This window comes from Paenibacillus sp. USHLN196 (assembly GCF_037144955.1).
Lineage (GTDB): Bacteria > Bacillota > Bacilli > Paenibacillales > Paenibacillaceae > Paenibacillus > Paenibacillus xylanexedens_C.
This window is the reverse complement of record NZ_JBBCYH010000022.1, coordinates 1-57,671: the sequence shown is the minus strand read 5'-3', so window position 1 is coordinate 57,671 and position 57,671 is coordinate 1. Positions and strand designations below refer to the sequence as shown.

Below are 57,671 nucleotides of genomic sequence, written 5' to 3'. Positions count from 1 at the left end.
AGAATGGACTGCCAAGTAAAGATGAGATTGCAAACTATCTTGACTCATATGCAAAGAAAATGGATCTACCCGTAAAACTGGAATGTCTTATTAAACGGCTTTGGAAGGATGGTAACTTTAAAGCAGAGACAACTGAAGGTATATTTGAGGCTTGAACATCATCGTTGCAACAGGCCCTTACCATGTGAAAATACTCTGTCCTTTTCCAATTCATTGTCAGAGAATGTTACCCAGTACTCTTCAGAGTACTTAAACCCAGATCAATTGAGCCCAGGAAATACAGTAGTGGTTGGTGGCGGAAATTCGGGTGCTCAAACACAGGTAGCAAACTCTAAAATTGTAACTACGTTTATCTCAAACTGCGGTCGATAATTTTATTGCACCTGCCAGTATATTACCGAAGGAATCTTCTAGTACAGCTATTCCTAATTAAGGATGGTTAGCTGACGGACTTCTGATACCGTTATTAGGTGATGATATTGATACGGCTTTCTTTTTCCTAACTGAGGAGTATCGGATTCATTCTCAAAATATGGATTCTGATGTAAGTGTTGCGAGCAAAGTGTTACATTAGTCTTGAGAAAGGATTCTCCCACTTTTTCCATCAAGGGGAACGTTATCCAAGCGCAAATATTTATAAGTCATACACCAAGAGAGTTAATGAGCAGGAACGACAAGAGATCCACCGAGTAGGTCGCATTATTCTTCGAACTTATTTAGAAGGGCAGTAAAAATTAAGATAGGTATATGTATTGAGCTGCATTAAAGATAGTCCCAGATTTCATACTTACGTATTTAGAAGCAGGATTTAAGCCAGTATAATTTATTGACTCTTCATGGATTGCCGAAGTTCCAGATTAATCATTGATCACACTTTACCTAGCTGAATTCCAGATGAAGGACCAAAGCTCTAAGGATCAACAATGGGAAGAGTTTATAAACGAGTATTACGAAGCATTTGACAAAGAGATTGTTAATAGATGTTAATCAATGTACCGTTCCTAAAGAAAAGGAATGTCCTCCTAAATAAATAAAATGGATCAATAAGTGGATCTTCACAATATCTTCAATGTTTTTGGGTAAAATGTTAAAGTGACTCGATTTACACCCACGCATAAGTACAAAAATAAAAGTAAAGGTGTGTGATAACAGTGAAGAAAATACTGATTTTACTTAGCTTGGCAGTTTTATTGGTGTTGAGTGCATGTGGGAACAAGGAGAACAACAACAACAATTCCAATACGACTACAGAAAGCGAGCACTCGAATATGGGTGAGATGGATCATTCAGGATCGGGAGAGGTTCCTGAGGGCATAAAAGAAGCCGAGAATCCGACTTATAAAGTTGGAGACGAAGTCGTCATCCATGCTGATCACATGGAAGGCATGAACGGAGCAAAGGCAAAAGTAGTAGGCGCATATGATACTGTAGCGTACGCAGTAACTTTTACTCCAACCACTGGAGGTGATCCAATACCTAATCATAAGTGGGTTATTCAAGAAGAAATCAAAGATGCAGGTAGCGAGCCCTTAAAACCAGGGACCAAAGTTACCCTTGAAGCTGACCATATGGAAGGCATGATGGGTGCTGAGGCAACTATTGACTCAGCTGAGAAAACAACGGTTTATATGGTCGATTATACACCAGCAACCGGTGGAAACCCGGTTAAAAATCACCAATGGTTAGTTGAAAGTGAGCTTTCAACAAAATAGATCCCTTATGGAATGACGTCAGAAATGACGTCATTCTTTTCTTTTTCTACGCAACATCAAGGTTTATGATATTGGGTTGAAGTTAATTTACATACTTTAATTGTCTCTAGTGTTCAAAATTAATATGTATAGGGAAGATTGATGTTTACCTTAATAGATATCGTACCGGGTAGCTTTTCTATTCGTTACAAACTCTAGTCCTTAAGTCGATAACTCTCCCCATGAAGACAAGCAAAAACTGTGTAAACATGAGGGAATCTATAAACTATGGAGAATATATGAAAAAAAGAACAGACTTTGTTATATAAATCCTAAGAAAAGCTATGAGGGTCTTTCTATTTTTATTGTGGGTCTGGGATACGGAATGTTGTTCTATTCTATGAAAAAGCGAATAGAAATGGTAGAGACAAAATGAAAAAGGAAGTGAAAATGAAATGGCACGAAGAAGAAGAAGGAGTAAGTTAGTCGTTTTTACATTTCTATCATCTTTCATTATCTCCTTGAAAGTTATCCCTATGTACATTGACTTCATTCCTGTAGAGGAAAGCGTACCTCCACGCAGCCAGGTAGTGGTGAACAACATTACTTCAGATCAAACAGGTGGCATAGAATCTAAAGAAATAACCAAACTGAGTAAGGGTACTCAGACTTCTAAAGATAAGATAACCAACCAATCGACTAAAACAGAAAATACAAACCATGAGCATGTGACTAAGAAGCCAAACAACATAACCGCGACGAAAAACACAAACCAGCAAAAAAGTGCTTCACGATCTACTCAACCGCAAATTCTTATTTATCATACTCATAACCGTGAATCTTGGTTACCGGAGCTGCAAGGTAAAACCTCCGCAGATGAAGCATTTGATTCTAATATTAATGTCACCTTATTGGGAGAGGACCTCACTAAAAAACTAACAGCGAAAGGGATGAATGTGATTCAATCTACTGCGGACTATCCAAGTATAGTTAAGAACTTCGACTACGCTAAATCTTATAGTTATTCAAAGGATACATTGAGCCAGGAATTGTCTAATCATAAATCCATTGACTACGTCTTTGATATCCATCGTGATTCACAACCCAAAGATCAGACGACCATTGTGTTTGATAAACTTAACTATGCACAATTATATTTTGTGGTAGGAAAAGAAAATCCCAATTGGAAGGAAACTATGGAGTTTGCCACCAAATTACAGAATAAATTAAACAAGAAAATACCTGGAATATCGAAGGGAATATACTCAAAAGATCATTCTAGTGGTAACGGGAAATACAACCAATCGCTTGCCGAATCTAGTGCCTTAATCGAAATCGGCGGCGTAGAAAATGTACTTGAAGAAAATTATAGAACGATTTCGATCTTGGCCGATGTGATCCACCAAATCTGGCATGAAGACCATGGATCAACACTTTCATAATAGTAAGATATACACTCCCCCTAATTAGCTCTTGCTGATTGGGTTTTTTATTGATTTTCCCCCTACTAAAAGCTGATCATAGGCTGACTCATGAGGAATCCTGTGACCATATGGCTCCAGATGGTTGAAATATATATATATTTTTAGGTTATTACATCATGTGATTATAGAGTATCCTCCTGCATATTTCCGTCAATACACTCAGAATCTTCACAATTTTTCACTATACTGACATAACATTATTAAAGGCAAGGAGAATGATCAATGCAAAAAAAGAAAAAAGGGTTTTCCCTGGGTATGGGCTTTTATCTCGCATTATCATTAGTGGTGTTTTTCGGTTTTATTATTTGGGGAGAGGGCAGAGAAGACAGGAAAGTAAATTTGGATCTATTAACACCCCAGACCACCACCCATCCTCATATCTTTAGTTTTGTAGAAGATGATACAACCATATGGATGGGGACTCATAACGGAGTATATGAATTTGTAGATCAAAAATGGAAGCGAGCTAGTAAAGAACTTATGACAAGTGATGTCATGGCAATTGAAACGAATCCCAATAATCCCATGAACATCTTTGTCGCAGGCCATGGTTTTGTGAAACGTTCTAATGATGGAGGGGAGACCTGGGAAACTACAGAGAATGGACTTCCCAATCAAGCAAAACCCAATGAGCCGGATGTTCACTACTTAGCGATGGATCTGAGGAATTCAAGTCACTTAATTGCGTTGTTGGCTAGTGCTGACAACAATTTGTACGAAACGAAAGATGGTGGGGAACAGTGGCAAAAAGTCGGAAGCATACCTCAAGGGGCTTATTCGATTTCTATATTTCCTTCGGCTACAGAAACCATTTTGGCTGCAACGGAAACAGGGCTGGTTAGCTATACTGACAAGGGCAGAGATATGGAACAAATTCAGATTACAAATGAGCCGGCATACGGAGTACTGTCTTTGTCCGATGGAAGGACGATTATCATGTCAGAAAGTGGATTTTTAAAATCTACTGATTTGAAAATATGGTCTAACCTCGACGTAGACTTAGATGGTGAGATGCCTTTGGGGATCAAAAGTTCAAAACAAGATCCGAATAAGCTCATCATTGTAACAGATCAGTATTCGGTCTATGAAAGCAATGATGGTGGAGAGAAATGGTCTTTAAGGGAATCATGAAAGAATAAACCTTAGAGGTATACTCTTATCCTTATTATGAAAGGCCCAAGAGGTACGGTTAAGCAGCATGAGCTAATTTAATTTAATCTTATTTAATGTGTAAAGAAAAGCTTGAAAATTATACTATAGGGGGGTATTCTAAAGATAACTCAGTGCACTCATGTACCCTAAACGGTGGAACCTGGTAAGAATTGCTTTGATACAGTCATATAAATGAGTACTTTATACATGAAGAAGGCTTTAACATTAATCGATTAAAGGAGAGTAAGAAGTGAATAATGAAAGGTTGATGATTGCAGTTTCCCCACCAGTTCAAGTAGGAGGTAGCTTGTTTACTGCAGTGCAACTTTCAGCTATCAGTAAACTTGTTGGGCCAGAGCAAAAGACCGAGATGACTCCGTTTAAACAATTTTATATTGAAATATCGGCTGAATCAGAAGGAGTCGTAACTGACAATCTTCGAAGCATTGGACTTGAGGTAAACCCTGCAGGTTATGCAACTAAGGCCCTGATCGCTTGCAATTTTTGCAGAGGAGCTGAGGAGTCTGGAATAGACATTGCTCTAAAATTAAATCAAGCTATAGCGGGGATATTGACACCGACACCTCTTAAGGTCGGATATGCTGGGTGTGCACTTGGGACTAGTGAACCCCTCTTGAGAGATATCGGAATCGTTAAAATGAAAGATAAATTCGATATGTATATAGGTGGAGATCCAAAAGGGATCAAAGCTTCTTTGGCAGAACTTTTTCTAGCTGGTTTAACGGAAGCGGAAGTGACACAAACTGTAATGAAAATAATTGATTATTATAAAATTCATGCAAAAGGTAAGGAAAAATTCAGTAAGTTTTTGAAGAGAATCACTGCTGAAGAATTAAAGAGAGTGCTTTAATCTATAGTAAATGGCAAAAATAAATTAAACAGGGAAATATTTATGAGTCGCCATAATGGCGACTGTTTTATTTTCCTAATAATGATATCAAAAGGTGATATATTCGGTGTGGAATAAAATTCATTTAAAACTCAGTTTTACCATTTTCAGCTTGTTTATTGGGATTTTAATATTGCTAAGCATTGTACTTAACCTCATATTCACGAATTTTTTGTCATCTAAAGTACACGATGAAGCCAACGAGTTAGCAGCACATTTGTCTACTATGCTTGAGGAGCAAGGTAACAGTGCAGAACAAATGGCCGATTTTACGGGGGTCCAGATGTATATCTTGAGCGCACAAGGAACATTCATTGAATCAAAGACTTCAGACGCCTCAACTCTCCCTGACTATATCTGGGACAATGATAAATTGTTTGAAGGGAAGAAGGTGGAAAGAGAATTCACATTAAATAACGAACTTTACCTGCTTCATGGTATCCCCGTGACCACTAATCCAACGGTCAAAGGGATTTATGTGATTAGTTCTCTAGAAAAGATGAAAGAATCGATCCAAACGATCAGAAATTTACTATTTATAACTGGATTTGGATCACTGTTATTGGCGTTGGGTTGCATCTTTTTTCTATCCAAAAAATTATCGAATCCATTACTGAAAATTGAAAGTGCAACTCGCCAAATTGCCAAAGGAGAACTGAATCTTGAAATTCCGGTGGAAACTAAAGATGAGATTGGTTCATTGTCACAAGCCATAAACGACCTCGCTAGAGAATTAAAACAATATCGAGATAATCGTTCGGAGTTCTTTGCCAACGTCTCTCATGAATTGAAAACACCCATTACCTATATGGAAGGGTATGCAGACATATTGGCTAAAAATCTGGTGGAAAATGAAGAAGAAAAGAAAAAATATTTACAAATCATTTCTGAGGAAGCACAACGTTTAAATGTAATCATAAATGATCTCTTTGAACTGTCTAAGATGGAGGAAGGTAAAATTGACTTAAAACTAATGTCTGTCGCACCCACTTCGATTATCCAAAGGTCTATAGATAAGGTTCAATTAAAAGCCCAAGAGAAAGATCTTACGATTCAAAGTAACCTGAGTTCCGTACCTCATATTTTTGTAGACCCTAACCGACTGGAACAGATCATTCTTAATCTGTTGGATAATGCCATTCGTTACACAGCTGAGGGGTATATTCAAGTTTCTTTAAGTTCTGAAACAGGTGGGGTGGCGATAAGTATTTGCGATACGGGACCCGGAATTTCAGCAGAAGAACTTCCGAATATATTTGAGCGCTTTTACCGAGTTGAGAAATCCAGATCTCGGGCATATGGAGGAACTGGACTTGGGCTGTCTATTGTTCAAAGTCTTGTAGTACAACAAGGAGGAACAATACAGGTAGAAAGTAAAATTGGAGAGGGCACGCGATTTAAAATAATTTTTCCGACCATCACGTCTTCTTCATTGAAATCACATAGTTCCAAAATATAATATGTAAAACAATTGAGCTAATGATATTTGAAAATTAAAGTAAGAAGAACGGCTATGTTGTAATATATCTATAGATTTTTGTATTGGATGGTGATGACCATATGAACAAGTTGAAAGCATTAGTTATTGATGACGAATGGAATATGAGAAATCTATTGCGTATTTATTTAACTAAAGAAGGTTTTGATATTACGGAAGCTCATAATGGAACCGAAGGACTGTCCTATCTTCAGAAAAATTCGTATCATGTCATTTTATTAGACGTTATGATGCCGGATATGGATGGTTGGCATCTTTGTAAAAAAATCAGAGCATTTAGTGAAACTCCTATATTAATGCTTACTGCTCGAGGGGATGTGAAGGATAAGGTGCATGGCTTAGGAGTGGGTGCTGATGATTATATGGTGAAACCTGTAAATTCAGATGAACTCATCGCTCGCCTGTTTGCACTTATTCGACGATCTTCACAGTCTTCGAGCCTAAAAGAAGTCGGTAGAAAAATCGTGTATTCAGACATGATTATTTATCCAGATCGAAGACAAGTTTTGGTATTAGACACAAATCTGGATTTAACCCAAAAGGAACTTGATATCTTGCTTATGTTGGCTGAGCACCCACAAAGAGTTTTCTCTAGAGATGAAATCATTGAACGTCTGTGGGGAAGTGACTTTTTTGGGGATAACCGAGTCGTGGACACCCACGTCAAAAATATCCGCGAGAAGTTACAGTTGGCTGGATTAGAACAGAATCCCATTCAAACAGTTTGGGGCATAGGATATAAGTGGTTGTATAGTGTAGAAGAGCCTTGAGCTTATAAGTAGAAGCTGGTAAAAAAAAGAATTTGTCCTAAGAAGCGATCGTTCCCTGAATTTAACAGGGGACGGTCTTTTCATTTTTTGTAGAGTAAGATATATGAGAATTCTACATAAAATCCACACATTATAACAATATAATACTCTATAGGTTACAAACATTTAACTATTTTTGCCGAATTTCGTATTGAAAACGGGGGAACCATTTGTTGGGTGAATTATTCTTGCAAGATAAGAATATAGGGAGCCTTTAACCGAATCCTTAAGCTAACTCCGTAGGCATCTAAGGGAGGAACAAAAGTTTGAAAAAGGTCATTTTGTCGGTGCTTGGAGCAGCAGTTTTATTTACCTCCACAGCAACGGGAGCATTTGCTAGTCAGGCAAAACTAACTGAAGAAATAAAAGAAGTGGTTGGAACGCCCTACCTTTATGGTGGGACCACAACATCAGGTTTTGATTGTTCCGGTTTTATCCTTTATGTTTTTAATGCATTTAAACTAGATTTGCCGCGCACCTCTAGTATGCAAGCAACAAAGGGATCGTTTGTAGAAAAAGAAGAACTACGCCCAGGAGATCTCGTTTTCTTCAATACAAATGGTCGCAGCATTTCCCATGCGGGCATTTATGTAGGTAACAATCAATTTGCACATTCATCAAGCAGTAAAGGTGTTCGAATTAGTAGCTTATCTGAAAGTTATTATAAATCCAGATATGTTACAGCTCGCCGAGTGGTTAGCGAGCAGAACTATCTTAAAATGATTGACGACAGTCATTAAAAATATGGACAAGCCCGTGAGGAGACGGGTTTGTCCATTTTGTTTACAACTTGCCTCGAACATATAGAATCACTCCAATGAACTAATCCAGTAAATATATAGATAACTTAAAAGAACGTGATTTATGATATAGACAGTATTCTTACACAGATTCCACATACATGAAGGCTAAACTAATCTTATATCGATTAGAGGAGATTAGCCCAATGTGTGGATTTGTAAGTTTATATAACAAATATCATGTGCCAGTAGATGCAAACATTCTGCAACAGATGACGGACTCCATAGCTCATCGTGGCCCAGATGATGAAGGGATATATATCCATGATCATATCGGTCTGGGTTTTAGGAGACTAAGTATACTGGATATTGAGCACGGGGCACAGCCCATGACCAATGAGAACAAAGATATTTGGTTGGTATTCAATGGAGAGATTTATAATTATAAAGAGTTGAGGGATTGGTTGAGTCAGAAGGGGTATACATTTTATACAGATTCCGATACCGAAGTATTACTGAGGCTTTATGAGGACGTTGGAATTAAATGTGTCAACTATTTACGAGGCATGTTTGGGTTCACCATATGGGATCAAAGGAGTGATCTTTTATTTGCGGCACGGGATCATTTCGGAATCAAGCCTGTTTATTACAGTGAGACCGCCTCCGGATACATGATTGGCTCTGAAATTAAAACGTTGCTGGCTTCAGGTAGGATTGATAGGGAAGTGGATGAAAATGCTCTTTATCAGTATCTCACATTTCAATATGTACCTGAACCTCTAACGATGTTCAAAGAGATCCATAAACTGAAAGCAGGCCATTATTTGATTGTACAGAATAATGGAATGACCATCAGACCGTATTACGAAGTGAAGTTTGAGCCCCATGAAAGTAGGTCGTATTCCGATTTAGTAGAGGAAACACGATCAGTAATAACGGAATCTGTTCGTATTCATAAGAACTCAGATGTCCCTAGGGGAGCATTCTTATCGGGTGGTATTGATTCAAGCAGTTTAGTTGGTTTACTTCATCGCTTGGAGCCAACCCAAACATTCAGCGTTGGATTTGATATGCCGGGCTATAGTGAATTGGATGATGCTAGGAAGACAGCAGCCTATTTAGGGACTGAGCATCATGAAATTCGGATTAATGCCCGCGACTATATAGATATACTACCTTCTCTAATATGGCATATGGATGAGCCAGTAGCAGACCCATCAGCCGTGGGTCTCTACTTTGTATCGAAGTTGGCTAGTCAGCATGTTAAGATGGCATTTTCAGGTGAAGGTGCAGATGAATTTTTTGGTGGCTACAACATTTATCGGGAACCCTATGCTCTCCGCATGTTTCAGGGTCTTCCAGGTCCATGGAGAAGTCTTGCAGGACATCTTGGACGATTACTGCCTACCGGCATGAAAGGCAAAGGATTCTTGGAAAGAGGGAGTCTTATTCTGCAAGAACGTTACTTTGGAAATGCGAAGATTTTTATGGATCATGAAAAAAGTAAGGTATTAGCACCATGGTTATCGGAGCAGGGAGTATGTAAACCAACCCAGCAGGTGACTAAGCCACTTTATGAACAAGCGAAGTTATATGATGAAGTCACACAGATGCAGTATATTGATATTCATACGTGGCTACGTGGGAATATCCTAATGAAAGCAGACAAAATGTCGATGGCAAATTCCTTGGAACTTCGCGTTCCCTTTGTAGATACCAAAGTATTTGAATTAGCTGCTACCATCCCTACTAAGTATAAAGTTACACCCACAGCAACTAAATTATTACTCCGTGATGCTATGAAAGATGTGGTTCCACCTGATGTACAGCAACGAAAAAAATTAGGTTTTCCTGTCCCAACGAGAGTATGGTTAAAAAGTGAATGGTATTCATGGGCTAGGAATCTGATTATGACAGCAGACGTAGATCAATGGATCAATAAAACGTATGTATTGCAGCTACTTGAGATCCATAAGGAAGGGAAATTGGATGCAAGCCGTAAATTGTGGACCATTCTTGTATTTATCTTATGGCATCAAATATATATTGAAGATCGTGCGTATTCCTTTTCAGGTCCATCTTCCAATAGAATGATATTGTAATAAAAAAGTCAGTAACGTCGCCAATATAGTTCTGAAATATCGTCCCCTCGGATTAGAGTTCATTTTAATGAGTTCTCTATACCTGGGGGATTTTGGTATGCTAGCTAATAGAAGAGAATGATATGCATTTAAGCGCAACAGTATCGCTTTTTTACAATTAAGGTGTTTCTAAAAAAATGCGGCAACCAATCCTCGGTTACATTCCGGGAAAGATCGCCGCATTATAATTTCTTCTGTTTATCTTTTAACGTATTATTAGCAGATCTTAATAAAGAGTAAATCAATGCTACTTATTTATTCCGCTACGTTCTCCACACTCGGATCAGGTGTATAGTTACTTTCATAATCTGTATACATGACTTCCGTTACCATTCCCGCGGAAGCATGATGCAAGTCATGGCAATGGAACATCCAATTTCCAGGGTTATCGGCTTCAAAAGCAACAACATAAGTTTCCCCTGGTTTAACATTTAGTGTATCTTTTATGATCGTTGACCCCTGATAGGATTGACCATTTTTACTTAGCACTTGGAAAAACTGTCCATGGAGATGCATAGGATGGTCATCCGTTTTGGACTGATTCACAAAAGTAACTTTGACCTTGTCACCTTTCTGGACTTTTATGACATCTGTATCCGGAAATACCTTTCCGTTAATGGTGTACACCATTTCTCCATCTTTCATTTCCGTATTTAAATTCATTGTCACGTTTTGATCAAATATCTCATTCAACGAAAATAATGGATCTGACATGTTACCATACTTTTCGAAGTCAAACACAGGAAGCGTAGCTGAAGTATTGGAATTGTCATTTTGAACTTTTGAACCTTCGTATTGGATAACGGCTTTCATATTTTGTTTCGGCGATTCAATTCCATGTTCTTCAAGTAGCCAGGAGCCTGGATTATCAGCTGTAAATTCAATATCATAACGTTCTCCAGGAGCTATAGAAAGTAATTGATCTTTTATCATCTCGGGTTCATTTAGGGGCTGTCCATCCGACGCTATTACTTTAAAATTGTGGCCATGTAAGTGCATTTGATGACTGATGTATCCTGCATTAATTAAGCGAATTCTAACTTTATCGCCCTCTTTAACCATGAGTTTATCAATGGCAGTACCTGATTTCCCGTTTATCGTGTATAGGTCATACATGCTCATATCATGTCCGCCCATACCCGTAGTGTTCTCGTCCATGTTCATATCCGATCCGGACATATTCATTTCATTATGATTCATCTCTTTCATACCCATATTGTCGGAATCACTCGTATTCATGTCGCTGGAACTCATCCATTCATCTAACATGAGAGTATAGTCCCGGTCATAGTCATTTTTCAGTTCCTCAACAACAAGGGAACCGTACAAGCCTTTATCCACTTGGTTTACACTGTCTTGATGAGAATGATACCAATAGGTACCTGGTACATTAGCTTTGAACGTATACGTAAATGTTTTACCTGGTTCAACGGCATCTTGTGTAACGCCAGGAATGCCATCCATGTTATTCGGAACGGGGTAGCCGTGCCAATGAATGGAGACAGGCTGATTCAACTCATTTTTTAGATTGATTTTTACGTTGTCTCCAACCTTTACACGGATTTGAGGTCCGGGGACAGAATTGTTGAAAGTCCAAACAGGTAATATCTTACCTTTGGAAACTTCAAGATTGCTCTCTTGTGCGGTGATCGTAAATTCTTTGCCATTTACCACTGGAGTACTAGATGTGAATTTCACAGGACTGGAACCAGCCGAAGTAGGATTATTCGTGTTTGAATGATCCATTCCTTCCATTGCATTATTTTTAATCGCATTAGTACATCCCGTAGCGAGAATAGCTAAAGAACCAATTACGATAAACCTCTTTAAAAGCATCAATTTCATATTCTTTCCTCCACCGTTTTGTATTTGATTGGTAATAACGATAATAGTATAGAAAATATATGTAGAAATAATGTAGATGAATTTCATTTTGTATAGTATAGGGGGGCTATAGTATAATATAAGATAAAATAATGAGGAGTGATCGGAAAATGGGAGACCTAATTCAAGAGCATGAGTCATGCAACACGGAAGAACGCAGGAGCCATCATTCTGAGAAAACAAAGAATAATTTAATTAACCGACTTAACAGAATTGAAGGACAAGTTAGAGGGCTAAAAGGATTAATCGAAAAAGATACCTATTGTGATAATGTGCTGAATCAGATCTCTTCAGTCCAATCGGCTTTGAACGGTGTTGGAAAACTTTTGTTAGAGCATCACATGAAAAGCTGTGTAATTGAACGAATTCAGGAAGGTGAAAACGAAGTTATAGATGAATTGTTAGTGACCATAAATAAATTAATCAAATAGTGCTGTAAACAAAAGAGGGTTTGCAAAAACTCTTTTTTTGTTTACAGCTAAATACTTTGACAAATATAGTGAGGGGGGGTATGGTATTAATGAAGGAGGTGATGTACATTAAAAGTCATTCATTTGGACAATATAGGATGAAGTTAATGGTCCAATGACAAACAATCATTGAGGCCTAATGCTCCTATCCGCTGCAGGTGCACTTAATGGAGTCAACAAAGCATATTGAAGTAGTGAATGAATTAATCAAAAGAGTTCATGCCTCAATGAAATAACATATATTTAAACTCAATTAAAGGGGAGTATGAAAAATGGAAAATGTTACACTAAAAGTAAAAGGTATGTCATGTGGGCATTGTGTAAATTCAATTGAAGGTGCCTTAAATCAAATAGGCGTAGAAGGAAAAGTAATTCTCGCGGAAGGTAAGGTTGAAGTTAAATTTGACGAAACCAAACTAGAGTTTTCGGATATTAAAGAAGCAATTGAAAATCAAGGCTACGACATAGTCGAATAACATGATCTTCTTGAATCATTACTTCAAGTTAGAAGAAGGTGAAGCGTATGCATGTCGAGGTATTTACAACGCCAACTTGTGAAGATTGCAAAAATTTCAAAAAATTCTTAAATGATCATCAAATACCGTATACAGAGTTTAGTATAGCTGATCATCCAGAAAATGCTGTCCTTCTGCGCGAACGAACAGGTAAAAATTTGGTCCCTACAATTTTCATTGAAGGTAAAGTTTATTTCGGATTTGTCTTCAATCGTCAAGAAATTGAAAAAACACTTCTTGGATAAGAACCCTAAATGATATTTCGGTTCACTCCATCGATTGTGAAATGTGCACAGAATTATCCTCTTTCACACTCTAGAGTAGTAGATTATCTTCTGAAATGCCGCCATGAATAGAAATTTCTATATGGGGTAAATATAGAATAAGGGACTACCCTACTACTTTAGATACGAGAGGAGAATTATAATGTCACATCAAAAGTACAAAGAGTGTATTGAAGAGTGTTTAAAATGTATGGTTGCATGTAATCATTGTTATGTTTCTTGTTTAGATGAGGAGCATATTGGAATGATGAAAGAATGTATTCGCTTGGATCGTGAATGTGCGGATATCTGTGAATTTGCCGCTCATGCCATGTCGATCAATAGCAAATATGTTAAAGAGATATGTCTTGCTTGCGCAGACGCTTGTGAAGCTTGTGGGAACGAATGTAAAAAACATGATCATGAGCATTGTCAACAATGTGCAGAAGCGTGTTTTGCTTGTGCAAAAATGTGTCGTGAAATGGCCGCTTAATAAAAGAAATGTAGCACAGAAGGAGTTTTCTCAGAATCAGTTCATAAATTCTGAGAGAACTCCTTTTATTAAATTCCTAAGAAATAATTCGAATTTTGAAAAGGAAGAATAACATAATTACATATCAACAATAAAATGGGCTTAAAATTTTCGGGTATTGCGCTTGACAAAATATAGGGTAGGGGGGTATGCTTTATACATGAAGTGAAGTTAATATTACTGAAATAAAAATCTCATATATAAGGAGAAGTGAATTATGAAAAATGAAGTGTTAAATGTGAATGGCATGTCTTGTGTACATTGTGTCAACTCAATCGAAGGTGCTTTGAAATCGCTCGGTGTTCAAGGGAATGTTAATCTTGAAAATGGCACTGTTACCGTAGTATATGATGAAAATAAGGTGACTCTAGAGACCATTAAAGTGGCTATTGAAGAGCAAGGATATGAAGTCTAAAAGGTGAGGTGTATATATAGTGTCAACAATTGAAGAGAAAAAATCACAAACATCAATTCAACTCTCAGGTATGACTTGTGCTGCTTGTGCTTTAAAAATTGAGAAGGTTTTGAACAAGCTGGAAGGTGTATCAGAAGCTAACGTAAACTTTGCGATGGAAAAAGCGACAGTAACATATGACCCAAGTAAAGTCGACATCGGTAAGATGGAAGCAAGCATTGAGAAGCTTGGCTACAGTACAGTTAAGGAAGCCGTTGATTTGGAACTTTTCGGTATGACTTGTGCGGCTTGTGCCTTAAAAATCGAGAAGACTCTGAATAAGTTACCTGGCGTAAGCACGGCCACCGTAAATTTCGCCATGGAAGTTGCTCATGTCGAATATAATCCGGCAGATGTTTCTGTGACTGATATGCAAAAGAGAGTAGAGAAACTCGGCTATCAAGCTGTACCGAAACAGGAACAAAGCGACCCAGCTGAACGTCGACAAAAAGAATTATCAAAACAAAAAAGAAAACTTCTTATTTCTGCGATTTTATCGTTTCCCTTACTCTGGGCAATGGTAAGTCACTTTTCATTTACTTCGTGGGTATGGTTACCAGATCTCTTTATGAATCCATGGTTCCAATTGGCATTAGCAACGCCAGTTCAATTTTATATCGGAAGACCCTTCTATATTGGTGCATATAAAGCTTTACGCAATGGCAGTGCAAACATGGACGTTCTTGTTTCATTAGGGACCTCAGCTGCTTATTTTTACAGTCTGTATTTAACCATCGTTTGGGCAATTGAAGGCGGTAGCGTACATCATGGACCTGCGATGTACTATGAGACAAGTGCCGTGTTGATTACCTTAGTGGTTATGGGGAAACTGTTCGAATCCCTGGCAAAAGGACGTACGTCAGAAGCTATTAAATCCCTAATGGGACTTCAAGCCAAGACGGCGATAGTTGTCCGAGAAGATCAAGAATTGACCATTCCCGTGGAAGAAGTGATTGTAGGTGATGTTGTAATTGTTCGACCAGGGAGTAAAGTGCCTGTGGATGGGGAAGTTCTGGAAGGACTCTCGTCTGTGGATGAATCGATGCTTACTGGTGAAAGTCTCCCTGTAGAAAAAAAAGTGGGGGATGCTGTTATCGGAGCAACCATAAACAAAAACGGTGTGCTTCGAATGAAAGCAACAAAAATAGGTAAAGAAACAGCTCTTGCACAAATTATTAAAGTTGTCGAGGAAGCGCAAGGATCAAAAGCTCCTATTCAACGGGTAGCAGACGTCATCTCAGGGATTTTTGTGCCGATTGTTGTAGGAGTCGCTGTAGTGGCATTCTTGGTATGGTACTTCGGAGTAACACCGGGTGATTTTGCTGGTTCTTTAGAAAAAGCAATTGCCATTCTGGTTATTGCTTGTCCTTGTGCACTTGGGCTTGCTACACCAACCTCCATTATGGCTGGTTCTGGACGTGCAGCTGAACTTGGAATCTTGTTTAAAGGTGGAGAACATCTGGAACAGACCCATAAAATTGATGCAATTATTCTCGATAAAACAGGTACAGTAACAAAAGGTAAACCTGAACTTACCGATGTTTTGGTCGAGGGCGATGAAACAGAATTCCTTAAACTTGTGGGGGCAGCTGAGAAAAATTCAGAACATCCATTAGCTGAGGCTATAGTTGCGGGCATTATGGAAAGAAATATTGAACTGCTCAGAACAGAATCCTTTGAGGCCATTCCAGGCTTTGGAATCAAGGCTGTTGTGAGTGGTAAAGAGTTATTAATTGGTACACGTCGTCTAATGGATAAATTCGATGTAGAAGCAAAACAAGCTTACAACATGATGTCTACTTTAGAGGAATCCGGGAAAACAGCTATGCTTGTCGCTATTGATAAAGAGTATGCGGGGATGGTTGCTGTGGCAGATACCATTAAAGAAACCTCTCAGGCTGCTGTCAGCCGTTTGAAGGAGATGGGTATCCAGGTCATTATGATTACCGGGGACAACGAACGGACGGCAAAAGCGATTGCGGCTCAAGTTGGCATTGACCACGTCCTGGCTGAAGTTCTCCCTGAAGGTAAAGCGGAAGAAGTTAAAAAACTGCAAGCACAAGGTAAAAAGGTAGCGATGGTAGGAGATGGTATAAACGATGCTCCGGCCCTTGCTATGGCAGACATCGGAATGGCTATTGGTACAGGAACAGACGTTGCTATGGAAGCTGCTGATGTAACATTGATGCGTGGCGATCTTTCAAGTATCCCTGACGCTATTTATATGAGCCGTAAAACTATGGCTAACATTAAACAAAATTTATTTTGGGCACTCGGTTACAATACGCTGGGTATTCCAATAGCTGCGATCGGCCTTTTGGCTCCATGGGTAGCTGGTGCTGCAATGGCATTAAGTTCAGTATCTGTTGTTCTTAATGCACTTCGGCTACAACGTGTGAAAATTCGTAATTCTTAAAAACTGACGTGATAAAATCATTGTATAATATAACGATAGGGGTACGTTTGTGTTACATTATATAAAGTATCAGTAACAGGGGTACCCCTATGTGTACGTTAGAAAAAGATTGCCAAAACTCACTTGTAAACTAGAAATTCGTTCAGGAGAATGTTAGGTTGAAAAAATGGATTATATTCTGTATTAACCTGGTTGTATTTATGCTTGTTTTCATGAAGCGGGATTTATTGTATGCATGGATAGCTGGGGATAATACGGCTAGCTTACCTCTGATGTTTCTTGTAATTACTATTCTTGCTATGTTTCCTGTGATCCCGTTTGGCATTGTAGGTGGAGTGATCGGCGCTAAATATGGTGTAGTATTGGGCAGTACTATGAACGTGGCCATATCCACTTTAGCTGCGATTATTGTCTATCTATTGGCAAAATACTTACTTTATTCTTGGGGAAGAAGGATTACCCAGAGATTTACATCTCTAGATCAACTACATGCGATGAGTAGCCAGCGCCTGTTTTGGATGATTCTATCAGCTCGCATCATACCCATTTTACCAGCTGCGGCAATCAATATTTACGCAGGAGTATTCCATTTAAATTTTAAGATTTTCATACTCGCAACCTTATTAGGTAAAATCCCCGCAATGATGACCTTTGCCTATATAGGGCATGAAATATGGAATGAAGGAACACGACTAGTACAAGTCAGTTTGATGTATGCTTCATTTTTATTACTGGTTTTTATCGGCTATAGAATATATCTTCGATATAAAGAATAAATACAATTCAATAAGGTGACTAAAAAGGCTCTACGTCCTCGTAGAGCTTTTTTGGTTTGCCTTCAGCTATTTGAAATTTGGTTGTATTGATATAACAAAAAAACACACTTCCTTCAAATTTAAAATTTACACTGTTACTTAAGAACGACCAAGAGGAGTATTATCAGATGAACAATCATTACGATGCAGAAGAACCAAAACCAATCAGTTCTAAGTTTCGCATTAACTTTTTCTTTTTTGTATCCTTTGTCATTTTTTCAGTTATCATCATTCGTCTCGCTTATATGCAATTCGTAGAAGGCCCCGAGCTTAGCCGTTTACAAAGTGAAAGTGTCACCAGAACAAGTCCTTTGTTGCCCGTTCGTGGTTCCATTTATGATTCATCAGGTAAAATAAAATTGGCATATTCCGAGCCCATTCAGTCGTTATACATCACATTGTATAAAAATTATAGTCAACAGGAGGGGGGGCCTAAAAATCCCAATCGTGAGGAAGCTGGTCAATTTGCAGAAAAATTGTATGAAGTATTTCAGGAATTTAAAGATCCAGGGAGTAAAGAGTTCTCGGTAGATGATATTTTGAATGCGATGGATCTGGAATATCGACAGACCCAAGGTTATTCTCCGAGATTGATCAAGAGTGACCTATCTGATAGAGAAGTCGCTTACTTTCTTCAGAATAGAAATATCATTCCTGGATTGAGTGTAGTGGAAGAAAGCAAACGCAAATATGATAAGGATGGCGTGGCTGTTCAAGCTATTGGTTACATGAAAACATTCAAAACATCAAAGACACTAGCAAAATACAAAGAAATTGATCGTTTAAATCCAACTCAAACCAATCCTGGGCTTGTATACTCTGAGCTAGAAAATGTTGGTGTTGATGGTCTTGAACTTCAATATCAGGACGTGTTACGAGGACAAAGTGGTTTTAAAGAGATCCCCATTAATGCGTTAAATTTGCCTGAAGAGGGAGGAAACATGCTCCCTCCAGAAAAAGGATACGATATCATCTCGACCATCAACAAAAACGTACAAGTTCAAACAGAACAAGCTATAAAAGAACAGTTGAATTGGTTACAGCGGACTCCAGTTTCAGGAAAACTTCATACTAATGCAAAAACAGCTTTTGCTGTCGCAATGGAAGTAGATAGCGGTAATGTCGTGGCTATGGCAAGTATGCCTGATTATGATCCGAATGCGGAATGGGATTATGAAAAGATTAAGTACATCTATAGAAATGGTACAGTTGAATCCTTTCCTCCAAACGACACCGGAAAGCACCCAGAGTCAACCGTATTATTGGGGTCAACAATAAAACCATTAAGTGTTTTGATTGGCTTAAATGAAGGTTTTTTTGCTCCGAATTCAACATATCAGGATCGCGGATACGCGGAGTTTGGTAAAGATCGTACCAGAGTCAGAAACTCTTCAGGAAGCGTATATGGTCTTTTAAATCCAGAGACAGCAATCACGAAATCATCAAATGCTTTTATGATTGACATGATCGGTGAGCAGCTTTGGAACAAGTATAATGTGGAAGGTATTAAAGTATGGGACAGATATATGAAAGAATTCGGCTTAGGCGTGGATACTGGAGTGGATTTACCCAAAGAATTTAGAGGCAGAATTGAATATAACCAAGAAAATCAATCTGCACTCACAGGCTTGGCTTTTGCTTCATTTGGACAACAAGGCAAATATACAACAATGCAGCTCGCACAGTATACCGTGATGTTAGCGAATAAAGGACAACGTCTTGAACCACACCTGGTAAAAGAAATACGTGACTCTGAAGGTAATGTCGTTAAAAAAATTAAACCAAAAACACTAAATACAGCAAATTATGATGACAGATACTGGCGCACCATTCAACGTGGAATGTCTACCAATGTAGATGCCGCGTTCAGTGGGTTTCCCTATGATTTCGCGAGAAAGACAGGCACCTCTCAACAGACTATTTATATAAATGGTCAATCGATTAATGTTGAGAACGGCGTATTTATCGCCTTTGCACCTCGTAAGAATCCAAAACTGGCAGTAGCCGTGGTTGTACCTGAAGGGGGGTATGGATCAAGTAGCGCAGCACCCATTGCTCGTGAAATATTTGATGCCTATGATAGGGAATATGGACTGGGTAGCAATCCAGCAAAATGAGCCGTCAAATAAAAACAAAAATATTATTCAATTGATTTATAGTGACCATATGATAGCAAGAGTTGTTAGTAAGAACTGGGGGATAGGGCAGAATTCCGATTGTTGCACGCTTTTCTTGTTTGGACTTGAAAAGTGAAGAAGAAGTCACTTAGGGGATATCGTTTAGGCTCCTGCGACACAACACAGAAATAACTATATCGGAGAACAACAACCTAGGCTGAAAATCATAAATGTCCTTGGATGTACTAGCGAGCAAGCATTTGATATAAACTAAGGTTCATCTTAGACATAGTATTCGGCTATGGAAATAAAGTAATAGCACAAGCCTCGAATTTCATATATATCCTCCATTGTAAACAATTCCATTTGGGATGGAGGAGTACTATGGTTATCACACCGGATATCCCGGATCTTCCCTTTACCGTCGAAGAGGGAATGAAGTGCTTTGTGTTAGTTGCGGAGCCTGTAACGAGAGAACTATTGCCTGGAATAAAAATGAAGGGCTGGGGGTATAACGGTTTCATTCCGGGTCCAACTATACGAGTTAAACAAGGCGATTGGGTTAAGATCAGGGTTATAAACCATCTACCGGAGGCAACCAGTGTCCATTGGCATGGCCTGGATATCCCCAACTCTATGGACGGTGTTCCTGAAGTTGAACCAACACCCAAAATTAGACCAGGTGAATACTTTGATTATTGTTTTCAGATTATGAATGCACCGGGAACGCATATGTATCATACTCATCACAATACAGTTACTCAAGAATTAATGGGACTAGGGGGTGGATTTATAATAGAATCGGGATGTAATGACTATATTCATAGAGATTACTTCATCATGCTTCAGGAATTTCATCTTCAAGGCCTGCCTAAGGGTGAATTGAGGAAAGGAGATTACGATTTAGACCCCTTAACGGACAGTTTTAATTTTTTCACAATGAATGGGCGTTGTTTTCCATATTCTAATTCTTTACCAGTTAAATATGGCGAAAACATTCGTATTCGTCTTGGGAACATAGGAATGAATGCACATCCCATTCATCTTCATGGACATCAATTTCTTCTCACAGCTGCAGACGGTAATGAAATCTCAAGTTCCGCCAGATTACTTCGAAATACGATAGAAGTTTCGAGTGGAACGACATACGACTTACTCTTTTGCGCGAATAACCCAGGAACATGGCCCTTCCATTGCCATATGCCACATCATATATCCAATAACTTCACTAAACCAATTGGTGGAATGTTTAAGACAATTGTCTATGAGAAATAAGAAAAAAATGATAACCCAGTAAAGAAAGCGAATGGAGGGGCTAAAATCTCATTAAGTGGAGAAATATTTTTTGATCCAAAGACGGGATTAGAGAACCTTACGATCTGGTCCTCTATAAATAACAAAGAACTACATGCATCAATAACCATATATAATGATCAAAAGAATACAACCTCACTTTTAGTTCATATATTCTATAATGATGGTTCGTACATTTTTCCAGTATACCCCGGAAATTCAAGAGCATGTAGCTGTCAAAACATAACCCAAATAATTGTAGCACCTGAATCAGAAATTACGAATAACTGTAGTGGGAAATTTATTATGGAAATATTCTGACTACATTCAGCAGTTCTAATGGTAATTAAATGAAAAAATGAAAAGAGATCCTCAAACCTCTCGCTATGCACACATTGTGGCAGCAGACCGCAGATGGCGAGGGACAAGAACATATTCCCATTGAAGTCGCTATTTTAGCGGCTTTTTTATGTTATCGGTACAAGTTCTTGTCTCAAGGTAAGGACAAGAACTTGTACCGATTGCCGAAATGGACAAGGACAAGAACATATTCCGATTAGATGATCATCTAAATAATAAGCATATGTAGTTAAAACCTCAATAACACTTAGAGGTTCACCGAGTATCGGGAGAAGGCTGTTAGCATTTAAAAATTAAACTAACTCTCAAGAGTAATTAAAGCTTTTTCTGGACAAAATTCTTGAGTATGTGCAGGAATGTCTTGATCTACCCCAATCAACCGTATCTCAACATTTGCAGAAACTTCGCAGTGCCGGTGTTGTCGCTACAGAACGGATCCATTATGTGGTATTATTTGGATTGAAGATAAAGCTCTACGGAGGACGTACAAAATATGTAGGAAAGGGTGTAATTATGAAATTAAATCATCTGAACCTAACAGTTACTGATGTTCCTGCTGCTCGCGAGTTTTTAGAGACTTATTTTGGTATGAAATGTGAAGGTACGAGGGGAAACGCATTTGCAGTTATGTTTGATGATGAAGGCTTTATTCTCACTCTAAAGAAAGGTAAAAACGTACTCTATCCTAGTGACTTTTCATGCATCCATGGGTGGTACTTCTACTGCTGTCGCTGCGCCAAATATACCGGAATTTTGCTCCCCGCCGGAAATAATGTTTAATTTGATGTTAAATTTATCCTTGATTATCTTCCCAAACCAACCCGGCTGCTGGTATGGATATATATGGTATGGTAAGAACGATATCAAATAATCTCATATAATTACGTAAAATAATAATTTGACGAATAAAAATATTGAATTATAATATGTACAAAGTATCCTTTAGAAAAAAGGAGAATCCCATGGAAAAGCAAACAAAAATTAAATATTTAGAACGTATTGAAGAAAAACTTGATGATTTGCCCTGGTATGTTACAGAGTATATAGATAGCAGAAAAAGAAAATTATCACCAACCACCATGCTCAACTATTGCCATGATTATATAATTTTTTTTGACTGGCTAATTTCTGAGGGGCTTGTTAAATGTAGTCGTAAAGAAGTTGAGTTAAGTACACTGGAATCATTGACTATACGTGATGGGGAAAATTTTCTTTTCTTTTTGGAGAATCAACTAGGGAACTCTAAAAGTACTGTGAACAGAAAATTGGCTGCACTTAAATCATTGTTTAATTACTTACAGAATAAAGCTGAAACTTCTGAATTAGCTCCTTATATTAAGCGTAATCTGATGGCCAAGTTAGAATTAAATCCTGTTTTAAGCACAGCTCAGTCGAGTGCACAAAAAATCAGTGGTAAGATTCTGAAGCATGAGGAGTTCAATCTATTCAGACAATTTATTGCAAATGATTATGGTGAATTGATTAAAGGAAATAAGAGATTATATAACTATTTTTTATTTAATCGTGAGCGTGATACAGCCATCGCTTCTTTGATTCTGGGATCTGGATTGAGACTGTCCGAAGTGGTTGGCGCTAATATTGAAGATGTAGACTTGACTGAAAATTTACTACGAGTAGTCCGTAAAGGCGGTAAGGAGCAGTATGTTTACTTTAGTGATCTTGCATTATATGACATCAAAGAATATATAAAAATTAGAGATCAAAAGTATAAACCCAGCTCAAAAGAGATAGCCTTATTTATAGCTGCTCCTGTAGGAAGAAAAGGAGGCACACGAAGACTTACTCAAAGAGCCATAGAAAAGTTAGTTCAAAAATATGCTAATCTTTATGGTAAACCATCTTTAAATGTGCATGCATTGAGACATTCATTTGCAACTCGATATCATAAGGCTAACAATGATGTTCCAAAACTGAAAGATCAACTAGGTCATTCATCAGTACAGACAACGATGATATATACACATTTATCAGATGATGATTTGAAGAAAGCGGTTAATAAAATGGATTTAAATTTTTTTATGCAATAAACTTTAAGTTCAATTGTTAACTCAGTAGATCATTATTGAAGATAAAGTTATTGCATATTGGATGGATGCTATGATTTAAGCAATAACCTTATCTTCATTCATTTTTTGCTTGTGCAATAACCTTAAGTTCACTAATGCAGTAGGGTTAACTTCAACGGACAAGATCTCCAGAAAAATGTCGAGGGACAAGAACATAGACCCATTGAAGTCGCTATTTTAGCGGCTTTTTTATTTTATCGGTACAAGTTCGTGTCCCGAGCAAAAGACAAGAACTTGTACCGATTGCCGGAATGGACAAGAACATAGTCCGATTACCGATTAGATACACGTCTAAATAAAAAGAGAAATAATTAAAGTCTCAATAGTCAGTATAGTGCAGGACAGTTTTTTCATTTCTAATGGATCAAATGAATTGATTAGAGATAAATCACGGGCAGATAGGGTAAAGAAAGCGAAATATTGTTATCGGAACTAGCTTTTAGGACAAGAACTTGTACCGATTGCCGAAATGGACAAGAACATGATCTGATTACCGGTTAGATGGATATCTAAATAATCAGCGTATGCACTTAATACTTCATTAAGCTACATTAAACATGAAAATGTTCACGTTGTTTTGGGACAAAAGGCAAGATGTGAGAAGTAAATATGGGCGGCTTGGCATTAAAAACCGAAATCTTGGTTACTGGAATTTGCTTTTGGGGACAAGAACTTGTGCCAATTACCGGAATGGACAAGAACATAGTCCGATTGCCGATTAGGTATATATCTAAACATTTAACACACGCAGTTACAACTTCATTAAATACCTTAATACATAACAATTTTTATATTGTTAAAGGAAAACTGACACGATGAGAGGTTAAACACGGTCGGCTTGGCATTAAAAAAGAGAATTATCAGAATGAACTGGCAGTTGAGGACAAGAACTTGTACCGATTGCCGGAGTGGACAAGAACATAGTTCGATTACCGATTAGACATATTTCTAATAAAGTTTTCGCTCATCAATTCATTAGGCTAACAGGTAGATTAGTTAAACAAATGCAGAGAAAAGGAGGTGGTTCATAAAAATACAAACGACGGTTGCCTTTGAGCTATACTGTGGATCATAGCAAAGACGGCTGCCTACTGCAGAGGAAGAAAAATGACTCTTAGCATGCACAACGTTACAAGACCAAACAAGATGGTCTGATTATAGATCATTTCAAAGAAGATCCTTCAGTCAAGCTATTTGGACTATGGTGATGAAGTTGATTTCATTATTTCAGGCAAGATGCGTATGCAAGTAGAGTATTACTGAGGGGTTTCCCTTCTCAGTGATTATGTTTTTTTGTACATATTAAAAATCGACCATAATGCTTGTTTTTAGGCTTTTAATTAAAAATGCGTATACGGGGATTATCAAGGGTTATCATAAGTATTACAACTCTATTTCGTTGGTTTAAATGCTATATTGACCTAAGGTTTTAGGTCAATTATTATGTTCAGGAACGCGTTCAAGTTGTTTTACATGTTGTTGTTGAGGAGTAGGTGTAATGGAATTTATATGGTATTTGGCTTTAATAATTCTCAGTACAAAAATAGCAGGACATGTATCAGTGAAATTGGGGCAACCTTCTGTGCTCGGAAAACTGGTGGTCGGCATTATTTTAGGACCTGCAATTCTCGGGTGGATTGATAATAATGAATTCATTCATTACGTCTCGGAGATAGGTGTCTTATTACTTATGTTTATTGCTGGATTAGAAACAGATATAGACCAATTAAAGAAAAACTGGAGATCAGCAGTTGCCGTTGCTCTTGGTGGAATTATCTTACCTTTTGTAGGTGGATTTGGAGTAGCAGATCTATTTGGACTATCCACGAACTATGCACTTTTTATGGGGGTTTTATTCAGCGCAACATCTGTAAGCATTTCAGTACAAGTATTGAAGGATATGGATCGCTTAAGTTCAAGGGAAGGCACAACTATCCTTGGAGCTGCCGTAGTAGATGATATTTTAGTCGTTATCCTTTTGGCATTTATGATGAGTTTCTTGGGTACAGGTCAGGATGTATCTTTAGGACTCCTAGTAGGAAAGAAAGTGTTATTTTTTCATAGGCGTATTTGTTGCAGGGGTATTTATAGTTCCTCGCGTTATGAAGTGGCTCTCCACTCTTAAGGTAACAGAACCCATAATATCTATCGCACTCTTCATTTGCTTTGGATTTGCGTACTTTGCTGATTTGATGGGGATGGCCGGTATACTTCACTTCAGTTATTATAATGGTTATACTTACAACTTTAATAGCGCCACCAATGTTAAAGATGTTATTTAAGCCACGTAAGGAAACTGCTTCAAAAGAAGGCGGACTATAAGAGTAAACGGGGGCTGATTATCATATCTAAACTCTACTTGTTTTCTTACAAGCCTAAAAATGAAGGATGGACCGAGGAGTGTATTAACTTTCATCTTGAACATCTGTTTGAGGTCAAACATCTTCATGACAGAGTGTATTTAATTAAAACAGCTGATGATATTGATTTGTTAGATAAGTATTTTCTTGAGTGTCTACGTACACACGATAGTTATTTTTTGCTACAAATTAGTGAAATGCCTGTCACACATCGTCAGAATGGTCTTATATCTGAAGATGTAACTAGATGGCTTCAACTCTAAATAATTTTATCGGACTTTCATTAGATAGTTCGTTATAGACAGGTTAGTTTAATTTTATGGCCCCATGTTCTTGTCCTGGTTGAGGACATGAATGTGGGGCCATTACAAATTACATTGCGAATCTAATATTCTAATCTAAAAAATTAATTCGGATACAATCAACTCTAAAACAATCGTCTCTCTTTCAATGGAAAATCCCATGGAAGCCTCTTTATTCCTTATTACCTGCCGGTTATGCAAAATGGCCTGGTGAATGTCGACCCAAACGGCAGACATGCCATTATTCATCTCATAATCTTCGAGTTTGGCTTCTCCAAGCTGTTCATGAATGTTGCAAACATAGTAATAAGATAACATATGGATCAGATCATATTCGGGTTTGTAATGGGGACGATACTCTTCAATGTAGCCGAACTCGTTTGTCACCTCAACCTGGATAGCTCCGGTTTCTTCAGCAATTTCTCTTCTTAGCCCACTTAGTAGGTCCTCATCCGCTTCCACACCACCTCCGGGAAAACTGTAGTCGTTATATCTACGGGTATAGAGTAGAAGAATCTCAGAACCACGCATAATAATGCCACGTGCTGCTTTTCGTTCAAAAATCCGTCCATTTAGGGCGGGTGTATCGGGATGAATTAACTTTTGAATCATTCTCATTGTTTAGTCGTCCTTTACTTGAGTAGGATGTGAAACGCTATGAATGGAAGAGAAAATGACAGGAGTACGTTGTAATTGTGAGTAAAAGAAGTTCTGGAGTACTTCTGAGATCTTATGTTCCCAGATTTCACAGCGGGCTTCTTTTTTCTGCTCTAGTCCATATAGTGCGGATTTCAAATGTGATTCTGCTGTTTTCATTAGTTCATTAGCATCTCGTACATAGACAAACCCTCGGCTAATGAGGTCAGGCCCTGCTATCATTTGGCATGTCTCATTGTTTAAGACAAGTGCGACAATAAGTACGCCATCCTTAGCCAATCTATTGCGTTCATCAATGAGTTCAGGCTCATGACTTTCAACTTTACCACGTATCACAAATGACGATCCCGAAGGGAGATTTCTTCCTTTTCGAGCATGATATTTAGTAATGAGGAGAGGCTCTCCAATATTCAATACATATATTCTGTTGGAGGGTATTCCAACTTGCTCAGCTAGTTTTTGATGACTTACCAGCATTCGATATTCTCCATGGATCGGTATGAAATATTTCGGGCGCATGGTCCGTATCATCAGTTTTAAATCCTCACGTGATCCATGCCCGGAAGTATGAATGTCATACTCCGCTCCGTAGAGGACAGCGGCTCCAGAACGCATCAGCATATCTATGCTTCGATTGACTTGAATGATGTTACCAGGAATCGGAGAAGAAGAAAAGACAACTGTATCTCCTGGAAATATTTGAACGTGACGGTGGGAGCCGGCTGCAATACGGGTTAAAGCTGCATTAGGCTCTCCTTGACTACCCGTGCATAAAATGATGACTTGATGATGTGGAGTGGTGTGGATTTCCTTCATATCCATTAGCATACCTTGTGGTATATGAAGGTGTCCAAGTTCTTGACCAATGGAGAATATTTTTTCCATGCTGCGGCCCAGTATTAAAATTCTCCGATTACACTCCGAAGCAGCATGAATAACTTGTTGTAACCTGTGGACATTGGACGCAAAAGTCGCAAACAAAACTCGACCTTCACATTGCTGGATTAATTCCAAAACAGATTTACCCACTGTATGTTCTGAAAGAGACTGACCTTCGCGTTCACTGTTGGTACTATCAGACAGCAAAGCAAGCACACCTTTTTCACCTAATTGCATCATTTTATGAAGGTCCGCTGTCTTTCCTTCAGGTGTCATATCAAATTTGAAGTCACCTGTGTGCACAATAGAACCATAGGGTGTATCTACAACGATACCAAAAGCATCGGGTATGCTGTGTATTGTTCGGAAAAAATGAACAGAAAGATGCTGAAATGACACGCGTTCGTGATCCTGAATGATATGAAAATCCACTGAATTCGTTAACTTGTGCTCTTCCAACTTGGCTTTGACCAAGTCGATCGTTAGTGCACCGCCATAGATTGGAAAGGAAAGATGTTTGAGCAAGTAGGGGACAGCACCAATATGATCTTCATGTCCATGGGTAAGGAAAAGAGCTTTGATCTGTTGAGGCTTGTCCAGCAAATAACGTATATCAGGAATAATGTAATCTACACCATTCATATGGGCATCTGGGAATTTCAAACCTGCGTCAATCAAAATGATTTCATTTTTGTATTCGATCCCATACATGTTCTTTCCAATTTCCCCGAGACCTCCAAGCGCAAAAATACGTACAGCAGGAGGAAGATAGCGTGATGTTTTTTGTGGTTTTTGAGTCTTTAATTTGGAGTGTTCCAAGATATTCTCTCCTCCAGTCAACGTTTAAATGATCTAATTCCTTTTAGAAAAAGAAGCGAGACCTCTGCAATTGCAGAGGCCCCATGCTTCATATCCATCATCTATTTCACAATCATAACTGGACAATGAGCCCTCTTAACGACTTTATGACTCACACTTCCAAGTACGAATTCCTGTAAGGAGTTCAGTCCCCGACTTCCGATAATAAGCAGATCAACGCTGTTCTTATTCGCGTAATCAACAATCGTAGGACCAGGATCTCCATTTACGAAGGTAACTCGATAGTTCACATGTTTCTCTGTAAGTTCTTGCTGAACAGGCATAAGTTTCTGTTTACGTTTCAGTTCAATTTCCTCATGATTCTGAGAATGGAGAACTTCCTCTTTGACCTTGGACAGGTCTACAACAAACAGAATCTCAACTTCGACATCTGGAATCAATGATGCAATATAAGCGGCTTCTTTCGCTGCCCGAATGGCATTGTTAGAACCATCTGCAGCAAGTAGAATATGTTGATACATGTTCATCTCTCCTACCTTAATGTGATTTTAATTGTGCATTTGGATCTTGATACACCGCTAACTTATTTACGAGTTTTTCACTTGACGTATTCAGTCCTTTAATCTTAACTCGGTTATGATTCTCCCGATATCTAATGACTACTTTATCGACAGCCCCTACACCTGAGTCATCCCAAATATGTGCATTTGAAAAATCAATGACAATTTCCGAATCCGCAATCTCGAAGTCAAAAGATTCAATAAACCCTTCCACGGATGCAAAGAATAATTGACCCGTCACATCAAATCTTACGTTTTTCTCCGTGGAGAGATGCCTCACTTTAACCTTTGAGATTTTGGAAGCGAAGAATATCGCACTAAGAATGACGCCGACAATGACACCCAATGCAAGATTATCGGTCGCTACAACAACAATAACGGTGACTAGCATCACAAGTGCATCACTTTTAGGTGCTTTACGGAGATAAGAGAAGGAAGACCAGTCAAACGTTCCGACGGCTACCATGATCATGATCCCGGCGAGTACAGGCATAGGGATCTGAACAACGATACCGCCAAGTACAAGGATAAGGAACATGAGGAATACGCCTGCAACGAGTGTAGATAACCTTCCTCGCCCACCAGACTTGACGTTGATCACAGACTGTCCAATCATGGCGCAACCTGCCATCCCGCCGAAGAAACCGGTAATGACATTGGCAATTCCTTGTCCGCGAGCTTCTTTGTTTTTGTTACTGTTCGTTCCCGTCATATCATCCACGATGGAAGCCGTTAATAGAGATTCAACCAATCCGACAATAGCCAGAGAAATGGAATAAGGGAATATAATTTGCAATGTTTCGATATTAAAAGGAATATCGGGAATAAAGAATGAGGGAAGAGATTGTGTGATAATGCCTAACTCTCCAACTGTTCCTAAATTCAGGTTCCCCCAAATGGCAGCTGCGGTTAGAACCACAATGGCAATAAGAGGTGCTGGAATGGCTTTGAAGAATCGGGGTAAAACATATACAATAAGTAAGGTAACTCCAACGAAGATGTAGGTCAGCGTAGATATGCCTACAAAATGGGGAACTTGTGCCATGAATATCAGAATAGCGAGAGCATTCACAAAGCCGATCATGACAGCCCTCGGGATGAATTTCATGAGTTTCCCGATTTTGAATACGCCAAAAAGCAATTGGATAACCCCAGTAAGAATGGTGGCAGCCAGTAAATACTGAACGCCATGTTCCTTGACCAAAGGAACCATAAGTAAGGCCATGGCTCCAGTAGCAGCCGAAATCATCCCTGGTCGGCCACCAATAAATGAGATGATGACAGCAATACAAAACGATGCATACAGACCCACCATGGGATCTACACCAGCAATAATAGAAAATGCAATGGCTTCGGGGATGAGTGCCAATGCCACTACAATCCCGGCTAATATGTCCCCTCGAATATTAGAGAACCAATCTTTCTTAATCCGTTCAATCACGTGTACTTCCACTCCTTATCTTTTTTTATGACTCTTACTCGACTAAAAGTCATATCCGGTTGAAGTATATTGATCTTATCACAGGGAGTCCCAAAAAGGAACCATTTTGGTTCTTATTTTGTGTTATAATTTTATAATGTCAGTTGCAGTTAGGAGTTTTAACATGATTATTGGCTATATGAGACCTTCACAGGATGATCCGAGATGTCAAAATCAACACGAAATTTTAAAACGGAAATCCTGTGATCGAATATTGAAGGAAGAACATTCATCTGCAAAGCAAAGAACGCAGCTAAATGCCATGATGAACGAGCTCCAGGTAGGAGATGTCGTCGTTGTTACTCGATTGTTCTCCTTAGCTGACTCTACAAAACATCTTGTCGATCTGCTGAAGGAATTTCAAAAGCGAGAGGCCCATCTGTATTCTCTGAATGAAAATTTGAATACACAGGACAGTTCTGGTCGTATTTTTCTGGAGCATGTGAAGGCTTTACTTGACTTCCAAGGAGATTTAAGCAGTGAAAGCACGAAAAAAGGAATGGATGAAGCGAAGGAAAAGGGGACGAAGTTAGGTCGTCCTCGTAAATTGGATGGGAACGTAATGAAGGCGATACAAATGTATGAAAGTAAAGAGTACAGTCTTGCTGAAATTCGTGAAGAAACAGGTATTAGCAAAACAACGCTGTATCGATACCTCGATAAGTAATTAAATTAAGAAATAGCCTGATTTTTCTCCACGACGATGAAGAGAAATCAGGCTTTTGTAAATTGCATTAGAATACGATCAACTAACTTTCAGAAGACATGGCAATGGCTTTTGTTCCATGCACTGTCCCATAAGGATGCTCAGGCGGTGCATAGATCACGTACACTTTAAGAGGTATACTGCCTGTGTTGGTGATATTGTGCCATTTTCCAGCAGGCACCATAACGGCATAGTCCTCACAGGCCATCGTTTGAAAATTCAATTTGTCTTTCTCGTCTCCCATTTGCACAAGTCCCTGACCTTCTTCAATCCGTATGAATTGATCGGTTGTCGGGTGGACTTCCAGACCGATATCTTCGCCAACACGGATACTCATCAGAGTCACTTGAAAGTGCTTTCCTGTCCATAGAGCCGTACGATAATTTTGATTATACTTTGTAGCTTGATCAATATTGATTACAAGTGGTTGTTGTCCATAATCTCTTAATTCTATATTTCCACCAGGGTGACTAAGGTTCACATTTCCATGGCAATACGGAGGGGTGAGGACCTGTCCGTTGTTATTCCGGATGTTAGGCACTGGATTATGCCATTGATTTCGATTTGATAATTTAGGGTACATAGTCATTCTCCTTCTTTGGTGAAATATCTACTCACACCCTATGCAGCCGCCTATAGAAAGGTATACAACATTTGCAATAATGGGCATAAGCCTACATGTTTACATTGGTTTTATGACGTGGAGCGTTTACGTAAGTAAACGTTATAATTTTTTTACCGAGCGTTTTAATGAACACTTCCAGGGTAGCTTTTTAGATGAGATAACTAGTCATCGAAGAAATATACTTGCAATTTGCAAATAAACAATTATACTAAACGAGTACATACCTTGTAAGAATGAATCACTCTAATTATATTTGAAGGAGATGTGTTATGGAGCCAATCTGGGATGTCATTGTTATTGGTGGAGGTCAGGCAGGACTTGCTTCCGGTTATCATTTAAAAAAGAAAAGGCTGTCTTTTTTGATTTTGGAGGCAGGAGGAGCAGCGGTAGGGGCGTGGCCACAGTATTACGATAATTTGAAGTTATTCTCACCGGCCAAGTACTCGTCTCTGCCGGGGCTTTCGATAGATTCTCCAGGGGATCGATACCCACAACGTGATGAAGTTATTCAATACTTGAAGGACTATGCTTCTCATTTTGGATTGCCTTTGGTTTATAACAGCCATGTAGATCAAGTATCCAAAGAATCCGGGGTTTTTACAGTAACAACTTCAAGTGGAGAGAAATACGTGGCTCGCAATCTGATTTTGGCAACTGGATCGTTTAGTAGACCCTATACCCCTTCGATTCCAAACCATGAACAATTTGAGGGAGAAATCTTACATTCCGCGACGTATCGAACACCGGCCCCTTTTCATAATCAATCGGTCATTGTTGTAGGGAGAGGAAATTCCGCGGTTCAGATTGCGATGGAACTATCCGAAGTAGCTGAAACAACACTTGCTGTGAGAGAACCAGTAGCACTAATCCCGCAGCGTCTCTTGGGCCAGGATATTCACTTCTGGTTTAAGCTAACGGGGATCGATTCGTTTTGGAAATTTGGGAAGTCATTTGCAAACGGGTCATCCGTTCTGGATTTGGATGGATATAAGCAGCGGCTTAAAGCGGGGAACCCGAAACAAAAGAAAATGTTCACCGCATTTTATGACAGAGGTGTGATCTGGTCTGATGGAACACAAGAAGAGGTCCAAACCGTCATTTTCGCGACAGGATATCGTTCCAACGTTTCTTATATTGATGCATTAGGTGGACTGGATGGTCAAGGCGAACCCGAGCAAAAGAACGGGATTAGCAAGACAATCCCCGGACTTTATTTTGTAGGCTTGTCTGGACAGCGCTCCTTTGCATCAGCAACTCTTCGGGGTGTGGGGCCAGATGCTGAGTATGTCGTTAAGCATATCCAAAACAATTTAGAAAAGCAGAATAATTTAAAATAGTTGCAATATACAAATAATATGATTATAATAGACACCAAGAGGTGATCATGTTGCCGGATAACCAAAACCCAAGAGAGTTATTACAGATCATGGTACGTCGCTTCGGCTTGCTGGATAAAAATTGTTGCACGGTTGGAGAGCAGGAAATATCTTTAATCCAAAGTCATATCCTATATGAAATTGACCATCAACATGAGCCATCTATGCAACAAATTGCCGAAACGCTAGCCATGGATATTACAACCTTTAGTCGTCAAATACAGACGTTGATTAAGAAAAACCTGGTCTTAAAAACACCTCATCCTGAAGATCGGAGAGTATACATTCTGAGATTGACGGTAGAGGGGAAGTTTGTAGCGACAGCTATAGATCATCGGATGAATACACATCTGGAAGAGGTTTTTTCTTTCATGACCGATACAGAAAAAGCAATCGTTATGCAATCTGTTAAACTGCTTAATGAGAGTATGTTAAAATCGAAAATGTGCTGTACGTCAGTGGGGTAATGAGCATTATTACCCCGTTACATTTCTCTAATACTTGTAGGTTGCAAATATATTTAACTAACTACTGGAGGTCATTTGAAATGAAAAACATTGAATTTAAACCAGTCGAGTCCTGTTGTGAACCTACGCTCATGGAAAAGCAGATCTCTCTTCAAGATCCTGTACACCAAGGAGAGCTATCTCATTTACCTGTAGCCATCATTGGTGCTGGGCCTATTGGTCTGGCAGCAGCGGCACATCTGATTGAAGCTGGCCAATCCTTTATCATTTTTGAGGCGGGGAGTAAAGTAGGTGAGAATATCTCCAAGTGGGGCCATGTTCGTCTATTTTCGCCATGGCAGTATAACCTAGATAAAGCAGCAGAAAGGTTGTTGACGAAGAATGGGTGGATTGCCCCATCTCCAGACGAATTACCGACGGGACATGAGCTGCGTGATCAGTATTTACGACCACTCGCTGAGTTACCCGAGATAAACTCCGATCTTCATTTGAATACACGTGTTGTTGGGACCAGTCGCAAAAATACAGATAAAATGAAAACACCCGGTAGAGAACAACAACCTTTTGTCATCTATGTAGAAGAAAAAGGAAAGGCCAAACAATATGAGGCGAGAGCTATCATTGACGCTTCGGGAACCTGGGGAAAAGCAAATCCGGTGCTTTCAAGCGGAGTACTGACTTCGCAGGAGCAATCTCTTCATAAACAGATATTCTATGGTATACCGGATGTACTTGAAGCCGATCAAGTGCGCTACACGGGTAAACATATTGCTGTCGTAGGTGGCGGCCATTCAGCCTTAAATACCTTACTTGATTTAGCTAAACTGCAAGAAACGAATGCTCATACAAAACTGACCTGGATTATGCGAAGAGATCAAGTAGAGGAAGCTTATGGTGGAAAAGCGAATGATCAACTGGAAGCTAGGGGGGAATTAGGCAGTCGCATGCATGAATTGGTGGATTCCGGAAAGGTTAGTGTGGTCACTCCGTTCCACATTCAGGAGTTGAAGCAAGATGGGGAGAGAATCACTATTCGTGGAGAGCAGCTTGGGGAAAGCCGCGAACTGCAGCACATGGATGAAATCATTGTGAATGCAGGAAGCCGACCTGACTTTTCCTTCCTTGGCGAACTACGTTTGAGCATTGACCAGGCAACAGAAAGTGTGGAAACGTTGGCTCCGCTGATCGATCCGAACGTTCATAGTTGCGGTACCGTTCGACCTCATGGGGAAAAGGAATTGCGTCATACAGAACCAGGCCTGTATATTGTGGGTATGAAAAGTTATGGCCGTGCACCGACCTTCCTGATGGCCACAGGTTACGAACAAGTTCGATCTGTAGTTGCTTTTCTGGCGGGTGATCTGGAGGCTGCTGCAAAAGTAGAACTCGATCTGCCTGAAACAGGGGTATGCAGTGTCAGTCGTCCACAAGCAAAGCAAGTTCAAGCCACCGGTGATTGCAATTCCTCTTGTTCTAATGAAGGATGATATAAGTTGAAATTTCAAAAAAGGTACGTTAACAACCTAATTGTTAACGTACCTTTTTATATTCTTCTTGAATTTTCCTGCTTCCGTCAATTATTATGGCTCGGTCTACTTCTTCAAACGGTAATTATGTTGATATGGTTATCTTTTAGCCACTCAATCAGGATTGCTGAAAACCAGCCTTTTGTAAAATTTCTGTAAAACCATTTGCTTTAGGCAAATTGAGTATTACAATATAAGCATAGGCTTATATTTGTCTGAAATAAAGTTTTTTTATCGACACTCAAGTATCTCAAGAAGATTGATTATAGTCTACGGAAGAAGGTGTGCTTTTGCTTATGGAATGGATGGACTTTGTACCAAAACAAATTTTAGTTATTCATCATAATCCAATGATGATCAGCTTATTACAATTCGGTTTATCCAAGCAAGGATACCACGTCAAAAACTTTGAAGATAGACACTATACAGATTCGAGTCATCTGGATCTGATTATTTTAGATTCGAAGCGAGCCAAGGAGAGGGATATTCTTTTGACAATACAGTCTTTTCGACATACGCCACCAATTCTCTTGCTTGCTGAGACGCCCGTTGATGATGAAAGAAATGAAGCTGGAGAAGGTTTAGATTTTGTTAAGGAAAATCTTAACGTTCCTTTTGAATTTGAGGAATTGAACTTGAAACTAAAGTTGATTTGGGCCAAGTACAGAATGAAGATTCGACCTTATGACTGGCAAGTATCTGTTCAACATAAAGCATTTAAGTTAAATGAAATTGAAATTTATCTCGATTGTATGGAGATACGTTTGGGGCATGTTCGTCAGGCACTACGCAAGGCAGAAATTTATCTGTTAATGCAACTTCTTCAACGGCCAGAGCAGTATACATCGGCTGAACAGCTAAAACTTTTGCTAGCGAAAGACATTGTACTGGACCGGAGGCGTGTTGAGTATTACGTGAATGAACTGCGGCGGAAGATAGAGATATTTGATGATTTGATTCATATTCAGACGAAACGAAACTTTGGATATTGCTTGCAATTTAAAGGAGTGAGTTAATGAAGCAGCCCAAACGAATATTTTTCTGGTGTACACATAATCGTTGTCGAAGTCAGCTCGCGGCTTCGTATACTTCTTTCTATGCGGACAGACGGGTTCAGGTCGATAGCGGAGGAATTGATCCGAGGCCTGTTCATACACTCACCGTTCAAGTTCTTCAGGAAGAACATGTGCCTTGTCATGAAGAGTCGGGCAAGCTCCTCAATATGATTTCATTTGTAGATTCCGACGTTATTATTATACTGTGCGATGAGACCAGAGAGGCCTGTCCCGTAATCCCTTTTGGTCTGGATTACCGAGTATGGCCGATTACCGATCCACTCGCTGCAAATAATCCTACGATCCTTGCTGTTCGTCAAACTAGAGATGAGATCAAAATGTACGTGAGAGAGCTACTTAACGAATATGGATTACTCCGGACTTTTTGAATCCAAAACGATTGTGGCTAAACCTTTTACACAGATTTAACACAAAAGGAGAATTCATTTAATCATATAAACTAATAATGATATGTGTATATAAACATTAAATTTTAGGAGCGATGGGGATCATGAAAAAGGGAAAATGGTTTTATATGCTGTTGGTGCTGGTAGGAGCACTATCTTTGTCAGCATGCGCAGGGGGTACAGCTAGTACAGGTAGTAACGAGAGTTCAGGGAATGGACAAACCGCTACATCAGAAGAACAAGGCACCTCGGAAAAATTGACAGGAACGGTGGATATTGACGGATCAAGTACGGTATATCCCGTTACTGAGGCGGTAGCTGAAGAGTTTGGTAAAGAACATGGAGATGTCCGTGTCACCGTTGGTGTTTCAGGTACAGGAGGCGGGTTTAAACGATTTGCTAACGGAGAGACGGCGATTAATAATGCATCCCGTCCAATTAAACCGGAAGAAGCCGAAAATGCGAAAGCAAATGGCGTAGAGTATCTGGAACTTGAAGTTGCATATGATGGTCTTTCCGTCTTGGTCAATCCCGAGAATGACTGGGTCGATCATCTGACTGTAGAAGAGTTGCACAGCATCTTCAAACCTGGAAGTACAGTCATGAAATGGAGTGACGTACGCAGTGAATGGCCAAATGAGAATATTAAAATCTACTCACCAGGTGCCGATTCAGGAACATTTGACTACTTCACAGAAACGGTAAACGAGGAAGCGCAGCAAAGCCGGAACGATGCGCAAGTTACATTCAGTGAAGATGATAATACACTGGTTCAAGGTGTGGCAGGTGAGAAGTATTCCCTTGGGTATTTCGGATTTGCTTACTATGAAGAGAATCAGGACAAGTTGAAGGTGGTTCCCATTGATGGAGGAAACGGTCCAATTACACCTACACACGAAACGATTAATGATGGGACCTATGCACCTCTATCCAGACCGCTTTATATTTATGTGAACAAACAAAAGCTGGAAAATCCTGAAGTTATGGCATTTGTTGAATACTACTTGACGAATGCTGCTGAATTGTCAGAAGAGGTCGGCTATATTCGTTTGCCAGAAGAAATGTATAAGGAAGATTTGGAGAAGTTAAAGTAACCGCGTAAACCTTAACGTGTGTGATGCTTCTTGGGGACCAAGAGGCGTCACACACGCTTTAGTTTTTAATGAGGAGAGCTGATATGAACACAATACCCCAAGGAAATCATCCTTTTCGCTCTAACCAGGTGCGATACGCAGATTATGTGATGCCTTTCCTTTTATTCTTATGTGCATTGGTGTCCATCCTTACAACAATAGGCATCGTATACACACTCGTTTCAGAATCCATTGCATTCTTCAAGCAGGTGCCGATTCTTGAATTTTTAACAGGTACGACTTGGGCGCCGTTAATTCAGCCAGTAAGCTTTGGGGTAGTTCCGTTAATGTTTGGAACATTGATGGTCACGCTAATTGCTTGTTGTATTGCCATCCCTGTAGGGCTGGCAACAGCCATTTATTTGAGTGAATATGCAACACTGCGAGTACGAAACATCGTGAAACCTGTGCTAGAGGTTTTGGCCGGAGTTCCAACCATCGTTTATGGATATTTTGCCTTAAGCTTTATTACCCCTGTCATTCAAACGCTTATTCCCGGAACGAGTCTGTTTAATGCCCTAAGTGCAGGAATTGCCGTTGGCGTGATGATCATTCCTATGGTTTCATCACTCAGCGAAGATGCCATGAGAGCTGTGCCCAGCAGTTTGCGATACGGGGCTTATGCGCTGGGGGCAACACGATTTGAAGTGGCTGTACAAGTTGTTCTTCCTGCAGCATTATCCGGAATTATCTCTTCATTTGTTCTTGCCTTTTCTCGTGCTATAGGAGAGACCATGATTGTAACTGTTGCAGCAGGTGCGACTCCTCAGCTTACGGCGAACCCACTTGATAGTATTCAAACCATGACAGCTTACATCGTGCAAGTGAGTTTGGGTGATACTCCGCATGGATCACTAGCGTATGGATCTATTTTTGCTGTAGGTCTTACGTTGTTTGTAATCACGCTTATCTTAAATATCATTGCTGCGGCTGTATCGAAAAGATATAGGGAGGTCTACTAAATGCCTGAAACGGTTGTGAAGCAGAACATCCAGAGTACAGAAACAAAACAGGTTCAGGCCAGAAAAAAAAGAGACGGTTGGATGAAAATTTTGTTTCTGGCGGCGACGTCCGTCGGGGTACTTGCACTTATGCTTCTTATTATCGATATTATGATTGACGGAGTTGCTACATTTACTCCTGAGTTATTTACCAATTACCCTTCTCGCAGGGCAGAGGGGTCTGGCTTGAAGTCAGCCCTCGTTGGAACGCTCTATATGGTCTGTATCATGGCTCCAATTTCATTTCTTATTGGTGTCGGAGCAGCTATATTTTTGGAAGAGTACGCAAAGAAAAACAGGCTGACTAGACTAATACAGCTTAATATTAGTACACTTGCCGGAGTTCCATCCATTGTCTATGGTATCCTGGGACTCACCATTTTTGTGAGAGGATTAAACCTGGAGCGAAGTCTGATATCCGGGGCATTAACCATGACACTGCTTGTCCTGCCGGTGATTATCGTGTCTGCACAAGAAGCGATAAAAGCCGTTCCAGGTTCCCGCAGAGATGCTTCTTTTGCACTGGGAGCCAGCAAATGGCAGACCGTACAACGTTCTGTCCTTCCGTCCGCTTTTCCAGGGATCTTGACGGGGATCATTTTGGCAGTGTCCAGAGCAATCGGAGAAACGGCTCCTCTGGTGATGATTGGAGCTTTAACCTATGTAGCCTTTTTACCTAGTAATCTGATGGACCAATTTACGGTGCTTCCTATACAGGTATACAACTGGATATCCAAACCGCAGACTTCGTTTCACGATTTAGCCGCGAGTGGTATTATTGTTCTGCTCATTCTGCTGCTTACACTTAATCTGATTGCCGTTGTATTGAGAAATAAATATCAGAAAAACCTGTAATTTTAAGGAGACATATTGTATGAACGCCATTCAAATTCAAGACTTGAGTGTATTTTATGGACAGCAACAGGCTGTGAAAAATATTAGTCTAGATGTACCTGAACATTCCATTACTGCGTTTATTGGTCCTTCGGGCTGTGGAAAATCAACACTTCTTCGAACCATTAACCGGATGAATGATCGTATCGATGGGGTGCGAATTGAAGGAAATATTCGCATTATGGGGCATGCTATCTATGATGATCAAGTGCGTGTGGAACTACTCCGAAAAAAAGTGGGAATGGTGTTTCAGCAGCCTAATCCGTTTCCCAAATCAATCTATGATAATATCGCTTATGGTCCTCGGTTACACGGCATTACCCGCAAACCCGAGTTGAATGATATTGTGGAGAAGAGTCTGAAAGCAGCGGTTTTATGGGACGAAGTGAAAGACCTGCTAAAAAAATCCGCTCTGCAGCTTTCAGGAGGACAACAGCAGCGCTTATGTATCGCCCGAGCTCTGGCGATGAATCCTGAAATTTTGCTGATGGATGAGTCTACTGCTGCATTAGATCCGTTATCCACCCTTAAAATTGAAGAACTCGTTAAAGAACTTCGACAATCCTATACGATTGTGATGGTGACTCACAACTTGCATCAAGCTGCAAGGATTTCAGATCATTGTGCCTTTTTTCTGGATGGAGAACTGATTGAATACGACGACACAAGCCAAATATTTAGTAACCCGAAAAATCCAAAAACGGAGAATTATGTTGCAGGTCGTTTTGGTTGAAGGTTATGTTCACGAAAGAAGCATTACACTGACTTCCTTGATTTCAACATATCCTTGCTTTAGAATATAAATATAAACTTATATATCAGTTAGGATTGTTGAACGCAGGGAAGGATGAACGCAAATGGAATCTATTGAACAAATTTCAGATAAGTTAAAGTTGCTTGGAGATAAAACCCGTCTGACCATGCTCATTCTCTTAAGAGAGAAAGAATGGTGTGTATGTGATTTTGTTGAAGTACTTGATATGTCTCAACCCGGAATTAGCCAACATTTACGCAAATTAAAGTCTCAGGGGATTGTTAGCGAAACACGCCGGGGGCAGTGGGTATACTATTCCTTAGATGTAGAAGATAAGCCATATATTAAAGCGGTGCTCGATCAGATGCCAGATCAGGAAACTGTGCTACTGTCTTTGGGGAAAAAAGGAGTCGGTTCCCAGTGTTAAGGGAGGCTGAATACTCAACCGAATAAAACGGTGTGCGTGGACTTTTTATACCATGGAGTCGACGCACACTTTTTTTACGGTAAAGGATTGATACAATTAAATAATTATATTATAATATAATTATTAGATTATATATTCTGGAAGGAGGAATTCAATTGAAGACCATACATGAAGCGGCAGACAAACTAAAGCTCTTGGGAGACAAAACCCGTTTAACCATGTTGACGCTCCTTAAAGATCGGGATTGGTGTGTTTGCGAATTTGTTGATGTCTTGGATATTTCTCAACCGGGGATTAGTCAGCATTTACGTAAATTAAAGGATCAAGGGATGGTTAAGGAAAATAAACGAGGACAGTGGGTCTACTATTCTTTAAATGTGGATGATACACCTTATATCAAAACCGTTCTGGACGCCATGCCTGATTCCCAAAACATTCTCCGGACTTTGAACAAGGTGGACGTACCTCGCATTTGTAGTTGAACTTTTGATCATTATATAAGTACATCATTATATAATGATTGAATGACATGAAGGTATGAGGAGAATGTTATTAGCTATACTGTATTTGATTAGAGGAGGTAGAACTTGTGTTTTCTGTCGTCATGGCCTGCATTATCTTTTTAATTACGCTAGTCCTCGTCATCTGGCAGCCTAAAAACCTGTCCATTGGTTGGTCAGCTTGCGGCGGAGCAATTCTTGCTTTACTTGTGGGTGTGGTCAATCTCCAAGACGTCTGGGATGTGACGCAAATTGTTTGGAATGCCACGCTTGCGTTTGTAGCGATCATTCTGATTTCGTTAATTCTGGATCGTATCGGATTTTTCGAGTGGGCTGCCTTACATATGGCCAAGGCTGCTCACGGAAATGGTGTCCGGATGTTTGTTTACGTCTCGATCTTGGGTGCTGTGGTTTCTGCCTTCTTTGCCAATGACGGAGGCGCACTGATTCTGACACCGATTGTTCTAGCCATGGTACGCGCACTGAATTTCGATGAGAAAAAAGTGTTTCCATTCATTATCGCCAGCGGATTTATTGCGGATACGACCTCTTTGCCACTGGTTGTAAGTAACCTGGTCAACATTGTATCTGCTGACTTCTTTGGGATTACATTCATGGAGTACGCAGGAAGGATGTTTGTTCCGAATCTGTTCTCACTGGTTGCGAGTATCGGCGTATTGTATCTCTTCTTCCGAAAGAGTATTCCCAAACGTTTTGATGCCAGTGAATTGAAACCTCCGGTATCTGCCATTAAAGATATGAAAATGTTTCGATTGTCGTGGGTGGTCTTGGGAGTTCTGCTCATTGGATACTTCACCAGTGAATTCGTTGGTATTCCCGTATCCCTTGTGGCCGGTGTTGTCGCGATATTCTTCCTGTTCATGGCTTCCCGCAGTTCTGCTGTACCGACTACATTGGTGGTCAAAGAAGCGCCGTGGGCCATCGTATTCTTCTCCATCGGCATGTATGTCGTAGTTTATGGTCTACGTAACGTGGGTTTAACGGATCTCCTGGCCGTGGTCATCCAGGCTGTGGCGGATCAAGGATTGTTTGCTGCAACGATTGGTATGGGCTTTATCGCAGCAATTATTTCATCCTTGATGAACAATATGCCTACCGTGCTAATTGATGCACTTGCCATTGATGCAACAACGGCTACGGGAACGGTTCGGGAGGCGCTCATCTACGCCAATATTATTGGATCAGACCTGGGGCCAAAGATTACCCCGATCGGTTCACTGGCGACGCTGCTCTGGCTTCATGTGCTTAGCACGAAAGGCGTCAAAATCTCATGGGGAACTTACTTTAAGACAGGTATCATTATCACCGTTCCGACTCTGCTTATTACGCTATTGGGTCTGTATCTGTGGTTAAGCATTATATAAAAGCATTCTATAATTCAAACAACGAGGAGACGATGAACATGAGTAAAAAAACACTGTACTTCCTATGCACAGGCAACTCTTGCCGGAGCCAAATGGCCGAAGGCTGGGCCAAGAAATATCTAAGTGAGGACTGGAACATCTATAGTGCAGGCATCGAGGCACACGGTCTGAATCCAAAAGCAGTGGAAGCCATGAAAGAAGTTGACCTGGATATTTCCACTCAAACTTCCGATATCATTGATTCAGAGTTGTTGAACAATGCTGATTTTGTAGTCACATTGTGTGGAGACGCCGCGGATAAATGTCCAATGACACCACCACATGTCAAGCGGGAACACTGGGGATTCGATGATCCTGCCAAAGCGCAAGGTACAGATGAAGAGAAGTGGGCTGTATTCCAAACGGTTCGTGACCAGATTGGGGAGCGCATTAAAACGTTCGCTGAAACCGGCAAATAATACAAACTGCCGGGAGAATGTTTCCCGGCTTTTCTAATTTCGAAAGGGGTGTTCGGTTTGAAAACAATGGAGATCTACGATCCTGCGATGTGTTGTTCTTCCGGCGTGTGTGGTCCGGGTGTTGATCCGGAACTGATTCGTGTATCTGCTGTCGTCCATAATCTGCAAAAGAAACAGTTTCAGGTATCTCGTTATAACTTATCCAGTGAACCTGATGCTTTTGTGTCAAGTCCGCTCGTAGGACAGCTTTTGGCTGAAAAGGGTCCCCAAGTGCTGCCAATTATTATTGTTGATGGGCAAGTCGTAAAGGAAAGTGCTTACCCAAGCAATGACGAATTTGTTCAATGGACGGGTCTGACGGAAGAAGAGCTAGTGGCTAAACCGAGAATACGACTTGAAGTCAACACCAAATCTAAGCTTTAGGGAAGAAGGTCCTCTCAACATGTTAAACCGATTTGAACCGAAATCCATGTCGTTAACCCCTTATCTGTTTTTTACCGGAAAAGGGGGCGTAGGCAAGACGTCCACGGCTTGTGCAACAGCCGTATCCCTTGCCGATTCGGGAAAGCGTGTTTTGCTGGTGAGCACCGATCCAGCTTCTAACCTACAGGATGTTTTTGGTATGGAGCTTTCTAATCACCCCGTACCTGTAATTGGAATGAAAAATCTGGATGCCGCCAATCTCGATCCTGAAACCGCTGCTAATGAGTACAAAGCTGAGATGGTTGGGCCATACCGCGGCGTGCTTCCAGACACAGTGATCGCGACGATGGAAGAGCAATTATCTGGAGCCTGTACGGTTGAAATAGCTGCCTTTAATGAGTTCAGTTCCATGCTGACTAATCAAGAACTGCGAGAGCAGTATGATCACATCTTGTTCGATACGGCTCCGACAGGGCACACGCTGCGTTTGTTGCAATTGCCAACCGCCTGGAGCGGGTTTTTATCTGAAAGTACACATGGGGCTTCCTGTCTGGGACCGCTTGCCGGTCTGGAAGCGAAAAAAACATTATATGAGGATGCCGTCCAGACCTTGTCTGATTCCAATGAAACGACACTTGTACTGGTCACTCGTCCGGATGATTCTCCGCTGAAAGAAGCTGCGCGGGCATCGCAAGAGCTTGGAGAGATCGGTATTCAGAATCAGTTGTTGATCGTGAACGGGATGCTTTCTTCGGTTATGGAGCAGGATACGGTTTCTTCTGCTTTTTACGGTCGACAGGTACGTGCATTGGAGAAGCTTCCTGAAGCCGTTCAGCAGCTTCCAATTTATCAAATTCCTCTAGCGCCATTTAACATCACTGGCATTGAGCATTTGCGTCATTTCTTTGATGCCCCGGAGGTTAGCCTGGTACAGGAGAAAAATGTAAATCCTTCGTTGGTTTTCCCCTTGCAACATCTCATAGATGATATGGAGAGCAAAGGGATCCGAGTGATCTTCACCATGGGAAAAGGCGGCGTAGGCAAAACAACGGTTGCATCTGCTATTGCAGTTGGTCTGGCAGAGAGAGGTCACCGGGTACATCTGAGCACAACCGATCCCGCTTCCCATCTGAGTCATGTGCTCGAACAAGAGACGGACAACATCACCGTGAGTTGTATCGATCCGAAGGTTGAACTGGAACGATATAAACAGGAAGTCCTGGAGCAGAACAAGGATTCTTTGGACGAGGATGGTCTGGCTTACCTGGAAGAAGATTTAAGATCGCCTTGTACTGAAGAAATTGCAGTTTTCCGTGCATTTGCCAATCTGGTTGAACGAAGCAGCCATGAGATTGTCGTTATTGATACGGCTCCAACAGGGCACACGTTACTTCTTCTCGATGCAACGGAAGAGTATCATAAGGAGATTGCACGTTCAGCAGGTGCCATACCGGCTGCGGTTCAGCATTTGTTACCACGACTTCGTGATCCGAATGAAACAAGTGTTGTTATTGTTACACTCGCAGAGGCTACACCGTATTATGAGGCTTTTCGTTTGGAACAGGACTTGCAGCGGGCCAGTATACCAACCAAGTGGTGGACTATTAATCAAAGTTTTGCCGTGACAGACACCATGGATCCTATTCTTAGCGGACGAGCCATTGCTGAGCAGGAATGGATTCAGCAGATTCATAAAGCTTCAGAGGGAAACACCGTAATTATTCCTTGGGAATCCAAAGAGGTTGTTGGTTATGACAGTCTAAAGACCTGGACTGAAGTAGTAAGCCCGAATGAAGTATAAAAGGAGACTGATCGACGATGGTGATTACCGATGGAGCAAAAGCCTATATTGTAGAAATGATGAGAGAAGCAGGCGTGCATACGCTTCGATTTGCCATGGTTAGCGGAGGGTGCTGTGGGCCCAGTTATCAACTAGGGCTCGCTGATCCTGATGAGAATGATGTGGTACAGGAAATAAATGCGATTCGCGTAGCTGTTGATCCTGAGATAGTAGCTACCGTAAAATCAATCACCCTGGATGTGGAACAATACGACGATGGACTTGGACTCGTCGTTAGTGGAGGCTCAAGTTGCTGTTAAGCACAATTAGAAAACAGGAGGATAACGATGTCTAACTATCATGAACTGGTTAAAGGTAAAGTATATATTGGGGGAGCAGATGCTGCTCTAAGTGCGATTAAGGAGCAAGGTGTAACTGAGGTATTTGATCTCCGAGATGATGGTAAGGCACAAGAAGGATTTCCTGATTCAGCACACCGACATCATTATCCAATTGTTGAAAATCGGAATGATCAGGAAGAATCCATCAAGTCCGCTATTCAAGCCGTGACTGAAGCTGTTCAGGAAGGTAAAAAAGTATTCTTTCACTGTGCTGGTGGCCGGAACCGTACGGGTACAGTAGCTACAGCTCTTTTGATGAACTTGGGTGAAGCTACTACAGTTGAAGAAGCCGAAAAACTCGCAATGGAGAGACGTCCGGACATTTCAATCAAGCCTGAAATGCGTCATGTACTGAAGAATATGTATGAAGCAAATAATAGTTAATATTATTTCTTTTAATAAAGGGACGTTGTCATACACAATGACGACGTCCCTTTATCATTTTTTTTAGTAGTCGCTGAAGAGCGTTGTTTTCATCCCTTTATCCGTGCATTCCAGCTTGGTGAATGAGTTTTTCCATAATCATAATATCAATAAGTTCGCCATCCATAATACCTTGCTGTTCAAAAACACCTACAGTTCGATACCCCAGTTTCTGGTATAATCCTTGCCCAGCCTTATTAAAGGGAAAGGTAAACAACACAATTTTATGAAAGTTATGCTTCCTCGCTTCATTTTCTAACTCCAAAAGGAGCGCATTTCCAATGCCTTTTCCACGATACTCTCTATGAATATATATCGACAAATCAGCGACACCGTGATAAGCACAACGGTGCGAGTACGGATTTAACGAAGCCCATCCAATAACTTGTTCTGATACCTCTGCTACCAATGCGACATGTCTCCCTTGATGTTGGTTAAACCATTTTTGTATGTATATCATATCTTTCGTTTCCGTTTCTAGCGTTGCAATTCGATCTTCAATGCCTTGATTGTAGATGCCCAATATACTATTTAAATCGTTCACTTTGGCTTGGCGGATAGATACCATTTGCATATAAGAATCCCTCACTTTTTAACTATCTATTGTAAGTAAATAATGAATTCATGAACAGACTTTAGCATGACTGTTTTTGGAAATCAACACTTAAATTTAATGTTGAACAACGAAAAATAAAGTTGCTATTTGCAAATTATCAGAATATAATAAAGGAAAATTATTCAAGTAAATGTATTTTGTATCCTTATTTTAAGGTGAATTAAGCCATAAATAATGAAGTGTATTCAATGTGTGATTCTTATTCATTTAAATGTGATATATAACAAGGCGTGTAATTACTTGCGTTAAACAACTATTATAAGTGAGTTATCATGTCTGTCTTTACATAAGGATAGATTGATATAAATGTACTAACCATTCTATCGTGAGGTGAATTTAAAATGCTCCAATTATTGCCTGAGCTACATCGGAAGTATACTGATTTTGTGGAAGAAGCTCTAAGAGCGGAGTACCTCTCACCCAGAGATCGAGCATTAGTTGAACTAACAAGTGCGATGATAATCGGAGATCAAGAAGATTTGAGGAAGGCACTTATTTCTGCTAAGCAAGAGTTCATTACGAACGAAGAAATTGGACAAGTTGCCGGTATCATCGCCGTAGCCAAAACAAAGAAATTATTCAATGAAACCTCCACTCAAGAAGGTATCTTGCCACAGAGTTCCCAATCCGAGTGTTGCAGATAAGGAGGGATTAAAATGGTGAATCGTCCTGCAGTTCTGCTTATTGGTCGGCGAGATGATGTTGAGGAAATCCTTTTCATAAAGGAACAAGGCTATAAGGTGGTTCTCATGAATACGAAGATACCTTTTGAAGATGCCATGATTGCAGATTTCCCTTTTGAAATGGATTTGAATCAGGAAGAAGAGGCAATCGCTAAGGCAATCGAAATATCTAAACGGCTTTCTATTGTTGCTGTGTATACGAATAATGAATATCGCATCGTTCTAGGTGCGAAAATAGCCGAGGCCTTGGGTCTGCAATTCCACTTATCTTCACAGGCCGCTTTAAATTGCCGCAGCAAAGCACAAACCCGCGCATGTTTAACCAAACACCAGGTATCCCCCATCCAATACGCTTTAATCCAAACACCTGCAGAGATACTACACATCCTTAGTGAAATGAAGTTACCCGTTATCGTAAAACCTTCTAATGATGCGGGCAGTCATATGGTACAAAAATGTAATACGTTAGAAGAAGCATGGAGTGCTGCTGAACTTATTAGCACTAATGCTCTAAACTGGGTTGGACAACCTTTAGAGAAGCATATTCTCGTAGAGGAATACATCGAAGGACCTGAATTTAGTGTTGAGTCATGTACGATCAATGGAACCACACATATCATTGCAATTACCGCTAAAAATACATCCGCATTAATTGAAGAAGGACACTTGGTACCCGCTCTATTATCAGAACAGGATTCTACCCTGATTCAAGAGGTCGTTATTAAGGCTTTGGCGGTCCTAGGCGTAGATTATATTGTCTCCCACACTGAAGTTAAGCTTTCTACTCAAGGACCCAAAGTAATCGAGGTGAATGCGAGGGTGGGCGGAGATCAAATTCACAACTTGGTTCATGCTGTTACCGGATATGATCTGCGTAAGTTGGCATTTCATATTGTTACGGGGGGAACCTTTGCAAGTGCTCCTAGGGACATACCCATCACGGATTCAGCCCAAATTCAATTTTTACTTGCGTATCAAGATGGAAATGTTCGATTGAACAAGAACGCAGCTCAATCAATTGAAGGAATAAAGCAAGTTGAGATCTCTGTTCAAAATGGTGATTACGTAACGATGACTAAAAGCAACTATAATCGGTTGGGCTATATGATAGCTCATGGTGTAGATGGTAAGCATGCATCTCAAGTCTTGAATACTGCGAAAGAAGCCATGCATTTTTTCATAACAAAGGATCAAGATGGAGAGGTGCCTTCGTCCACTGATAAACGTATGGGTGTCATATGAAAAAGAATATTATTTTCCTGTGTTTATCTGTCTTTATATTGGTCGTAGGTACCGGGATTGTAGCGCCACTACTAGCTCCTTATGCAAAAAACTTAGGGGCAACCGGTTTGTGGGTCGGAACGTTGTACAGCGGATTTTACGTAGTTCGTCTTTTAATTGGTACACCGATCGGGAGATTGGCAGATAAAAAAGGACCTAAAGCCATCCTGATCTATAGCCTGATACTTTATCCCTTTATCGCACTAAGTTATGGATTAGCAAGTAGTATAGCGGGACTTCTAGGGGCGCGGTTACTTCATGGCGTAGCATCAGCCATGATGCTACCTATGGCTATGGCTTACATGGGCGAAATCAGCCCTAAAGGGCAAGAAGGCAAGTATATGGGGATATACAACACTGCTATTTTCTTGGCAAATGGGTTGGGACCCTTGCTCGGTGGATATATATCAGTTCAGTACGGGACACAGAATGCATTTTTCTCCTTACTCGGCCTTGCGATCATCGCCTTAGTTATTGTCTTTGTTTTACCTTCATCAAGGGCGAAGAAAGAAACCAATGTGGCTGATCTTAACGAAACCAATTCAGAGCGTACTCATCTGAAACGATCTCCCTGGAGACATCCCGGGATTCTAGCATTGTCCTCCGTCAATGTCATTGTAGCTGTTCTTTCCATGTTCATGATTTCCTTCTTCACCCTATACGCACAAAGCAGAGGGCTTAATGCCCTGATGATTGGTTTATTAATTGCCTTAAACAACATTATTATAGGTGCAACACAGGTCCCGCTAGGTTGGGTGGTTGACCGTTTTAATAAAATGAAGTTAATTCTCATCTCAGCTATGTTAACCACGATTCTTTTAATGATGTTTCCATCTATGCATTCGCTTTGGACGATCGCCTTACTAATGATTGGAACCGGCCTAACTTCTGCAGTCACGCTTGCTTCATCTTCTGCACTGTCAACTGTTCTAGGAAGAGAGGCGGGGATGGGGGCGACGATGGGATTCCTGGGTTCTGCGACAAGCTTGGGAATGATTTTGGGTCCGCTGACATCTGGCATTCTAATGGACACTTTTCAAATTGACACTACGTTCTATTTCTCAGGTTTCCTTTGGATTCTAGGCACCCTTGTTTTCTATGTATTATGGACTGCCTATGTCCGTTCCATAAAAATACAAAGCATCTCGAAGGGAGAAATAACAAATGTCTAATCAAGAACTGGTAGTTTCCAATGTTTCAAACTGCTGCTCACCTGGTCCAGCTGAATTGGATGCAGCAACGCAAGCAATCAAAGACTTTTATAACTCTGTAGCTGAAGGTGAAGGTAACTACTCGGAAGGAACGGATAAATTTTCTCCGTCCGGACCTACAGAACGTATTAAAGAGTTTGTTCTTGCTTCAGATAAACAGCGAATTCTCGATATCGGTTGTGGTATGGGAACAACACTGCTCTCTTTGGTGGAGTCACATGAAGATGGAAAGCAATTTATTGGTGTAGATTTCAGTGAGAACATGATTGCCCGTGCCAGGGAAAAAAGCACCCAATTTCCAGATGGGTTTCGTAAAAAGTTGGGCTTCTTTGTTGCCGATGTCCAGTCGCTTCCGTATATGGATGGCCAGTTTGATTTGATATACAGTGAGTGTGTTCTGAATCTGGTGCCTGACCGGATTAAAGCCATCCAGGAAATTACACGTGTGTTAGCACCTGGGGGTACCTTTATCTACACGGATTTTGTTTCTTATGCACCCGTCCCGTCTTCCATCAAGAATGATTTGTCCTTGGTTAGCGGTTGCCGCGCTGGGAGTATTCAGTTAAGCGAGAACATTGCCCAAATTGAAGAAGCGGGGTATATCGATTTGGAAGTTATCAATTTTACAGATGACAAAAACAAACGATATCGTGAGCTGATGGAATCGAGTGAAGAGTATAAAGATGAATATCTGCAATTTCAGCAGGATCATGCTGAGGCCCATCATTTTTTAGAAGAAAAAGTAGGCTATTACTTGATTAAAGCCACGAAAGTTTAACCGAAGAAGAACCTTGAAAGATAGGGAGGAAGGCTCATGAAGGTCCTGTTGGTTTCTAACTTTGAAGGTGGCTATCAACCGATGACGGTAGCTACAGCCTTGACCGCTTTATTACATGCAGATTTCGATGTGTCTGTGCTTGATACTTATGTCGAAGGAATTGATGAAGGACGATTTCTGGATCAAGAGCTTATCGCCATTTCCATTCCATTATTTGATGCTGTTCAAGCGGCCACTGAACTAACTCAAATCATTCGTCAGGTTAATCCCAAGGCTCATATTACGTACTTTGGTCAGCATGCAACTATTAATGCCAGCCGACTTGCCGGGAAGTATAGTGATTCCTGCGTTTGTGGAGAGTGGGAGAGACCTTTGGTCAATCTTGCAAAGTATCTGTCTGGAGACACTGATTGTACCCTGGATGGGGTTCTCATCGGACGTGATGCTCTGCAGGGTAAAGAAATTCATCCGTATATGTCGAGAGATCATTTAAGCGTTCCGACACGGCATATGCTTCCGCCGCTCTACAAGTATCCCCAGAAGCAAATCAACAAACTATTAGGCTCTGAGCAGATCGTGGGCTCCACTGAAATCGCACGCGGGTGTCATCATAAGTGTCTGTATTGCTCGGTATATGCTGCCTATGAGGGTAAAGTCATCCTGGTATCTGAATCGATTGTACTACAGGATGTCAGAAACCTTGTCGAAGGGGGAATGACGCACTTATCCTTTATTGATGCAGACTTCTTTAATGCAAAATACCACGGTATCAAGATATTGCGTCAGTTACATGAGGATTTTCCTGATCTCACTTACGACTTCACTACCCGAGTAGATCATATTCTTGAAAATAAAGAAACATTAGCTGAAATGAAAGGGCTCGGTGTTAAGTTCATTACATCAGCGTTAGAATTTCCATCGGAAGTTGTACTGGATGCCGTAGCCAAAGACACCTCTATTCAAGATATCGAACAGGCTATTGCATATCTCCGCCACATCGAGATTTCACTCAATCCAACCTTTATCATGTTCAACCCCTGGACCAATACAGAGGATTTAACAACTTTCCGCTCTTTTGTAGATGATAATGACCTGAAGAGCATCATTGACCCCATACAATATGAAACAAGACTGTACCTATATAAGGGCTCCCCTTTACTGAGACAAGCCTCTATACAAACACTTGATCTGATTGAACATGAGTTCTATTACGAATGGAAACACCCTAACCCCGATATGGATGAACTATTTCAAGAGATCGTTACTGTTCCTGAAGACGGTATTTTTAAACGCTGTTGTTTAAAATGTTAAGAGGGGGGACAACCATTTGAATGCGACAGAAGTCAAAGATGGTTTTCCATTATTGAGCTTTGAAACCAGTCGCAGTTCTTTACTACTTGATCTCCGAAAAAAATGGATAGCTGAGTTTATTGGAACCTTCTTCTTAGTATTTGCCGGCACAGGTGCGGTAGTAGTAGATACCACTACAAAAACATTAACACATATCGGGGTAGCTATAACGTTTGGGCTTGTGGTCATGGCTTTGATATATGCTTTTGGACATGTATCAGGTGCTCCCTTTAACCCGGCAGTCACCCTCGCTTTTTATTTCTCAAGACAAATCACAGCGATTGAAGCCTTCTCTTATGTTTTCATACAATGTGTTGGAGCCTATGCAGCGAGCCTTACCTTACTATTTATGTTTGGTAATGTAGGGAGATTGGGAGCAACGCTTCCTTCAGGTCCCTGGTTGCAAAGTGCCATTTTGGAATTCATTCTATCCTTTATTTTAATGATGGTCATTTTAAGTTCTGCTGTCCATGCAAAAGCATCAAAATCATTCGCTGGAATCGCTATAGGAGGAACAGTCGCTCTAGAAGCGATGTTTGGAGGTCCTGTAAGTGGGGCATCTATGAATCCTGCACGATCTTTAGGCCCAGCTTTGGCCTCCGGACACTTGGAGTTTTTATGGATATATATCCTATGGACAACCATGGGCGCGATCACGGCTGCTTATGTCTACAGAATACTTCACGAATAACCATTTTGAATGAAAGAGGAGGAGCGTTTATATGAAAAAGGTCCAAATGGTGTTGTTAGGTGGCTTCCTAGGAGCGGGGAAAACAACAACAATGATACAAATGGCCAAAGTTTTACAAGAGCAGGGGAAACAGGTCGCCATCATTACTAACGATCAAGGGAAAGAATTAATTGATACTGAACTCGCACAAATCAGTGGACTGGAAACCAAAGAAGTAACAGGGGGATGTTTCTGCTGTCGGTTTGAAGACTTGTATGAACATTTGAACCAACTTACTTTAGAAAAGAAACCTGATTACATCATTTGTGAAGCCGTTGGTAGTTGCACGGATCTCGCTGCAACGGTCATTCAGCCCTTAAAACAGAATTATGCTAACGAGTTCACAACGGTACCCTTGACTATTGTGGTTGATCCGGCTAGATTGTTGGCTGAATTAAATGAAGAAGAAGCAGGACGTCTTCTATTTTCTCAATCGGTTAGTTATATTTTTGAGAAGCAGTTGGCCGAGGCAGATATTATTGCTGTAAATAAACTGGATCAATACACGGAAGAAGAGATGGATAGAGTGGTCACGTATCTTCATCAACGCTATCCGAATTCAATCATACAGCCGATCTCAGCGACTACAGGTGTTAACTTAGCCCCTCTACTCGATTTATGGAATAGTACAATTCCAAGCGGCCACAAACTTTTGGATATTGATTACAGTGTGTATGCTGAAGGGGAAGCCAAGCTTGCGTGGATGAATATGCTGGGTGACGTGAAGCATTCGGATGGAAAAGCATTCGATCCTCAGCAGTGGGTAGATGGACTTTTAAGTAAATTAAACGGGCATTTTTTGAGGGAAAAGATGGCCGTAGCGCATCTGAAGGTACATGCTGGTAATGATACAGGCTATGTCAAAGCAAGTGTTGTTCAAACAGGTGCAGCACCTATATACACCAATAGCTACTCACAAATGGGTAATCAGTACCGGGTCGTTCTGAACATTAGGATTGAAGCTTCACCGGGACTTCTGGACTTAGTCGTATCGGATGCGATTGCCTCCATTGATCAGGACCTGGAAACGGTTTGGGATCAAACGTACCACGAATGTTTTAGTCCACTGCCTCCACAACCGACTCATCGGATGAAAGTAACTTCTTAAAGTGAGGAGGAACATATGTTGAATACAAAAAACTCTATCGAACTCTTTCCAAATATAAATAGTCAGCAAACAACAGATTGTTGTGATGAAAATGGGTTAGAATCTGCCGATTGCTGCTCTACTCCAGACTATTCCGCTTCTTTGAGTGTATATACTGAAATTAAGCAAAAATTAAAAGAGACATTTGAAAACGAAGTTACTATTCATGTGTATGATTATTCCCTACCTATGGATCGAGCGCTTGCAAAACGGAAGTTAAGATCTCTATTCGAAGAGCGAGGTTTTGCACATATACAGTCAGATAAGCTCATCGAGTTTGCTACACCTGCCGTTGTCATTAATGGTGAGCTTATGAGTTTTGCGGAACAGGTTGAATATGAACATCTCGAGAAAGCTTTACGTTCCAAGTACACACTACAGTAATGTATGAAGACCGCCGAGAGACCTCGGTGGTCTTTTGTTGTATGTAACATAAGCCAGATAATAGATATCTTAAAAAATCTGTGACTGTAGGAGGAGTTAGAGTGTGTGTTTATCCCTTCACAGGTTGACAACAGTTATCAGATTGAAGCATTGCTTTATTCAACAGTTTAATTGAGTTAATCACCATCTCCTTCTCAAATCCACTCATATGCGAAAAGATTTCATCTAGATAGGCACTCATTTGCTGATCAATAGTGGTTGCAACAAACTTCCCTTCGGTTGTAAGTGAGAGTAGATATACACGTCTATCTGTAGAATCTGGTGCTTTGTTAAGTAACTTAAGCTTCACCAAGGATTGAACCTGTCTACTGAAGGTTGTAATATCTGTTCCTAAAGTGTCGGCAATTTGCTGCATGGAGGGATTGTGCTGACGATCTACCTCATACAATATATGACTTTGGGCCGGCGACACATCAATAGCTCCCACGGTACAACAATTCTTATTGAGCAGACCAAACCGTCTGGTCATGATTTGGAACAACTCGCGTACATTTTCCATGTTTTATCACCTCACTTCAGTTATATCTTAACGCATGCAAAATCACAATTGTATATTTGGATTTTCGTTTGTTGAAAGTGTTAGCAGATAAGAATAACACATAGGACTACATAAAACTCAAGTTTTATATAGGAATTATAAGAATTTGTACTGTTAATGTCAGTTGCAAATATGTAACATGTTTTATAACATATGATTCGAGAAATCCCCTTAATCCATGTCATATCAGACACAACAGACTTTAATTTAGCTTTTTCGTTTTGTGTGTTACAAATATCATAATACCACCTCTCAATTGATGGAATATTTAGGTGATTATACTGGCTGCATGTGGTACTATTTTACTAAATATTGTATAGATTGGAGTGAACAAATGTGAACGATGAGGAAGAATTAGAGATACCAATTCCTGTTATTCAGAAGAAAATCACAAATGCGGATTTACTCTTAGGAAAGACTATTGAACCGATTAAAAGATTACAAGTTATTTCCGAAGATGACTTTGAAGATTTAGTTTGTGAATGGGCTACAGGATATCTTGCTCAGACATATGTAAAGGTTCGCCGCTGTGGGGGAGCCGGTGATATGGGTAGAGATGTAGTTGCATATTCAGTCTATGACAAGAAGGAGCAACTTATATGGGATAATTATCAATGCAAGCATTACGATAATGCTCTTACTCCCAGCAATATTTGGATAGAACTTGGAAAACTTTGTTACTACACTTATATTGGTAAATATACTGTTCCTAGAAAGTATTACTTCGTAGCCCCAAAAGGTGTATCTACAACTTTAGGAGATTTAATAGATGAGCCTGAATCTCTAAGAAAAGGACTCATAGCAAACTGGGAAACAAAGTGTAAGAAAAAGATTACCATTAAGCAGAATATTGAATTACAAGGAGATTTCTCTGATTATGTTACCTCCTTCGATTTCACTATTATTGATAGTGTTGAACCACAAAGATTAATCGAACAACATGCTCAAACTAGATATTTCCCTTATAGGTTTGGTGGACTTCAAAAGAACCGGCCTCAGCCAGTGCTTCCTCCTGAACAAATTGCAGAAGATGAGTTGTTATACATTACGAAGCTCCTTGAGGCATATTCTGATAGTCATAAAGTAAAGCGGATTATTGTTAAAGAGCTTCCTGAACATCATAACTTTTTTAACCATTTTGAAAGGCAAAGGAAATCTTTTTATTCTGCTGAATCACTAATGAGGTTTGAAAGAGATACACTTCCTCCTGGTGTAGATGCTTTTAAAGAGCTGAAGGAAGAAGTTTACGATGGCATAATAGATATACTTGAGTCTGAACATGAAGATGGATTTGAGAGAGTCAAAAAAGTTTGTCTAGCAGCTCGAAACCTAAATGTACCGAGTTATCCTCTATACAATTCACTGAAGGGTAATGATTTGGCAGGGATATGCCATCATCTGGCTAATGAAGACGAAATTAAGAAATGGGTGAACTAATGGCAGAGCATTCGGCGAATGATATGGCTTTTAATTCTCCATTGGAGATTGGATTAAGAGCTTTAATCATATTATCAGTGAATCAGCCGGCTTATCTCGATTTGCAAAGATTGGTTTACTACGATTACTTAGTATTACATACCAGGGATATCGGTGATCCCAATTCACCGGATTCAATTCACCCCGCTACTCCTCATCGTTCAGGAGAAATTGTTGTTCGAAGGAAAGCTATGCAAGATGGGTTGGATTTAATGTACAGTAGAACCTTATTAGAAATTGTTTTTGGGGGAAATGGTGTTTCTTATATAGCCACGGAATTATCAAATGCTTTTCTAGATCTTTTTGAGTCTGAGTATTATAAGTTATTACGGAACAATGCATTTTGGGTTAGTCAATTTTTTTCAGAATACTCGGATGAAGAACTAAAAGGATATATTGATAATAAACTTGGAAGTTGGGGAGGAGAGTTTATGTACGAAGCTCTTACAAGGAGTGGTCTTGAATGATTTACGGCTTTGAACTTAGAAAGCTCCGAATTATAGGGAATGATGAGAAAGCTTCAGAGGTTTCGTTTAAGAGTGGATTGAATGTGATTGCAGGCCCGTCGAATACAGGGAAAACTTATATTTTTGAATGTATTAACTTTATGTTAGGTGGTACCGAGTTACCTGAACCCATCGATGAAGCTAAGGAGTATCACACTGTCCAGCTTGAGATAATCAGCCGTAATAACCAAGTCTATACTCTTGAGAGAGGACTGACAGGGGGAAAAGTTAAAAAATATAACTCAGCTATTTCGGAAATTGAATCTAATAGCAAATTTACAGAATTAGCTCAAAAGCATGCGAAGAAAGAAAGCGTATCCAGTTTTCTCATGAAGTTGTCTGGCTTTATAAACACAGAGTTATTTGTAATTGACAGATTGTCAAACCAAGTGCGACAGTTCCTCTGTGAAAGATTCGTGAGCGGTTCTCCAGCCCAAGCATTTTCGGGGTCTGTGGTTAATCAGATCCAGTGAGTGGCCGAG

56 protein-coding genes, 5 pseudogenes and 1 riboswitch (1 of these 62 running past the window's edge) are annotated in these 57,671 nt (G+C 40.2%); of the genes and pseudogenes, 52 read left to right on the top strand and 9 right to left on the bottom strand.

Annotation, left to right across the window (positions count from 1 at the left end; translation table 11 throughout):
• The 9 genes from WFI24_RS31460 to asnB all read left to right on the top strand — a co-directional run.
• On the top strand, window positions 1-155 hold the final stretch of the coding sequence (locus WFI24_RS31460; protein WP_024634614.1) for a hypothetical protein. It extends 163 nt beyond the left edge of the window; only the last 155 of its 318 coding nucleotides appear in the window; its start codon lies off the left edge, out of view; the stop codon is at window positions 153-155.
• 996 nt (window positions 156-1,151) lie between these two features.
• Entirely contained in the window at window positions 1,152-1,712 is a 561-nt protein-coding gene (locus WFI24_RS31455) for a YdhK family protein (protein ID WP_024631544.1), read from the top strand.
• Window positions 1,713-2,146: 434 nt separating this feature from the next.
• Entirely contained in the window at window positions 2,147-3,133 is a 987-nt protein-coding gene (locus WFI24_RS31450; protein ID WP_024631545.1) for a stage II sporulation protein P, read from the top strand.
• Window positions 3,134-3,397: 264 nt separating this feature from the next.
• Complete coding sequence (locus WFI24_RS31445; protein WP_024631546.1) at window positions 3,398-4,306, top strand: WD40/YVTN/BNR-like repeat-containing protein; 909 nt, start codon at window positions 3,398-3,400, stop codon at window positions 4,304-4,306.
• Between the two features lie 271 nt (window positions 4,307-4,577).
• Complete coding sequence (locus WFI24_RS31440; protein WP_024631547.1) at window positions 4,578-5,198, top strand: nitrite reductase; 621 nt, start codon at window positions 4,578-4,580, stop codon at window positions 5,196-5,198.
• 106 nt (window positions 5,199-5,304) lie between these two features.
• On the top strand, window positions 5,305-6,696 hold the full coding sequence (locus tag WFI24_RS31435) for a sensor histidine kinase (RefSeq protein WP_024631548.1): 1,392 nt from the start codon (window positions 5,305-5,307) through the stop codon (window positions 6,694-6,696).
• Window positions 6,697-6,797: 101 nt separating this feature from the next.
• A complete protein-coding gene (locus tag WFI24_RS31430) occupies window positions 6,798-7,505 on the top strand; it encodes a response regulator transcription factor (RefSeq protein ID WP_024631549.1) in 708 nt (235 codons plus the stop codon).
• A gap of 166 nt (window positions 7,506-7,671) precedes the next feature.
• A riboswitch (cyclic di-AMP (ydaO/yuaA leader) is annotated at window positions 7,672-7,805 on the top strand.
• 5 nt (window positions 7,806-7,810) lie between these two features.
• Window positions 7,811-8,284, top strand: coding sequence for a C40 family peptidase (locus WFI24_RS31425; RefSeq protein WP_024631550.1), 474 nt, complete (start codon window positions 7,811-7,813; stop codon window positions 8,282-8,284).
• Window positions 8,285-8,490: 206 nt separating this feature from the next.
• A complete protein-coding gene (gene asnB / locus WFI24_RS31420; protein WP_024631551.1) occupies window positions 8,491-10,386 on the top strand; it encodes an asparagine synthase (glutamine-hydrolyzing) in 1,896 nt (631 codons plus the stop codon).
• 294 nt (window positions 10,387-10,680) lie between these two features.
• Here the strand turns inward: asnB and WFI24_RS31415 are convergent, their stop codons facing one another.
• Complete coding sequence (locus tag WFI24_RS31415) at window positions 10,681-12,270, bottom strand: multicopper oxidase family protein (protein ID WP_024631552.1); 1,590 nt, start codon at window positions 12,268-12,270, stop codon at window positions 10,681-10,683.
• A gap of 149 nt (window positions 12,271-12,419) precedes the next feature.
• Here WFI24_RS31415 and WFI24_RS31410 point away from each other — a divergent pair, with 149 nt between their 5' ends.
• From WFI24_RS31410 to WFI24_RS31350, 14 genes and pseudogenes are all read left to right on the top strand, one after another.
• Window positions 12,420-12,740: a metal-sensitive transcriptional regulator gene (locus tag WFI24_RS31410; RefSeq protein WP_024634433.1), complete on the top strand. Its 321-nt coding sequence runs from the start codon at window positions 12,420-12,422 to the stop codon at window positions 12,738-12,740.
• Window positions 12,741-13,051: 311 nt separating this feature from the next.
• Window positions 13,052-13,255: a cation transporter gene (locus WFI24_RS31405; protein ID WP_024634434.1), complete on the top strand. Its 204-nt coding sequence runs from the start codon at window positions 13,052-13,054 to the stop codon at window positions 13,253-13,255.
• Window positions 13,256-13,302: 47 nt separating this feature from the next.
• Window positions 13,303-13,539 carry a glutaredoxin family protein gene (locus WFI24_RS31400; protein WP_024634435.1) on the top strand — a complete coding sequence of 79 codons (237 nt, stop codon included), beginning with the start codon at window positions 13,303-13,305 and terminating at the stop codon, window positions 13,537-13,539.
• Window positions 13,540-13,720: 181 nt separating this feature from the next.
• Window positions 13,721-14,050 (top strand): four-helix bundle copper-binding protein, encoded by a 330-nt coding sequence (locus WFI24_RS31395; protein ID WP_081718281.1) that lies wholly within the window; start codon window positions 13,721-13,723, stop codon window positions 14,048-14,050.
• A 256-nt stretch (window positions 14,051-14,306) separates the two neighbouring features.
• A complete protein-coding gene (locus WFI24_RS31390) occupies window positions 14,307-14,504 on the top strand; it encodes a cation transporter (RefSeq protein WP_336765735.1) in 198 nt (65 codons plus the stop codon).
• A 19-nt stretch (window positions 14,505-14,523) separates the two neighbouring features.
• On the top strand, window positions 14,524-16,959 hold the full coding sequence (locus WFI24_RS31385) for a heavy metal translocating P-type ATPase (protein WP_152532791.1): 2,436 nt from the start codon (window positions 14,524-14,526) through the stop codon (window positions 16,957-16,959).
• A gap of 158 nt (window positions 16,960-17,117) precedes the next feature.
• Entirely contained in the window at window positions 17,118-17,735 is a 618-nt protein-coding gene (locus WFI24_RS31380; protein ID WP_024634439.1) for a TVP38/TMEM64 family protein, read from the top strand.
• A 167-nt stretch (window positions 17,736-17,902) separates the two neighbouring features.
• Entirely contained in the window at window positions 17,903-19,891 is a 1,989-nt protein-coding gene (locus WFI24_RS31375) for a peptidoglycan D,D-transpeptidase FtsI family protein (protein ID WP_024634440.1), read from the top strand.
• Between the two features lie 384 nt (window positions 19,892-20,275).
• Window positions 20,276-21,166: a multicopper oxidase family protein gene (locus tag WFI24_RS31370; protein ID WP_024634441.1), complete on the top strand. Its 891-nt coding sequence runs from the start codon at window positions 20,276-20,278 to the stop codon at window positions 21,164-21,166.
• 45 nt (window positions 21,167-21,211) lie between these two features.
• The gene (locus tag WFI24_RS34630; protein ID WP_442952320.1) at window positions 21,212-21,505 is read left to right on the top strand and encodes an S-Ena type endospore appendage; all 294 of its coding nucleotides are present in this window, start codon (window positions 21,212-21,214) and stop codon (window positions 21,503-21,505) included.
• Between the two features lie 378 nt (window positions 21,506-21,883).
• Window positions 21,884-21,979 (top strand): annotated as a pseudogene (locus WFI24_RS31365) (ArsR/SmtB family transcription factor); the annotation flags it as partial.
• A gap of 78 nt (window positions 21,980-22,057) precedes the next feature.
• Window positions 22,058-22,240, top strand: a pseudogene (locus WFI24_RS31360) (VOC family protein); the annotation flags it as partial.
• Between the two features lie 266 nt (window positions 22,241-22,506).
• Window positions 22,507-23,592, top strand: a complete 1,086-nt coding sequence (gene xerS / locus WFI24_RS31355; RefSeq protein WP_024634443.1) for a tyrosine recombinase XerS — start codon at window positions 22,507-22,509, stop codon at window positions 23,590-23,592.
• 1,537 nt (window positions 23,593-25,129) lie between these two features.
• Window positions 25,130-25,844 (top strand): annotated as a pseudogene (locus WFI24_RS31350) (cation:proton antiporter domain-containing protein); the annotation flags it as partial.
• 545 nt (window positions 25,845-26,389) lie between these two features.
• Here WFI24_RS31350 and WFI24_RS31345 read toward each other — a convergent pair.
• The 4 genes from WFI24_RS31345 to WFI24_RS31330 form a co-directional block, all read right to left on the bottom strand.
• Window positions 26,390-26,911: an NUDIX domain-containing protein gene (locus WFI24_RS31345; protein WP_175395108.1), complete on the bottom strand. Its 522-nt coding sequence runs from the start codon at window positions 26,909-26,911 to the stop codon at window positions 26,390-26,392.
• A gap of 3 nt (window positions 26,912-26,914) precedes the next feature.
• Complete coding sequence (locus WFI24_RS31340; protein ID WP_281366023.1) at window positions 26,915-28,648, bottom strand: ribonuclease J; 1,734 nt, start codon at window positions 28,646-28,648, stop codon at window positions 26,915-26,917.
• Between the two features lie 101 nt (window positions 28,649-28,749).
• Window positions 28,750-29,169, bottom strand: a complete 420-nt coding sequence (locus tag WFI24_RS31335; RefSeq protein WP_175395107.1) for a universal stress protein — start codon at window positions 29,167-29,169, stop codon at window positions 28,750-28,752.
• 16 nt (window positions 29,170-29,185) lie between these two features.
• Complete coding sequence (locus WFI24_RS31330; RefSeq protein WP_175395106.1) at window positions 29,186-30,649, bottom strand: SulP family inorganic anion transporter; 1,464 nt, start codon at window positions 30,647-30,649, stop codon at window positions 29,186-29,188.
• A 163-nt stretch (window positions 30,650-30,812) separates the two neighbouring features.
• Between WFI24_RS31330 and WFI24_RS31325 the strand changes: the two genes are divergently transcribed.
• Window positions 30,813-31,355 (top strand): recombinase family protein, encoded by a 543-nt coding sequence (locus WFI24_RS31325; protein WP_175395105.1) that lies wholly within the window; start codon window positions 30,813-30,815, stop codon window positions 31,353-31,355.
• Window positions 31,356-31,437: 82 nt separating this feature from the next.
• Here WFI24_RS31325 and WFI24_RS31320 read toward each other — a convergent pair whose 3' ends face one another.
• Window positions 31,438-31,977, bottom strand: coding sequence for a cupin domain-containing protein (locus WFI24_RS31320; protein ID WP_175395104.1), 540 nt, complete (start codon window positions 31,975-31,977; stop codon window positions 31,438-31,440).
• Window positions 31,978-32,288: 311 nt separating this feature from the next.
• Here WFI24_RS31320 and WFI24_RS31315 point away from each other — a divergent pair, with 311 nt between their 5' ends.
• From WFI24_RS31315 to WFI24_RS31235, 17 genes are all read left to right on the top strand, one after another.
• Complete coding sequence (locus WFI24_RS31315) at window positions 32,289-33,356, top strand: flavin-containing monooxygenase (protein ID WP_175395103.1); 1,068 nt, start codon at window positions 32,289-32,291, stop codon at window positions 33,354-33,356.
• Between the two features lie 47 nt (window positions 33,357-33,403).
• Window positions 33,404-33,862, top strand: coding sequence for a MarR family winged helix-turn-helix transcriptional regulator (locus WFI24_RS31310; protein ID WP_175395102.1), 459 nt, complete (start codon window positions 33,404-33,406; stop codon window positions 33,860-33,862).
• A gap of 80 nt (window positions 33,863-33,942) precedes the next feature.
• Complete coding sequence (locus WFI24_RS31305) at window positions 33,943-35,349, top strand: NAD(P)-binding domain-containing protein (RefSeq protein ID WP_175395101.1); 1,407 nt, start codon at window positions 33,943-33,945, stop codon at window positions 35,347-35,349.
• A 335-nt stretch (window positions 35,350-35,684) separates the two neighbouring features.
• Window positions 35,685-36,404 carry a winged helix-turn-helix domain-containing protein gene (locus WFI24_RS31300; RefSeq protein WP_175395100.1) on the top strand — a complete coding sequence of 240 codons (720 nt, stop codon included), beginning with the start codon at window positions 35,685-35,687 and terminating at the stop codon, window positions 36,402-36,404.
• The gene (locus WFI24_RS31295) at window positions 36,404-36,832 is read left to right on the top strand and encodes an arsenate reductase/protein-tyrosine-phosphatase family protein (RefSeq protein WP_175395099.1); all 429 of its coding nucleotides are present in this window, start codon (window positions 36,404-36,406) and stop codon (window positions 36,830-36,832) included. The genes WFI24_RS31300 and WFI24_RS31295 overlap by 1 nt, the downstream gene beginning before the upstream one ends.
• 122 nt (window positions 36,833-36,954) lie before the next feature.
• Window positions 36,955-37,944 carry a PstS family phosphate ABC transporter substrate-binding protein gene (locus WFI24_RS31290; protein ID WP_024634425.1) on the top strand — a complete coding sequence of 330 codons (990 nt, stop codon included), beginning with the start codon at window positions 36,955-36,957 and terminating at the stop codon, window positions 37,942-37,944.
• Window positions 37,945-38,027: 83 nt separating this feature from the next.
• Window positions 38,028-38,945 (top strand): phosphate ABC transporter permease subunit PstC, encoded by a 918-nt coding sequence (pstC, locus tag WFI24_RS31285; RefSeq protein ID WP_024634426.1) that lies wholly within the window; start codon window positions 38,028-38,030, stop codon window positions 38,943-38,945.
• The gene (gene pstA, locus WFI24_RS31280) at window positions 38,946-39,839 is read left to right on the top strand and encodes a phosphate ABC transporter permease PstA (RefSeq protein ID WP_024634427.1); all 894 of its coding nucleotides are present in this window, start codon (window positions 38,946-38,948) and stop codon (window positions 39,837-39,839) included.
• 19 nt (window positions 39,840-39,858) lie between these two features.
• Complete coding sequence (gene pstB, locus WFI24_RS31275; RefSeq protein ID WP_024634428.1) at window positions 39,859-40,611, top strand: phosphate ABC transporter ATP-binding protein PstB; 753 nt, start codon at window positions 39,859-39,861, stop codon at window positions 40,609-40,611.
• Window positions 40,612-40,735: 124 nt separating this feature from the next.
• Complete coding sequence (locus WFI24_RS31270) at window positions 40,736-41,059, top strand: ArsR/SmtB family transcription factor (protein WP_024634429.1); 324 nt, start codon at window positions 40,736-40,738, stop codon at window positions 41,057-41,059.
• 155 nt (window positions 41,060-41,214) lie between these two features.
• Window positions 41,215-41,541, top strand: coding sequence for an ArsR/SmtB family transcription factor (locus WFI24_RS31265; protein WP_175395098.1), 327 nt, complete (start codon window positions 41,215-41,217; stop codon window positions 41,539-41,541).
• Window positions 41,542-41,648: 107 nt separating this feature from the next.
• On the top strand, window positions 41,649-42,944 hold the full coding sequence (locus tag WFI24_RS31260) for an arsenic transporter (protein WP_312884243.1): 1,296 nt from the start codon (window positions 41,649-41,651) through the stop codon (window positions 42,942-42,944).
• Between the two features lie 38 nt (window positions 42,945-42,982).
• Window positions 42,983-43,402 carry an arsenate reductase (thioredoxin) gene (gene arsC, locus WFI24_RS31255; protein WP_175395097.1) on the top strand — a complete coding sequence of 140 codons (420 nt, stop codon included), beginning with the start codon at window positions 42,983-42,985 and terminating at the stop codon, window positions 43,400-43,402.
• A gap of 57 nt (window positions 43,403-43,459) precedes the next feature.
• The gene (gene arsD / locus WFI24_RS31250; RefSeq protein WP_175395096.1) at window positions 43,460-43,825 is read left to right on the top strand and encodes an arsenite efflux transporter metallochaperone ArsD; all 366 of its coding nucleotides are present in this window, start codon (window positions 43,460-43,462) and stop codon (window positions 43,823-43,825) included.
• A gap of 19 nt (window positions 43,826-43,844) precedes the next feature.
• Window positions 43,845-45,626: an arsenical pump-driving ATPase gene (gene arsA, locus WFI24_RS31245; RefSeq protein ID WP_175395095.1), complete on the top strand. Its 1,782-nt coding sequence runs from the start codon at window positions 43,845-43,847 to the stop codon at window positions 45,624-45,626.
• 17 nt (window positions 45,627-45,643) lie between these two features.
• The gene (locus WFI24_RS31240) at window positions 45,644-45,925 is read left to right on the top strand and encodes a HesB/IscA family protein (protein ID WP_076215288.1); all 282 of its coding nucleotides are present in this window, start codon (window positions 45,644-45,646) and stop codon (window positions 45,923-45,925) included.
• A 27-nt stretch (window positions 45,926-45,952) separates the two neighbouring features.
• On the top strand, window positions 45,953-46,390 hold the full coding sequence (locus tag WFI24_RS31235) for a protein-tyrosine phosphatase family protein (RefSeq protein WP_076215291.1): 438 nt from the start codon (window positions 45,953-45,955) through the stop codon (window positions 46,388-46,390).
• A gap of 97 nt (window positions 46,391-46,487) precedes the next feature.
• On the opposite strand, the gene WFI24_RS31230 is transcribed toward WFI24_RS31235, so the two are convergent.
• Complete coding sequence (locus WFI24_RS31230) at window positions 46,488-47,003, bottom strand: arsinothricin resistance N-acetyltransferase ArsN1 family A (RefSeq protein WP_175395094.1); 516 nt, start codon at window positions 47,001-47,003, stop codon at window positions 46,488-46,490.
• Window positions 47,004-47,386: 383 nt separating this feature from the next.
• Here WFI24_RS31230 and WFI24_RS31225 point away from each other — a divergent pair, with 383 nt between their 5' ends.
• Genes WFI24_RS31225 through vcpD form a run of 8 tightly spaced genes read left to right on the top strand, consistent with a single transcriptional unit; the run spans window position 47,387 to window position 54,609 of the window.
• Entirely contained in the window at window positions 47,387-47,689 is a 303-nt protein-coding gene (locus tag WFI24_RS31225; RefSeq protein WP_024634194.1) for a carboxymuconolactone decarboxylase family protein, read from the top strand.
• Between the two features lie 12 nt (window positions 47,690-47,701).
• Complete coding sequence (locus WFI24_RS31220; protein WP_175395093.1) at window positions 47,702-48,970, top strand: ATP-grasp domain-containing protein; 1,269 nt, start codon at window positions 47,702-47,704, stop codon at window positions 48,968-48,970.
• A complete protein-coding gene (locus tag WFI24_RS31215; protein ID WP_175395092.1) occupies window positions 48,967-50,181 on the top strand; it encodes an MFS transporter in 1,215 nt (404 codons plus the stop codon). Before WFI24_RS31220 ends, WFI24_RS31215 begins: the two co-directional genes overlap by 4 nt.
• Window positions 50,174-50,998: a putative arsinothricin biosynthesis methyltransferase ArsM gene (gene arsM / locus WFI24_RS31210; RefSeq protein ID WP_024634197.1), complete on the top strand. Its 825-nt coding sequence runs from the start codon at window positions 50,174-50,176 to the stop codon at window positions 50,996-50,998. The genes WFI24_RS31215 and arsM overlap by 8 nt, the downstream gene beginning before the upstream one ends.
• A gap of 36 nt (window positions 50,999-51,034) precedes the next feature.
• A complete protein-coding gene (gene arsL, locus WFI24_RS31205) occupies window positions 51,035-52,309 on the top strand; it encodes an arsinothricin biosynthesis radical SAM protein ArsL (protein WP_175395091.1) in 1,275 nt (424 codons plus the stop codon).
• A gap of 16 nt (window positions 52,310-52,325) precedes the next feature.
• A complete protein-coding gene (locus WFI24_RS31200) occupies window positions 52,326-53,039 on the top strand; it encodes an MIP/aquaporin family protein (protein ID WP_336765725.1) in 714 nt (237 codons plus the stop codon).
• Between the two features lie 31 nt (window positions 53,040-53,070).
• Window positions 53,071-54,186, top strand: a complete 1,116-nt coding sequence (locus WFI24_RS31195; protein WP_175395090.1) for a GTP-binding protein — start codon at window positions 53,071-53,073, stop codon at window positions 54,184-54,186.
• 15 nt (window positions 54,187-54,201) lie between these two features.
• The gene (vcpD, locus tag WFI24_RS31190) at window positions 54,202-54,609 is read left to right on the top strand and encodes an ArsD-related vicinal cysteine protein VcpD (protein WP_175395089.1); all 408 of its coding nucleotides are present in this window, start codon (window positions 54,202-54,204) and stop codon (window positions 54,607-54,609) included.
• A 109-nt stretch (window positions 54,610-54,718) separates the two neighbouring features.
• On the opposite strand, the gene WFI24_RS31185 is transcribed toward vcpD, so the two are convergent.
• Entirely contained in the window at window positions 54,719-55,168 is a 450-nt protein-coding gene (locus WFI24_RS31185; RefSeq protein WP_175395088.1) for a MarR family winged helix-turn-helix transcriptional regulator, read from the bottom strand.
• Window positions 55,169-55,543: 375 nt separating this feature from the next.
• Here WFI24_RS31185 and WFI24_RS31180 point away from each other — a divergent pair, with 375 nt between their 5' ends.
• From WFI24_RS31180 to WFI24_RS31170, 3 genes and pseudogenes are all read left to right on the top strand, one after another.
• Complete coding sequence (locus WFI24_RS31180; RefSeq protein WP_175395087.1) at window positions 55,544-56,644, top strand: ABC-three component system protein; 1,101 nt, start codon at window positions 55,544-55,546, stop codon at window positions 56,642-56,644.
• Window positions 56,644-57,150 (top strand): ABC-three component system middle component 2, encoded by a 507-nt coding sequence (locus WFI24_RS31175; RefSeq protein WP_081718267.1) that lies wholly within the window; start codon window positions 56,644-56,646, stop codon window positions 57,148-57,150. Before WFI24_RS31180 ends, WFI24_RS31175 begins: the two co-directional genes overlap by 1 nt.
• A pseudogene (locus WFI24_RS31170) lies at window positions 57,147-57,533 on the top strand (AAA family ATPase); the annotation flags it as partial. The gene WFI24_RS31175 and the pseudogene WFI24_RS31170, both read left to right, overlap by 4 nt.
• A 36-nt stretch (window positions 57,534-57,569) precedes the next feature.
• Here the strand turns inward: WFI24_RS31170 and WFI24_RS31165 are convergent.
• Window positions 57,570-57,671, bottom strand: a pseudogene (locus WFI24_RS31165) (IS30 family transposase); the annotation flags it as partial.

Coding starts and splice junctions, on each gene's coding strand:
- WFI24_RS31220 (WP_175395093.1), top strand. CDS start 47,702: ATGGTGAATCGTCCTGCAGTTCTGCTTATTGGTCGGCGAGATGATGTT.
- WFI24_RS31290 (WP_024634425.1), top strand. CDS start 36,955: ATGAAAAAGGGAAAATGGTTTTATATGCTGTTGGTGCTGGTAGGAGCA.
- WFI24_RS31310 (WP_175395102.1), top strand. CDS start 33,404: ATGTTGCCGGATAACCAAAACCCAAGAGAGTTATTACAGATCATGGTA.
- WFI24_RS31370 (WP_024634441.1), top strand. CDS start 20,276: ATGGTTATCACACCGGATATCCCGGATCTTCCCTTTACCGTCGAAGAG.
- WFI24_RS31215 (WP_175395092.1), top strand. CDS start 48,967: ATGAAAAAGAATATTATTTTCCTGTGTTTATCTGTCTTTATATTGGTC.
- WFI24_RS31235 (WP_076215291.1), top strand. CDS start 45,953: ATGTCTAACTATCATGAACTGGTTAAAGGTAAAGTATATATTGGGGGA.
- pstA (WP_024634427.1), top strand. CDS start 38,946: ATGCCTGAAACGGTTGTGAAGCAGAACATCCAGAGTACAGAAACAAAA.
- arsM (WP_024634197.1), top strand. CDS start 50,174: ATGTCTAATCAAGAACTGGTAGTTTCCAATGTTTCAAACTGCTGCTCA.
- WFI24_RS31450 (WP_024631545.1), top strand. CDS start 2,147: ATGGCACGAAGAAGAAGAAGGAGTAAGTTAGTCGTTTTTACATTTCTA.
- WFI24_RS31390 (WP_336765735.1), top strand. CDS start 14,307: ATGAAAAATGAAGTGTTAAATGTGAATGGCATGTCTTGTGTACATTGT.
- WFI24_RS31375 (WP_024634440.1), top strand. CDS start 17,903: ATGAACAATCATTACGATGCAGAAGAACCAAAACCAATCAGTTCTAAG.
- asnB (WP_024631551.1), top strand. CDS start 8,491: ATGTGTGGATTTGTAAGTTTATATAACAAATATCATGTGCCAGTAGAT.
- arsL (WP_175395091.1), top strand. CDS start 51,035: ATGAAGGTCCTGTTGGTTTCTAACTTTGAAGGTGGCTATCAACCGATG.
- pstB (WP_024634428.1), top strand. CDS start 39,859: ATGAACGCCATTCAAATTCAAGACTTGAGTGTATTTTATGGACAGCAA.
- WFI24_RS31320 (WP_175395104.1), bottom strand. CDS start 31,977: ATGTACCCTAAATTATCAAATCGAAATCAATGGCATAATCCAGTGCCT.
- WFI24_RS31405 (WP_024634434.1), top strand. CDS start 13,052: ATGGAAAATGTTACACTAAAAGTAAAAGGTATGTCATGTGGGCATTGT.
- WFI24_RS31410 (WP_024634433.1), top strand. CDS start 12,420: ATGGGAGACCTAATTCAAGAGCATGAGTCATGCAACACGGAAGAACGC.
- WFI24_RS31240 (WP_076215288.1), top strand. CDS start 45,644: ATGGTGATTACCGATGGAGCAAAAGCCTATATTGTAGAAATGATGAGA.
- vcpD (WP_175395089.1), top strand. CDS start 54,202: ATGTTGAATACAAAAAACTCTATCGAACTCTTTCCAAATATAAATAGT.
- WFI24_RS31185 (WP_175395088.1), bottom strand. CDS start 55,168: ATGGAAAATGTACGCGAGTTGTTCCAAATCATGACCAGACGGTTTGGT.
- WFI24_RS31175 (WP_081718267.1), top strand. CDS start 56,644: ATGGCAGAGCATTCGGCGAATGATATGGCTTTTAATTCTCCATTGGAG.
- xerS (WP_024634443.1), top strand. CDS start 22,507: ATGGAAAAGCAAACAAAAATTAAATATTTAGAACGTATTGAAGAAAAA.
- WFI24_RS31295 (WP_175395099.1), top strand. CDS start 36,404: ATGAAGCAGCCCAAACGAATATTTTTCTGGTGTACACATAATCGTTGT.
- WFI24_RS31345 (WP_175395108.1), bottom strand. CDS start 26,911: ATGAGAATGATTCAAAAGTTAATTCATCCCGATACACCCGCCCTAAAT.
- WFI24_RS31325 (WP_175395105.1), top strand. CDS start 30,813: ATGATTATTGGCTATATGAGACCTTCACAGGATGATCCGAGATGTCAA.
- WFI24_RS31415 (WP_024631552.1), bottom strand. CDS start 12,270: ATGAAATTGATGCTTTTAAAGAGGTTTATCGTAATTGGTTCTTTAGCT.
- WFI24_RS31305 (WP_175395101.1), top strand. CDS start 33,943: ATGAAAAACATTGAATTTAAACCAGTCGAGTCCTGTTGTGAACCTACG.
- pstC (WP_024634426.1), top strand. CDS start 38,028: ATGAACACAATACCCCAAGGAAATCATCCTTTTCGCTCTAACCAGGTG.
- WFI24_RS31230 (WP_175395094.1), bottom strand. CDS start 47,003: ATGCAAATGGTATCTATCCGCCAAGCCAAAGTGAACGATTTAAATAGT.
- WFI24_RS31445 (WP_024631546.1), top strand. CDS start 3,398: ATGCAAAAAAAGAAAAAAGGGTTTTCCCTGGGTATGGGCTTTTATCTC.
- WFI24_RS31335 (WP_175395107.1), bottom strand. CDS start 29,169: ATGTATCAACATATTCTACTTGCTGCAGATGGTTCTAACAATGCCATT.
- arsA (WP_175395095.1), top strand. CDS start 43,845: ATGTTAAACCGATTTGAACCGAAATCCATGTCGTTAACCCCTTATCTG.
- WFI24_RS31395 (WP_081718281.1), top strand. CDS start 13,721: ATGTCACATCAAAAGTACAAAGAGTGTATTGAAGAGTGTTTAAAATGT.
- WFI24_RS31430 (WP_024631549.1), top strand. CDS start 6,798: ATGAACAAGTTGAAAGCATTAGTTATTGATGACGAATGGAATATGAGA.
- arsC (WP_175395097.1), top strand. CDS start 42,983: ATGAGTAAAAAAACACTGTACTTCCTATGCACAGGCAACTCTTGCCGG.
- WFI24_RS31270 (WP_024634429.1), top strand. CDS start 40,736: ATGGAATCTATTGAACAAATTTCAGATAAGTTAAAGTTGCTTGGAGAT.
- WFI24_RS31195 (WP_175395090.1), top strand. CDS start 53,071: ATGAAAAAGGTCCAAATGGTGTTGTTAGGTGGCTTCCTAGGAGCGGGG.
- WFI24_RS31300 (WP_175395100.1), top strand. CDS start 35,685: ATGGAATGGATGGACTTTGTACCAAAACAAATTTTAGTTATTCATCAT.
- WFI24_RS31400 (WP_024634435.1), top strand. CDS start 13,303: ATGCATGTCGAGGTATTTACAACGCCAACTTGTGAAGATTGCAAAAAT.
- WFI24_RS31225 (WP_024634194.1), top strand. CDS start 47,387: ATGCTCCAATTATTGCCTGAGCTACATCGGAAGTATACTGATTTTGTG.
- WFI24_RS31315 (WP_175395103.1), top strand. CDS start 32,289: ATGGAGCCAATCTGGGATGTCATTGTTATTGGTGGAGGTCAGGCAGGA.